The 57,138-nt window shown below is 67.9% G+C and carries 59 protein-coding genes (2 of these 59 only partly in view); 34 read left to right on the top strand and 25 right to left on the bottom strand.

From position 1 onward, the window contains the following. Both JVH1_RS04930 and JVH1_RS04925 read right to left on the bottom strand, forming a co-directional pair. On the bottom strand, positions 1 to 71 hold the beginning of the coding sequence (locus tag JVH1_RS04930; protein ID WP_009479481.1) for an acyl-CoA dehydrogenase family protein. 934 nt of this gene lie to the left of the window's left edge; only the first 71 of its 1,005 coding nucleotides appear in the window; its start codon is at positions 69 to 71; the stop codon falls past the left edge of the window. Between the two features lie 30 nt (positions 72 to 101). After that, positions 102 to 1,619: an aldehyde dehydrogenase family protein gene (locus tag JVH1_RS04925; RefSeq protein WP_009479482.1), complete on the bottom strand. Its 1,518-nt coding sequence runs from the start codon at positions 1,617 to 1,619 to the stop codon at positions 102 to 104. 211 nt (positions 1,620 to 1,830) lie between these two features. Here JVH1_RS04925 and JVH1_RS04920 point away from each other — a divergent pair, with 211 nt between their 5' ends. From JVH1_RS04920 to JVH1_RS04910, 3 genes are all read left to right on the top strand, one after another. After that, the gene (locus JVH1_RS04920; protein ID WP_011598229.1) at positions 1,831 to 2,295 is read left to right on the top strand and encodes an Lrp/AsnC family transcriptional regulator; all 465 of its coding nucleotides are present in this window, start codon (positions 1,831 to 1,833) and stop codon (positions 2,293 to 2,295) included. Between the two features lie 65 nt (positions 2,296 to 2,360). Beyond that, complete coding sequence (gene lat / locus JVH1_RS04915) at positions 2,361 to 3,704, top strand: L-lysine 6-transaminase (protein ID WP_043782128.1); 1,344 nt, start codon at positions 2,361 to 2,363, stop codon at positions 3,702 to 3,704. Then, a complete protein-coding gene (locus JVH1_RS04910; RefSeq protein ID WP_009479485.1) occupies positions 3,701 to 4,489 on the top strand; it encodes a tyrosine-protein phosphatase in 789 nt (262 codons plus the stop codon). Before lat ends, JVH1_RS04910 begins: the two co-directional genes overlap by 4 nt. Here JVH1_RS04910 and JVH1_RS04905 read toward each other — a convergent pair. The 7 genes from JVH1_RS04905 to JVH1_RS04875 form a co-directional block, all read right to left on the bottom strand. After that, positions 4,453 to 4,785: a VanZ family protein gene (locus JVH1_RS04905; RefSeq protein WP_009479486.1), complete on the bottom strand. Its 333-nt coding sequence runs from the start codon at positions 4,783 to 4,785 to the stop codon at positions 4,453 to 4,455. The two genes, JVH1_RS04910 and JVH1_RS04905, sit on opposite strands and share 37 nt — an antisense overlap. A 2-nt stretch (positions 4,786 to 4,787) precedes the next feature. Further along, a complete protein-coding gene (locus JVH1_RS04900) occupies positions 4,788 to 5,126 on the bottom strand; it encodes a hypothetical protein (RefSeq protein ID WP_009479487.1) in 339 nt (112 codons plus the stop codon). 1 nt (position 5,127) lies between these two features. Then, positions 5,128 to 5,538, bottom strand: coding sequence for a DUF1707 domain-containing protein (locus JVH1_RS04895; protein ID WP_009479488.1), 411 nt, complete (start codon positions 5,536 to 5,538; stop codon positions 5,128 to 5,130). Positions 5,539 to 5,606: 68 nt separating this feature from the next. Next, on the bottom strand, positions 5,607 to 7,397 hold the full coding sequence (locus tag JVH1_RS04890; protein WP_371112941.1) for a biotin carboxylase N-terminal domain-containing protein: 1,791 nt from the start codon (positions 7,395 to 7,397) through the stop codon (positions 5,607 to 5,609). A 132-nt stretch (positions 7,398 to 7,529) separates the two neighbouring features. Continuing rightward, entirely contained in the window at positions 7,530 to 8,906 is a 1,377-nt protein-coding gene (locus tag JVH1_RS04885) for a condensation domain-containing protein (RefSeq protein ID WP_009479491.1), read from the bottom strand. 21 nt (positions 8,907 to 8,927) lie between these two features. Further along, the gene (locus tag JVH1_RS04880; RefSeq protein WP_009479492.1) at positions 8,928 to 9,344 is read right to left on the bottom strand and encodes a SufE family protein; all 417 of its coding nucleotides are present in this window, start codon (positions 9,342 to 9,344) and stop codon (positions 8,928 to 8,930) included. After that, complete coding sequence (locus JVH1_RS04875; protein WP_009479493.1) at positions 9,341 to 10,240, bottom strand: sulfurtransferase; 900 nt, start codon at positions 10,238 to 10,240, stop codon at positions 9,341 to 9,343. Before JVH1_RS04875 ends, JVH1_RS04880 begins: the two co-directional genes overlap by 4 nt. Positions 10,241 to 10,387: 147 nt before the next feature. Between JVH1_RS04875 and JVH1_RS04870 the strand changes: the two genes are divergently transcribed. Further along, positions 10,388 to 10,804, top strand: coding sequence for a group III truncated hemoglobin (locus JVH1_RS04870; protein WP_009479494.1), 417 nt, complete (start codon positions 10,388 to 10,390; stop codon positions 10,802 to 10,804). Here JVH1_RS04870 and JVH1_RS04865 read toward each other — a convergent pair. After that, entirely contained in the window at positions 10,764 to 12,206 is a 1,443-nt protein-coding gene (locus JVH1_RS04865) for a condensation domain-containing protein (protein ID WP_043782174.1), read from the bottom strand. The two genes, JVH1_RS04870 and JVH1_RS04865, sit on opposite strands and share 41 nt — an antisense overlap. Beyond that, a complete protein-coding gene (locus JVH1_RS04860; protein ID WP_043782177.1) occupies positions 12,206 to 13,723 on the bottom strand; it encodes a condensation domain-containing protein in 1,518 nt (505 codons plus the stop codon). Before JVH1_RS04860 ends, JVH1_RS04865 begins: the two co-directional genes overlap by 1 nt. 248 nt (positions 13,724 to 13,971) lie before the next feature. Between JVH1_RS04860 and JVH1_RS04855 the strand changes: the two genes are divergently transcribed. Beyond that, entirely contained in the window at positions 13,972 to 15,690 is a 1,719-nt protein-coding gene (locus JVH1_RS04855) for an MFS transporter (protein ID WP_043782179.1), read from the top strand. Here the strand turns inward: JVH1_RS04855 and JVH1_RS04850 are convergent. Genes JVH1_RS04850 through JVH1_RS04840 form a run of 3 tightly spaced genes read right to left on the bottom strand, consistent with a single transcriptional unit; the run spans position 15,673 to position 18,327 of the window. Then, entirely contained in the window at positions 15,673 to 16,317 is a 645-nt protein-coding gene (locus JVH1_RS04850) for a nucleoside triphosphate pyrophosphatase (protein WP_009479497.1), read from the bottom strand. The genes JVH1_RS04855 and JVH1_RS04850 overlap by 18 nt on opposite strands. 10 nt (positions 16,318 to 16,327) lie before the next feature. Then, a complete protein-coding gene (locus JVH1_RS04845) occupies positions 16,328 to 16,690 on the bottom strand; it encodes an acyl-CoA carboxylase subunit epsilon (RefSeq protein WP_371112940.1) in 363 nt (120 codons plus the stop codon). Then, a complete protein-coding gene (locus JVH1_RS04840) occupies positions 16,687 to 18,327 on the bottom strand; it encodes an acyl-CoA carboxylase subunit beta (RefSeq protein WP_371112939.1) in 1,641 nt (546 codons plus the stop codon). Before JVH1_RS04840 ends, JVH1_RS04845 begins: the two co-directional genes overlap by 4 nt. Positions 18,328 to 18,443: 116 nt before the next feature. Here JVH1_RS04840 and JVH1_RS04835 point away from each other — a divergent pair, with 116 nt between their 5' ends. Genes JVH1_RS04835 through JVH1_RS04815 form a run of 5 tightly spaced genes read left to right on the top strand, consistent with a single transcriptional unit; the run spans position 18,444 to position 22,502 of the window. Beyond that, on the top strand, positions 18,444 to 19,292 hold the full coding sequence (locus JVH1_RS04835) for a biotin--[acetyl-CoA-carboxylase] ligase (RefSeq protein WP_029539458.1): 849 nt from the start codon (positions 18,444 to 18,446) through the stop codon (positions 19,290 to 19,292). Positions 19,293 to 19,308: 16 nt separating this feature from the next. After that, a complete protein-coding gene (locus JVH1_RS04830; RefSeq protein ID WP_009479500.1) occupies positions 19,309 to 19,866 on the top strand; it encodes an HdeD family acid-resistance protein in 558 nt (185 codons plus the stop codon). 15 nt (positions 19,867 to 19,881) lie between these two features. After that, positions 19,882 to 20,439: a PH domain-containing protein gene (locus JVH1_RS04825; protein ID WP_009479501.1), complete on the top strand. Its 558-nt coding sequence runs from the start codon at positions 19,882 to 19,884 to the stop codon at positions 20,437 to 20,439. 39 nt (positions 20,440 to 20,478) lie between these two features. Further along, positions 20,479 to 21,159 carry a response regulator transcription factor gene (locus JVH1_RS04820; RefSeq protein WP_025432276.1) on the top strand — a complete coding sequence of 227 codons (681 nt, stop codon included), beginning with the start codon at positions 20,479 to 20,481 and terminating at the stop codon, positions 21,157 to 21,159. Between the two features lie 8 nt (positions 21,160 to 21,167). Further along, entirely contained in the window at positions 21,168 to 22,502 is a 1,335-nt protein-coding gene (locus tag JVH1_RS04815) for a HAMP domain-containing sensor histidine kinase (protein ID WP_009479502.1), read from the top strand. A 2-nt stretch (positions 22,503 to 22,504) separates the two neighbouring features. Here JVH1_RS04815 and JVH1_RS04810 read toward each other — a convergent pair whose 3' ends face one another. Further along, positions 22,505 to 23,050, bottom strand: a complete 546-nt coding sequence (locus tag JVH1_RS04810) for a GtrA family protein (protein ID WP_043782185.1) — start codon at positions 23,048 to 23,050, stop codon at positions 22,505 to 22,507. Positions 23,051 to 23,180: 130 nt separating this feature from the next. Between JVH1_RS04810 and JVH1_RS04805 the strand changes: the two genes are divergently transcribed. After that, a complete protein-coding gene (locus JVH1_RS04805) occupies positions 23,181 to 24,440 on the top strand; it encodes a 5-(carboxyamino)imidazole ribonucleotide synthase (protein ID WP_009479505.1) in 1,260 nt (419 codons plus the stop codon). Then, complete coding sequence (purE, locus tag JVH1_RS04800; RefSeq protein WP_009479506.1) at positions 24,424 to 24,951, top strand: 5-(carboxyamino)imidazole ribonucleotide mutase; 528 nt, start codon at positions 24,424 to 24,426, stop codon at positions 24,949 to 24,951. Before JVH1_RS04805 ends, purE begins: the two co-directional genes overlap by 17 nt. Positions 24,952 to 25,030: 79 nt before the next feature. Here purE and JVH1_RS04795 read toward each other — a convergent pair whose 3' ends face one another. Continuing rightward, complete coding sequence (locus JVH1_RS04795) at positions 25,031 to 25,750, bottom strand: endonuclease domain-containing protein (protein WP_009479507.1); 720 nt, start codon at positions 25,748 to 25,750, stop codon at positions 25,031 to 25,033. Positions 25,751 to 25,932: 182 nt separating this feature from the next. Here JVH1_RS04795 and JVH1_RS04790 point away from each other — a divergent pair, with 182 nt between their 5' ends. Continuing rightward, positions 25,933 to 26,346, top strand: a complete 414-nt coding sequence (locus tag JVH1_RS04790; protein ID WP_051033800.1) for a hypothetical protein — start codon at positions 25,933 to 25,935, stop codon at positions 26,344 to 26,346. Here JVH1_RS04790 and JVH1_RS04785 read toward each other — a convergent pair. Next, the gene (locus tag JVH1_RS04785) at positions 26,331 to 27,050 is read right to left on the bottom strand and encodes a TIGR03089 family protein (RefSeq protein WP_043782187.1); all 720 of its coding nucleotides are present in this window, start codon (positions 27,048 to 27,050) and stop codon (positions 26,331 to 26,333) included. The genes JVH1_RS04790 and JVH1_RS04785 overlap by 16 nt on opposite strands. Before the next feature lie 23 nt (positions 27,051 to 27,073). Next, the gene (locus JVH1_RS04780) at positions 27,074 to 28,537 is read right to left on the bottom strand and encodes an LCP family protein (RefSeq protein ID WP_009479510.1); all 1,464 of its coding nucleotides are present in this window, start codon (positions 28,535 to 28,537) and stop codon (positions 27,074 to 27,076) included. 134 nt (positions 28,538 to 28,671) lie between these two features. On the opposite strand from JVH1_RS04780, the gene rfbD reads away from it, so the two are divergent. From rfbD to JVH1_RS04765, 3 genes are read left to right on the top strand one after another with little or no spacing between them, the layout of a single operon-like run. Further along, positions 28,672 to 29,520: a dTDP-4-dehydrorhamnose reductase gene (gene rfbD / locus JVH1_RS04775; protein WP_043782189.1), complete on the top strand. Its 849-nt coding sequence runs from the start codon at positions 28,672 to 28,674 to the stop codon at positions 29,518 to 29,520. A gap of 34 nt (positions 29,521 to 29,554) precedes the next feature. Beyond that, complete coding sequence (locus tag JVH1_RS04770; protein WP_005264672.1) at positions 29,555 to 30,454, top strand: glycosyltransferase family 2 protein; 900 nt, start codon at positions 29,555 to 29,557, stop codon at positions 30,452 to 30,454. Beyond that, complete coding sequence (locus JVH1_RS04765; RefSeq protein ID WP_009479513.1) at positions 30,444 to 31,523, top strand: sugar phosphate nucleotidyltransferase; 1,080 nt, start codon at positions 30,444 to 30,446, stop codon at positions 31,521 to 31,523. Before JVH1_RS04770 ends, JVH1_RS04765 begins: the two co-directional genes overlap by 11 nt. A gap of 90 nt (positions 31,524 to 31,613) precedes the next feature. Here JVH1_RS04765 and JVH1_RS04760 read toward each other — a convergent pair whose 3' ends face one another. From JVH1_RS04760 to cofD, 5 genes are all read right to left on the bottom strand, one after another. Further along, positions 31,614 to 31,718, bottom strand: a complete 105-nt coding sequence (locus JVH1_RS04760; RefSeq protein WP_237724110.1) for a transposase — start codon at positions 31,716 to 31,718, stop codon at positions 31,614 to 31,616. Continuing rightward, positions 31,676 to 32,458 (bottom strand): transposase, encoded by a 783-nt coding sequence (locus JVH1_RS04755; RefSeq protein ID WP_051033798.1) that lies wholly within the window; start codon positions 32,456 to 32,458, stop codon positions 31,676 to 31,678. Before JVH1_RS04755 ends, JVH1_RS04760 begins: the two co-directional genes overlap by 43 nt. Before the next feature lie 606 nt (positions 32,459 to 33,064). After that, positions 33,065 to 33,613: an NUDIX hydrolase gene (locus JVH1_RS04750; protein WP_005240029.1), complete on the bottom strand. Its 549-nt coding sequence runs from the start codon at positions 33,611 to 33,613 to the stop codon at positions 33,065 to 33,067. 10 nt (positions 33,614 to 33,623) lie between these two features. Beyond that, positions 33,624 to 34,988 (bottom strand): coenzyme F420-0:L-glutamate ligase, encoded by a 1,365-nt coding sequence (locus JVH1_RS04745; protein ID WP_009479516.1) that lies wholly within the window; start codon positions 34,986 to 34,988, stop codon positions 33,624 to 33,626. Further along, complete coding sequence (cofD, locus tag JVH1_RS04740) at positions 34,985 to 35,974, bottom strand: 2-phospho-L-lactate transferase (protein ID WP_043782194.1); 990 nt, start codon at positions 35,972 to 35,974, stop codon at positions 34,985 to 34,987. Before cofD ends, JVH1_RS04745 begins: the two co-directional genes overlap by 4 nt. Before the next feature lie 482 nt (positions 35,975 to 36,456). Between cofD and JVH1_RS04735 the strand changes: the two genes are divergently transcribed. Beyond that, positions 36,457 to 36,717, top strand: coding sequence for a WhiB family transcriptional regulator (locus JVH1_RS04735; protein ID WP_166680705.1), 261 nt, complete (start codon positions 36,457 to 36,459; stop codon positions 36,715 to 36,717). Between the two features lies 1 nt (position 36,718). Here JVH1_RS04735 and JVH1_RS04730 read toward each other — a convergent pair whose 3' ends face one another. Continuing rightward, entirely contained in the window at positions 36,719 to 37,210 is a 492-nt protein-coding gene (locus JVH1_RS04730) for a metallopeptidase family protein (protein WP_029539455.1), read from the bottom strand. Positions 37,211 to 37,290: 80 nt separating this feature from the next. On the opposite strand from JVH1_RS04730, the gene JVH1_RS04725 reads away from it, so the two are divergent. The 15 genes from JVH1_RS04725 (at position 37,291) to secA (ending at position 55,989) form a co-directional block, all read left to right on the top strand. Next, complete coding sequence (locus JVH1_RS04725; protein WP_009479520.1) at positions 37,291 to 37,686, top strand: DUF3499 domain-containing protein; 396 nt, start codon at positions 37,291 to 37,293, stop codon at positions 37,684 to 37,686. A gap of 104 nt (positions 37,687 to 37,790) precedes the next feature. Continuing rightward, positions 37,791 to 39,158 (top strand): phosphomannomutase/phosphoglucomutase, encoded by a 1,368-nt coding sequence (locus tag JVH1_RS04720; RefSeq protein ID WP_009479521.1) that lies wholly within the window; start codon positions 37,791 to 37,793, stop codon positions 39,156 to 39,158. 77 nt (positions 39,159 to 39,235) lie between these two features. After that, positions 39,236 to 40,315 (top strand): hypothetical protein, encoded by a 1,080-nt coding sequence (locus tag JVH1_RS04715; RefSeq protein WP_009479522.1) that lies wholly within the window; start codon positions 39,236 to 39,238, stop codon positions 40,313 to 40,315. After that, positions 40,315 to 41,547, top strand: a complete 1,233-nt coding sequence (gene manA / locus JVH1_RS04710; RefSeq protein WP_009479523.1) for a mannose-6-phosphate isomerase, class I — start codon at positions 40,315 to 40,317, stop codon at positions 41,545 to 41,547. The genes JVH1_RS04715 and manA overlap by 1 nt, the downstream gene beginning before the upstream one ends. A 78-nt stretch (positions 41,548 to 41,625) precedes the next feature. Next, positions 41,626 to 42,552 carry a cation diffusion facilitator family transporter gene (locus tag JVH1_RS04705; RefSeq protein WP_009479524.1) on the top strand — a complete coding sequence of 309 codons (927 nt, stop codon included), beginning with the start codon at positions 41,626 to 41,628 and terminating at the stop codon, positions 42,550 to 42,552. Positions 42,553 to 42,580: 28 nt separating this feature from the next. Next, positions 42,581 to 44,089: an amino acid permease gene (locus JVH1_RS04700; RefSeq protein ID WP_009479525.1), complete on the top strand. Its 1,509-nt coding sequence runs from the start codon at positions 42,581 to 42,583 to the stop codon at positions 44,087 to 44,089. Between the two features lie 84 nt (positions 44,090 to 44,173). Continuing rightward, positions 44,174 to 44,794, top strand: coding sequence for a TetR/AcrR family transcriptional regulator (locus tag JVH1_RS04695; protein WP_016883174.1), 621 nt, complete (start codon positions 44,174 to 44,176; stop codon positions 44,792 to 44,794). A 90-nt stretch (positions 44,795 to 44,884) separates the two neighbouring features. Further along, entirely contained in the window at positions 44,885 to 46,369 is a 1,485-nt protein-coding gene (ahcY, locus tag JVH1_RS04690) for an adenosylhomocysteinase (RefSeq protein WP_009479527.1), read from the top strand. A gap of 56 nt (positions 46,370 to 46,425) precedes the next feature. Beyond that, positions 46,426 to 47,109: a dTMP kinase gene (locus JVH1_RS04685; protein WP_009479528.1), complete on the top strand. Its 684-nt coding sequence runs from the start codon at positions 46,426 to 46,428 to the stop codon at positions 47,107 to 47,109. Between the two features lie 45 nt (positions 47,110 to 47,154). Next, entirely contained in the window at positions 47,155 to 47,832 is a 678-nt protein-coding gene (mtrA, locus tag JVH1_RS04680; RefSeq protein ID WP_005240059.1) for an MtrAB system response regulator MtrA, read from the top strand. Then, positions 47,829 to 49,601 (top strand): MtrAB system histidine kinase MtrB, encoded by a 1,773-nt coding sequence (mtrB, locus tag JVH1_RS04675; protein WP_011598263.1) that lies wholly within the window; start codon positions 47,829 to 47,831, stop codon positions 49,599 to 49,601. The genes mtrA and mtrB overlap by 4 nt, the downstream gene beginning before the upstream one ends. Further along, on the top strand, positions 49,598 to 51,391 hold the full coding sequence (gene lpqB / locus JVH1_RS04670; protein ID WP_009479530.1) for an MtrAB system accessory lipoprotein LpqB: 1,794 nt from the start codon (positions 49,598 to 49,600) through the stop codon (positions 51,389 to 51,391). Before mtrB ends, lpqB begins: the two co-directional genes overlap by 4 nt. A gap of 31 nt (positions 51,392 to 51,422) precedes the next feature. Continuing rightward, the gene (locus JVH1_RS04665) at positions 51,423 to 52,121 is read left to right on the top strand and encodes a ComF family protein (RefSeq protein WP_009479531.1); all 699 of its coding nucleotides are present in this window, start codon (positions 51,423 to 51,425) and stop codon (positions 52,119 to 52,121) included. Between the two features lie 171 nt (positions 52,122 to 52,292). Beyond that, positions 52,293 to 52,970: a ribosome hibernation-promoting factor, HPF/YfiA family gene (gene hpf, locus JVH1_RS04660; protein WP_009479532.1), complete on the top strand. Its 678-nt coding sequence runs from the start codon at positions 52,293 to 52,295 to the stop codon at positions 52,968 to 52,970. Between the two features lie 151 nt (positions 52,971 to 53,121). Then, entirely contained in the window at positions 53,122 to 55,989 is a 2,868-nt protein-coding gene (gene secA, locus JVH1_RS04655) for a preprotein translocase subunit SecA (RefSeq protein ID WP_009479533.1), read from the top strand. Positions 55,990 to 56,005: 16 nt separating this feature from the next. On the opposite strand, the gene JVH1_RS04650 is transcribed toward secA, so the two are convergent. Continuing rightward, complete coding sequence (locus JVH1_RS04650; RefSeq protein ID WP_009479534.1) at positions 56,006 to 56,530, bottom strand: Rv3235 family protein; 525 nt, start codon at positions 56,528 to 56,530, stop codon at positions 56,006 to 56,008. Positions 56,531 to 56,635: 105 nt separating this feature from the next. Between JVH1_RS04650 and JVH1_RS04645 the strand changes: the two genes are divergently transcribed. Both JVH1_RS04645 and JVH1_RS04640 read left to right on the top strand, forming a co-directional pair. Further along, positions 56,636 to 57,073 (top strand): HAD-IA family hydrolase, encoded by a 438-nt coding sequence (locus tag JVH1_RS04645; RefSeq protein ID WP_009479535.1) that lies wholly within the window; start codon positions 56,636 to 56,638, stop codon positions 57,071 to 57,073. Beyond that, positions 57,067 to 57,138 carry the 5' end (the start) of a wax ester/triacylglycerol synthase family O-acyltransferase gene (locus JVH1_RS04640; protein WP_009479536.1) on the top strand. It continues 1,353 nt past the right edge of the window, so 72 of the gene's 1,425 nt are visible here — the first part of the coding sequence; its start codon is at positions 57,067 to 57,069; its stop codon lies beyond the right edge, outside the window. The genes JVH1_RS04645 and JVH1_RS04640 overlap by 7 nt, the downstream gene beginning before the upstream one ends.

Here is a 57,138-nt window from a genome sequence, read left to right as displayed (position 1 = left end):
TCGACGCTGTCGGCCACCGGGAACAACACGTTCTCGGCAATCTCACGCGCCATCTCGGTCCAGTTGCTCACGCCCCGAGAGTAGCCGGTCGACGCCGCCGATCAGGTGAACTCCACCCCCTGTGCGAGCGGGAGTCGATCGGAGTAGTTGACGGTGTTCGTCGCGCGGCGCATGTACGCCTTCCATGCGTCGGATCCGGACTCGCGTCCGCCGCCCGTCTCCTTCTCTCCACCGAACGCGCCGCCGATCTCCGCACCCGACGTGCCGATGTTGACGTTCGCGATGCCGCAGTCGGAACCGTCTGCCGCGAGGAATCTCTCGGCCTCACGCTGATCGGTGGTGAAGATCGACGACGAGAGGCCTTGGGGCACTTCGTTGTGCAATGTGATCGCCTGATCGAAGTCGTCGTAGGTGAGGACGTAGAGGATCGGTGCGAACGTCTCCTCCTGCACCACCGACGTCTGCGCGGGCATCCGGACGAGGGCAGGCGAGACGTAGTAGGCGGAGTCGCTACCTCCGCTGCGTTCGCCGCCGCAGACGACGGTCCCGCCGTCGGCGCGGGCCTTGTCCAACGCGGTCTGCATGGCCTCGAACGCGGAGCCGTTAACCAGCGGACCGACGAGGACGCCGTCGTCGAACGGATTCCCGACCTTCAACTGGCCGTACGCGGAAGAGATGCGCTGCACCAGTTCGTCGGCGACGGACGAGTGCACGATCAGCCGCCGCAGTGACGTGCATCGCTGGCCCGCGGTGCCCGCGGCGGAGAAGACGATTCCCCGCACGGCGAGGTCGAGATCGGCGGACGGGGCCACCACCGCGGCGTTGTTGCCGCCCAGTTCGAGCAGGCACTTGCCGAACCGCGCGGCGACGCGCGGACCCACGGCGCGACCCATCCGCACCGACCCGGTGGCGCTGACCAGAGCCACGCGTGCGTCGTCGACGAGACGCTCACCGACGTCCCCCGCGCCCTGGACCACGGCGTGGATCCCCGCGGGTGCACCGACGTCACGGGCGGCGCGCGCCAGCAGCGCATCGCAGGCGATTGCGGTGAGCGGAGTCCGGTCCGACGGCTTCCACACCACCGTGTCACCGCAGACCAGCGCGACGGCGGTGTTCCACGACCACACGGCCACGGGGAAGTTGAACGCGGAGATCACCCCGACGACTCCCAGCGGGTGCCACGTCTCCATCAGCCGGTGTCCCGGACGTTCCGAGGCCATCGTCCTGCCGTACAACTGGCGTGACAGACCGACCGCGAATTCGCAGATGTCGATCATCTCCTGCACTTCACCCTGCGCCTCGGACGGAATCTTGCCCGCCTCGAGGGTGACCAGTTCCGCCAGATCCGTCTTGTGTTCCGTCAGAAGCTGACCCAGGCGACGCACCACCGCGCCGCGCTGGGGTGCGGGGACGGTACGCCACTCGAGAAAGGCCTCGTGCGCCGCGGTGATCGCCCGGTCCACGTCGTCCGCGCTGCTCGCTGTCACCGTGCGCAGTTCGGTCCCGGTGATCGGGGTGCGCGCGACGAGCGGTCCACCGGCGTCGGTGATCTCGGCGCCGCACCTGATCAGTGCTTCCTCGGCGCGGCGGCACAACTCCTCGGGGGCGGGAAGGTTCACGATGCTGTCCTCTCTCGGGTTCGATCCTGCTGCTGTCAACGGAGCGTGAACGGGTCGTGCACGGGCCGGCCGAGTGTCTCGGCGAGCCGCGGTAGGTGGGAGAAGTACGCCGGCGCCCTCGCCTCGAATTCGGCTTCCGCGCCGGGGCAAGGCGGGCGCGGAGGTCTGACGTTTCGACCATGAGGCATCTCCGCTGGGCTAGCCTGCGCTGGTGGTGGATTCTTTTCGTAGCGACGCACCCCATACTCCTCTCGACGACATCGATCGGGTACTGATGCAGGAGTTGGTGGCCGACGGCCGGGCGACTCTGGCGACACTCGCCGAGAAGGCGGGGCTGTCGATCTCCGCCGTGCAGTCCAGGGTGCGCAGGCTCGAGGCCCGCAAAGTGATCCGCGGGTACACCGCGAAGATCGATCCGGATGCGCTCGGGCACGGTCTGTCCGCATTCGTCGCGATCACCCCTCTCGATCCGTCGCAGCCCGACGATGCCCCGGCCCGGTTGCGGAACCTCCCCGCGATCGAAGCGTGTCACTCGGTCGCGGGGGAGGAGAGCTACGTGCTGCTGGTGCGCGTCGCCTCCCCACGGGAGCTGGAACACCTGCTGCAGGAGATCCGTGCCACCGCCAACGTACACACGCGCAGCACCATTATCTTGCAAACATTTTACGACAGGTGAGCGATGTTCCGGATATGTTTCCGAATCGTCGCCGGTTCACAGGAATTTTGACGTAATCTCTCGGTATGAGCACAGCGATTCGATTTACCGGAGATGGGGGCGAGCTGCCGGCGAGCCAGGTACACGACGTGCTGCGCGAGCGCATTCTGGTCGACGGTTTCGACCTGGTGCTCGACTTGGAACGCTCACGCGGTACGCATCTCGTCGACCAGCGGGACGGCACCAGTTATCTGGACATGTTCGGATTCTTCGCCTCGTCGGCGCTGGGGATGAACCATCCGGCACTGGCGGACGACGACGCCTTTCGCCGGGAACTGGCAGCGGCGGCGATCAACAAACCGAGCAACTCCGACATCTATACCGTCCCGATGGCACGGTTCGTCGAGACGTTCGCCCGGGTGCTGGGCGATCCCGCGCTGCCGCATCTCTTCTTCATCGACGGTGGCGCACTCGCCGTCGAGAACGCTCTGAAGGTGGCGTTCGACTGGAAGAGCAGGCTCAACGAGAGCCGAGGCCTCGACCCGGCGCTCGGCACCAAGGTGCTCCATCTGACCGAGGCGTTCCACGGGCGCAGTGGATACACCATGTCGCTGACCAACACCGAGCCGGGCAAGGTGGCGCGGTACCCCAAATTCGACTGGCCGCGCATCGACTCCCCATACCTCGCGGACGGGCGGGACGTCGTGGAAGCCGAGCGCCATGCGCTGGACCAGGCGCGGCGCGCGTTCGCCGAGAACCCCTCGGACGTGGCGTGTTTCATCGCCGAACCGATCCAGGGTGAGGGCGGCGACCACCACTTCCGCCCGGAGTTCTTCCAGGCGATGGAGGCGCTCTGCCGGGAGAACGACGCCCTCTTCATATTCGACGAGGTGCAGACCGGATGCGGTCTCACCGGCACCGCCTGGGCGTACCAGCAATTGGGAGTACACCCGGACGTCGTCGCGTTCGGCAAGAAGACTCAGGTCTGCGGCATCATGGCCGGCGGCCGGGTGGACGACATCCCCGACAACGTGTTCGCCGTGAGCTCCCGGATCAACTCCACCTGGGGTGGCAACCTCACCGACATGGTGCGATCCCGCCGGATCCTCGAGATCGTCGAGGAGGACAGGCTCGTCGACCGAGCCCGGATGACCGGGGCGCATCTTCTCGAACGACTGCGGGAACTCGCACGCGCGAACGCCGAGGTGACAGAGCCGCGGGGACGCGGCCTCATGTGCGCGATCACGCTTCCCACCCCGCAGCGGCGGGACCGCGTCGTCGCCGACCTCAGGGACCGGGAGCGTGTGCTGATCCTGCCGACCGGCAAGCGCGGGATCAGGTTCCGTCCCCCTCTGACGGTGACGACGGCCGAACTCGACGCCGCCGTGGATGCACTGGCCCGAGTGCTGGGCGGTACCGTCGACGCATGACGCCGATACCGCTCACGTCCGTGCCCAATCTGCGAGACGTCGGTGGCTACCGAACCCGGGACGGCGCGAAAGTGCGCACCGGCGTGTACTTCCGTTCGACCGATCTCAGCCGGGTCGCGGACACGGACATGCCGCTGCTCGACGGTCTCGGGATCCGGACGGTGTACGACCTGCGCACCGCGGACGAGCGTGACGCGGCACCCGACAAACTCCCGGACGGCGCCCGCGCGGTTGCGTTGGACGTGCTCGCCGACAAGGGGATCCGGTCGATTCCCGCGCAGATGCTCCAGGTGATCGCCGACCCGATGATCGCCGAACGGGAACTCGGCGGCGGGCGCGCGATCGAATACTTCGAGGGCAGCTACCGCGACTTCGTCGTGATGCCGAGCGCGGTCTCCTCCTACCGGGAGCTGTTCGGCGGCCTGGCCTCGAACAGCAACACTCCTGCTCTCGTGCACTGCACCACCGGCAAGGACCGGACAGGATGGGCCACGGCGGCACTACTGCTGCTCCTCGGAGTCAGCGAGGAAGACGTGTTCCACGACTACCTGCTGACCAACGAACTCCTGCTTCCGTCGTTCGCGGGCGTGTTCGAGAAGTTCGTCGACGCGGGGGGAGATCCGGCGTTGCTCGAGCCCGTGCTCGGAGTCCGTGAGCAGTATCTGGAGGTGTCCCTGGCCGTCATGCGGGAGCAGCACGGGACCGTCGAGCGGTACTTCTCCGACGGACTCGGCCTCGACGCCGGGGTTCAGACCCTGCTGCGGGAGCGCATGATCGCGGACTGAGCGGACAAGCCGAGCGCCACGCCGACCATGTCGGCGCAGAGATCCCAGACCGATCCGTGCCGGCCGATCGGCAGCACGCCCTGCAGAATCTCGGTGATCACCGCGAACGCCGCGAGCCAGAGCACGGTGATCCGTGGCGTCAGAAGCGCATACCGGGAGGCGGCCGCGAGCGCCGCGAACAGCAGGGCGTGCACCACCTTGTCGGCATGCTCGGGACCCGACGGCGTCGCGGACGCGGGGGACAGCAGCATGACCAGTGCCAGCGCGGTGAGGGCTGCCACCGGAACGGATCGCATACTCACCGCTCGACCGTCAACCCCAACGCGCCCTCCGCAAACCGTTGCACCGCATCCGATCCGCTCGCGAGCGCGTCCTCGTGGCCGGTCCGCGCCCAGCCGGTGAGGGTCGCGGAGTCCCCGGACGGAGTGAGCCCCACCTCGGCGAGCAGTTCGCCGGTGTTGGGCTGGCAGATCGCCCACGAATAGTGCTCGTCGCTCAACCACTGCGCGGTTCGGCGGGCGACATATTCGGGTTCGGCGATTCCACCGTCCGCGAGCGCCGGACGATCGTCGACCCGTTCGTCAGCCCGCAGCGCGCGCAGGTACCAGCCACCCGCATTGACCTCGACAGGTTCCACGTCAGCGGTCCCGGTCTCGGCGGCGATCCCGGCCGTGGCGGTCGTCGCGGGTGCCGAACAGGATGGCGCTGGCGGCAGGGATCATCAGGAAGAACAGCCAGCTGTTGTCGACAGGGACGACGAAGAACAGCACGAGAGCGACGAGCGGGATCACCGACATCACGATGCGGCGCCAGTTCTGGTCGTTGTCGGCGCCGGCCGACTCTGCCTTGGCGGGCGTGCCGACCGTGGTCGCGGGGAGGTCGGTGAACACTCGATCGAGCTCGCCGCGGGTGGTGGCATTCGTGACCGCGAGACTGCGCTCGTCGAACTCGGGGACCGTCAGACGGCCCGCCGCGAAATGTTCACTCAACACGTTCAGGGCCTGCTCACGTTCGGCAGTGCCGATACGGATCTCGGGAACGTCAGACATGCGTACAGACTACTGTGAGTCCTTCTCGATCCCGGGGGCCGAGAAGGACTCACGAGTGGTGCAGGCGCCTATTTCAGTTCGGCGAGGACGGTGCCCTGGGTGATGGCGGCGCCGGGTTCGACGGCGAGGCCGGTGACGACGCCGGCTTTGTGGGCGTTGACGGGGTTTTCCATTTTCATGGCCTCGAGGACGGCGATGAGGTCGCCCTCGGCGACTTGTTGGCCTTCTTCGACGGCGACCTTGACGACGGTGCCCTGCATGGGGGCGGTGACGGCGTCACCGGAGGCGGCGCCGCCGTGGGCGCCGCCGCGGGTGCGGGCCTTGGGCTTCTTGCGGACCGCCCCGGCCGGCCCGCCGCCGCCGGTGCCGAGGGTGAACTGGCCGGGCAGGGACACCTCGACGCGGCGGCCGCCGACCTCGACGACGACGTTCTGCCGGGGCAGGGTTTCGTCCTCGTCGATCGGCTGGGTGCCGGTGAAGGGTTCGATCTGGTTGTCCCATTCGGTTTCGATCCACTTGGTGTAGACGTCGAATGAGGTGCCGTCGCCGATGAAGGCGGGGTCGGAGACGACGGCCCGGTGGAACGGGATGACGGTGGCCAGTCCTTCGACCTGGAATTCGGCGAGGGCGCGGCGGGCGCGGGCCAGGGCCTCGTCGCGGGTGGCGCCGGTGACGATGAGTTTGGCGAGCATGGAGTCGAACTGGCCGCCGATCACCGAGCCGGTTTCGACGCCGGAGTCCATCCGGACGCCGGGGCCGGTGGGGGGCACGAACTTGGTGACCGGGCCGGGGGCGGGCAGGAAGCCGCGGCCGGCGTCCTCGCCGTTGATGCGGAATTCGAAGGCGTGGCCGCGGGGGGTGGGGTCCTCGGTGAGGTCGAGGTGTTCGCCGTTGGCGATCTTGAACTGTTGCAGGACCAGGTCGATGCCGGCGGTTTCCTCGGTGACGGGGTGTTCGACCTGCAGGCGGGTGTTGACCTCGAGGAAGGAGACGGTGTCGCCCTGGACGAGGTATTCGACGGTGCCGGCGCCGTAGTAGCCGGCCTCTTTGCAGATGGCCTTGGCGGAGGTGTGGATGCGGTGGCGTTGGTCGTCGGTGAGGAACGGGGCGGGGGCCTCCTCGACGAGTTTCTGGAAGCGGCGTTGCAGGGAGCAGTCGCGGGTGCCGGCGACGATGACGTTGCCGTGCTGGTCGGCGATGACCTGGGCTTCGACGTGGCGGGCCTTGTCCAGATACTGTTCGACGAAGCATTCGCCGCGGCCGAACGCGGCGACGGCCTCGCGGGTGGCGGAGTCGAACAGTTCGGGGATTTCCTCGATGGTGTGGGCGACCTTCATGCCGCGGCCGCCGCCGCCGAACGCGGCCTTGATGGCGACGGGGACCCCGTATTCCTGGGCGAAGGCGATGACCTCGTCGGCGTTCTTGACGGGGTCCTTGGTGCCGGCGGCCATCGGGGCCTTGGCTTTTTCGGCGATGTGCCGGGCGGTGACCTTGTCGCCGAGGTCGCGGATCGATTGCGGGGAGGGGCCGATCCAGATCAGGCCGGCGTCGATCACGGCCTGCGCGAAGTCGGCGTTCTCGGAGAGGAAGCCGTAGCCGGGGTGGATGGCGTCGGCGCCGGACTTGGCGGCGGCGTCCAAGATTTTGTCGAACACCAGGTAGGACTCGGCGGAGGTCTGCCCGCCGAGGGCGAACGCTTCGTCGGCCAGGCGCACGAACGGGGCGTCGGCGTCGGGTTCGGCGTAGACGGCGACGCTGGCCAGGCCGGCATCGGCGGCGGCCCGGATCACCCGCACTGCAATCTCACCGCGGTTCGCGACGAGCACCTTCGTGATGTGCGCGCTGGCATGACTGGGCACTGAGCCTCCTGTGGTTCGCATGGTCTGTCTCCGCGGTGGCTCCCGTGGGTGTCACCAGCGGTCGTTTACGGCGTCACTTCGGAGTCTAGGCACCGAACCGATCCGTGTTGTCACCGGACCGAAATTTCCCGGTCAGGGCTGTCCGACGCTTCGCAACCCTACCGATGGGTAGCTGGTTGAAACCTGTTCCAGTTGCCGGCGGAGGCTTCCGACCCACGTGTGGACGCTCGCGGCAGCGATGTCGTTGCCCGGATATCGGACCGCCAGATTGACGCCTCGGGGGGTGCGATTGATCCACGCGTACACGTCGTGGGTGTACTGCCGACTCCGCAGCGCCCGGGCGTTGCGCTCGTGCCAGCGGCCTGCTTCGGGCACGAACCTGACGTCCATGTAGGAGACGACGAAGCGCGGCCGGATGGGGATGTCGAGTTCCTTCTCGATCCGGTCGAACGGGACCACCGAGATCGGTTTCGTCCGGGCCACGCTCTCGGCGGCCTCGCGGGCGACGGCGGCGAAGTCGTCCGACGTCACCTCGAAGTCGATCGGGCTCAGACCCACGAACCATCCCAGCGCGGACGCCCACTGCGGGGAATGCCGCGTATGGACCGGAGTGACCGTCCGAAAGCGTTGATGCCCCGCCACTTCCGACCCGGCCATCCCCAGACACGCGAGCAGGCCGGGGAAGAAACCCACATCCGCTTCGCGGCACGCCGAGTTGAACGCCGCAGCCTGGTCGGCATCGAGAATCCAGGCAGACAGGTTCTGCTGGGCGTACGAGGTGCGCGGGCCGACCTCGAGCGGGAACTCGGGGAGTCCCGGTCCCTCGAGTGCCGACCGCCACACGTCGAGCGCCTCCCGTTTGACCTCGGCGTCGGTGGAGTTCTCACGTTCCTCACGCCCGAAGTCGATGTAGCTGCCGACGGGGAACAGGTTGGCCGTGCGACCGGACAGTGCCTCCTCGTACAGGGCGGTCAACTCGTGGGCGACGAGCACGATGGAGAACCCGTCGATGATCGAGTGGTCTGCCGCGAAGAACACCGTGAATCGGTCGCGTTGGACGGTTTCGAGCGTCGCGAAGACGTACGACGGCCAACTGTGCGGCGAGGCGTACTCGTCGAACAGTTGCTGCAGGTGCGCGAAGTTGTCGCCGCCGGCGGCGTCGTACCCGTGGCTGACGACCCCGACGTGCAGCCCGCCCTGCGGCACGGTGCGCCGGCGCACGCGCTCGGTCTCCGCGTCGAACGCCGTGTGGGAGCGCAGCACCTCATGACGATCGGTCCACTTCTCCAGCGCCGACCGGAAAGCGGTGACGTTCAGCGTGCCGTGGATCTCGAAGGCGGTGCCCAGCCAGGATTCGCGACCACCGGAGTCGGAGCACCGGCGCAGGTGCGCCTCGTGGATGTACGAGGCCGGGCGGGGATCGTCCACCCATTCCGAGCGGGCGCACGGCAACCACTCGGTGAGCGCGCCCACCGGAACGGGGTAGTCGGCAAGTTCGGTGAATTCCATCAGTGTGTGTTCAGACCCTGCCTAGCCGCGAAGATGCCGCTTGATTCGCGCGAGCATCGCGGACATGCCGCGCAGTCGCAGGGGACTGACGGCGTCGGCGAGCCCGAGCGCGGAATAGAAATCGTCCGGAACGCCGAGGATGGTGGCAGCACTGTGCCCGTCCAGGCCCTGGTGCAGGATCGACGCGAAACCCCGCGTCGTCGGCGCTTCCGCGGGCGCGCTGAAATGCAGCCGCACGTGTTCCGGATCGGAGTCGTCGACCGACAGGAAGAGCGGAGACTGGCACTCGGGCACCGGTTCCATCGCGTCCTGCTCGAGTTCGGCAGGCAGAGGCGCCAGTTCGCGGCTGAACTCGAGCAGCAACTGCAACTTGTCCGAGCCGTCGACGGCAGCGAAGTCGTCGACGATCTCGGCAAGCGAATCGGGTAGTTCGGTCATGACGATGCGCCGGGAACGTCTCCCGGCTCTTCACCCCTGACGATCGGAACGCGAACCATGTTGCCCCACTCCGTCCACGAACCGTCGTAGTTGCGGACGCTGGGGTAACCGAGCAGGTGGGTGAGGACGAACCAGGTGTGGCTGGAACGCTCACCGATGCGGCAGTACGCCACGATGTCGTCGTCGGCGGACACGTCGCCGTAGATCTCGTTCAGTTCACCGCGCGAGCGGAAACGGCTGTCGGGGGCTGCGGCCTTGGCCCACGGAATGCTCAGCGCGCTCGGGATGTGGCCGCCGCGCAGCGCGCCCTCCTCGGGGTAGTCGGGCATGTGGGTGCGTTCGCCGGTGTATTCCTGGGGCGAACGCACGTCGATCAGCGGACCCTTGCCGAGGTGATCGAGCACGTCGTCCTTGAACGCGCGGATCGGGGCGTCGTTGCGCTCGACCACCGGGTAGTCGGTGGGGGAGGTCTCGGGGACGTCGAACGCGGTGTCCCGGTTCTCGGCGATCCACGCGTCGCGGCCGCCGTCGAGGAGACGGACGTCCTCGTGTCCGAACAGCGTGAACACCCAGAGGGCGTATGCCGCCCACCAGTTGCTCTTGTCGCCGTAGATCACGACGGTGTCGTCGCGGCTGATGCCCTTGCGGCTCATCAGGTCGGCGAACTGCTCGCCGTCGATGTAGTCACGGGTCACCGGATCGTTGAGGTCGAGGTGCCAGTCGACCTTGACGGCGCCGGGGATGTGGCCGACGTCGTAGAGGAGCACGTCCTCGTCCGACTCCACCACCTTGAGGCCGGGTGTGCCCAGATTCGCGGACAGCCACTCCGTCGACACGAGCCGACCGGGGTTGGCGTACTCGGCGAAGGACTGGGTGGGATCTGGCGCTACGGGCACGGGTGGGCTCCTGGGGCAGATGCGACGGGGACGGCGTCAATTCTAGGCGGACGCCGGAGGTTCTTCCGACCGGCGTTCACGCTTACCTTCCGTGGACGGTGAGGGAGGCCGGCCGGGCGCGTAGATTCGCACCCGAACGGAGGCCTCATGCCCGACATCTCGACGCGCGCCGACCTGGAACTGCTGCTCCGGCACTTCTACGGCCGGGCATTCGCCGACCCGGTCCTCGAGCCGGCCTTCGAGACGCTCGCGGTGATCGGCATGGACGACCACCTGCCCGTCATGTGCGATTTCTGGGAGACGATCCTGCTGCGCACCGGCGTCTACCGCGGCAGCGCGTTCGCCGTGCACCGGGCGCTGCACGGCCGGCACGGATTCACCGACCGGCACTTCGACCGCTGGGTCGAACTGTGGTCGTCCAGCGTCGACGAGTTGTTCGCAGGCGACGTCGCGGGGCGGGCCAAGGTCGAGGCCGGCAAGATTGCCCGCGCGATGCGGCGACGACTGTTCGAGCCTCCGGCGGTCAGACGACCGGAGTGCCTTCCAGGTTCAGCTGGCTGGTGAGCTCCGCGATGGGAGTGACGCCGTTCTCGCAGATGTCGTGCATGATCTCCCGCAACCGCACCAGGAATTCCGTGACCGCGCGGCGTGCCGTCGACGTCTCCGGGAACCGCGACCGCAGCGCGAGACCCCGCTGGGTGCGGGAGATCCAGAACTGCGCGTCGTCCGCGACCGTCACGTTGCTGATGTGGTGTGCGTTCAGCTCGTCGTGATCGTCGGTGCCGGGCAGTCTGCGGTAGTCGATGTACGAGACCATGAACACATCGGTGCGGGTGCGGCGGTATCCGTCACTAAGCGCCTCCCGCACCTGGGCCATCGTCACACCCTTGAGCGTGAGGGCTGTGCGGAACGAGGCGTGGGTGTGCGCCAGGGAGGACTGGAAGTCGCAGTCGGGGGTCAGTTCGACCGTCAGCGGCGCGCTCGTCGTGAGCCACCCGATCGCATTGGCCCACTGCGGGTCCTGGCGAATGTGCAGCGGAAACTGCAACGGCATCCGGGAGATGCCGTTGATCGAGTGCACGGCCATGCCCATCGCGGTGAGCGTCCCGGTGAACAGGCTTCCCCCCGAGTCCAGGCAGATTTCCTCGAACCGCTCGGTGTCGGCGGCGTCGAGGAGGGGGCGGACGTCCGCTCCCTGTGGTGCGGGCCTGCCCGCTTCGACACCCAGATCGAGCGGGAAACTGGGCGCGGTGCCGCCGCAGCGTTCGTAGAAGCGTGCCCATTCACGCACCCGGGGGTCGCCGAGCTCGGTGACGGGCGTCTCGGCCTCGAGTTCGCAGTACCGCAGGAAGCTCCCGGGATCGCCGAGTTCTTTCGTCAGGTCCGCTTCCGTGAGTTCGGCCGAGCCGCCGAGCCCGGTGAGTCGCTGGTAGATCTGCCGGAGTTCGCCCAGCGCGATGACGAGCGAGTATCCGTCGACGAGAGTGTGATCGAACGCACTGACCACGGTGTAGTGCGAGTCGCGCTCGATGGTGGCGAACAGGTACGCGGGGAACGTCAGCGGGTCGCACGCCTCGGTGAACCGGTACCGCAGATGGTCGCGGAGCTCGTGCGGCGACGTCGTCACCGAGGACTCGGACGCGACGACGGTGATGTCCTCGGGGTCGAGATCCACGCGCGCCATCGCGTCCGGGCTCACGTCGAAGCCGGTTTGCAGCGTGTCGTGACGGCGGATGAAGTGCACCAGTGCCTGCGCGAGAGCATCCCGGTCGAGTCGCCCGGGAAGGTCGAAGGCTGCTGCCATCCATACGCTTCGGCCGACGCCGTGGGTGCGGGCGGTGTCGAGATGGAATTGCTGGTTGTACGAGGGCGGCACCGCGGACGGGGAGACCTTGCCCGGCGCGACGGACCATTCCGTCACCAGGCCGGGTTCGAGCATGTACCGGTCGATCGACGTGACGTGCACTACTCCACCCCTGCGGCAGTCGCGGAGTCCGCCGCCGGCGCGAACGATGTCACCGTGTAATCGCCCTCGCGGGCAACGGTTTTCATGATGGCCGACAACCGTTCCGCATATGCGGTCACGGACCTGTGCGCCTCTTCGGTATCGGGGTGCGAGACGGCCATCCACGTGCCCTCGAGCATGCGGTTCACCCAGATCGACGCGATCTGCGTGGCCTTGCCGCCGACGATGCCGGTCGCCCGGGTCGACGTGAAACTCTCGGTCTGCGGCAACCGCCTGCCGTCGATGTACGACACGATCGGCGGCGGTGCGAGTGTGGTGGCGTGTTGCGACATCGCCTCGGGGCCGGCGTGAGCGACCACGGTGTCGATCACCTGCTGCACGGACACCTCGCCGAGTGCCTTGCCGGACCGGTAGGCGTCCTGCGCGCGCTGGGCAAGGCCCGTGAACGTCGTGGCGTCCTCGAGGGCGAACGCGACCGGAATGAGATTGATGAACCACCCCTGGGACCAATAGAACTGCGGGTCGTTGCGAGTGGTGAGGGGCGAGAGCGCCATGTAGCGGTCGCGCCCGACCAGTTCGTGTTCGGTGATGGCGAGGGCCGCGAACACGCCGCCGATGAAGTTGGAACCGTGGGCCTTGCACACGGCACCGAACCGCTCGCACTCGTCGGCGTCGGCGAGGTCGAACCGGCTGCCGATGGCTGGTTGGGGTTCGTCGGAAGCGCCGAGGTCGAGGGGAAAGCTCGGGAAGGTCCCGCCGTTTCGGGTGAGGTGACCGATCCAGCCGTGGACCTCGGGGGAGGCGAGGGTCAGCGTCGCCGCCTTCTCCCGTTCCCGCCGGCTGTATTCCACGTAGCTGCCCGGGTCCGGCAGTTCGGGCTCCTCGCCGTCGAGTTCGGCCTGATAGATGGTCCGGGTCTCGGCGAACGTGAGGATCATCGACTGCATGTCGGTGTGCGCATGATCGACGGCATGGAACAGGGTGAAGCTGTCCTCGCTCCCGGGCGCCCCGGTGTCGTAGTGCTCGACCACCCCGAACACGAATGCGGGCCAGGCCAGCGCGCTCGTATCGTTCGCGAAGCGCGCGGCGACGTGGTCGCGGACCTGCTCAGGGGTGGTGAGGGTCTCGCCCTCGTGCGCTGTGAGCGCGATGGAGCCGGCGGGCACGACGTGCCGTCGGACGGCATTGGTGGTGTCCGTGGGGTCGGCGTCCGCGTTCTCGAACGAGAACCAGCTGTGCAACGTGTCGTGCCGCAGGACGTAGCGCTCCAGGGTTCGCGTCATCGCGGCGATGTCGAGGTGACCGGGGAAGTCGAAGGCGATGCCGATCCACGGGGACTGCGTCTCGCCGTTGTTCGCCGCCAGCCGGGCCCGGCGCAGGTGCCTCTCCTGCATGGTGGTCGGCAGTGCCGGATCCACCGGCGCCTCGGCGGCCGCTCGTGCACTCGCGTCCGTGACTTTCCACTCGACGACCCTCCCAGGCTCTGGCTTCCAGTGGGTGATCAAGTTCAAGTCCATCGAGCGGCTCCTGGTCGGATTCGAGTTGCGAGTTCGGTCGGGGGTGGCACGGACTTTCTCGCAACAGGATGCGGCACCGAGTGCCTTACCGCGAGAGGTAAAGAAGTATGAGACTGATTACAGGTCGGTCCCGGTCCAGTCAAGTGTCGGGCAAAAGGGTTCCACGCTGCAAGTTCTTCGCGTAACATCCAGCAACCTTTGAACTACCTCACAGCATTCCGTGAGGTTCGAGCCGCTAGCCTGTCCGGATGCTTGTGACTCAGCGTGACGCACTCTACCGAGGCGAACTCGGTCGCTGGGTCCCGTGGCTGGGTCTGGCCACCAGTCTCGCCGCCGTGTTCATGCAACTCCTGGACGCGACCATCGTCAACGTCGCGCTTCCGAGCATCGCGGTCGATCTCGGCGCCTCGGTGTCGGCGCAGCTGCTGATGGTGAGCGTCTACACGCTGTCGTTCGCATGTTCGCTGATCACAGCGGCGCGGCTGGGGGATCTGCTCGGCCGACGACGGGTTTTCCTCACCGCACTGGCGGTCTTCATCGTTGCCTCTCTGCTCTGCGGACTGGCCCAGTCGCCGACCGCGCTCGTCGTGTCGCGGGCGTTGCAGGGCCTCGCGGCGGGGTCGATGTCGGCTCAGACGTTCGCCATCATCTCGGGACTCTTTCCGAAACGCTCGCACCCGCGCGTATTCGGAATCTACGGCGCGACCATCGGGCTCGCCACAATCTGCGGTCCGCTCGTCGGCGGACTTCTCATCCAATGGGATCTCTTCGACTGGGGCTGGCGGCTGATCTTCTTCGTCAATCTCCCGATCGGGCTCGCGGCCCTGGTCCTCGGTTACTTCTATCTCGTCGACGCGAAGCCCGACGGCATCCGCCGGCTCGACGTGGGCGGCGCCGTGCTGTCGGCGCTCGGACTGTTCCTCCTGATCTTTCCGCTCGCGGAGGGCCGGGAACGCGGCTGGCCGACGTCGCTCGTGGTGATGCTGCTGTGTTCGGTACCGGTCCTGATCGCGTTCGTCGTCTACGAGTGGCGGCTCGGGCGCCGCGGCGGCGACCCGGTTCTGCGCCTCGAGCTGTTCACCGACCGCGCGTTCTCGCTCGGCGCGGCCATCGCGTTCGTGTTCTTCGGGACTCTCGCGTCGTTGATCTTCACCATCTCCCTCACCCTGCAGTTCGGGTTCGGGTTCTCCCCGCTCAGGGCCGGGGTGATGACGCTGCCGTGGGCGCTGGGAACCGGGCTCGCCGCGCTGGCCTCCGCTGCCGTGTACCGGCGCATCGGCAACCTCGTCCTGCCTCTCGGGATGCTGCTCTTCGCCGGCTCCCTCGTCGTGCTGGCGGCGCAACTGCAGCACGAGGGCACCGATCCGCGGTGGTCGGCGCTGGCCGGGCCGCTGTTCATCGGGGGAGCCGGGCTAGGGCTGTTCGTGGCGCCACTGCAGACGGCGATCCTCGCGACCGTGCAACCGCGGAACGCCGGGTCGGTGTCGGGGCTGCTCCCGACCGTCCAGCAGGTGGGTAGTTCGATCGGCCTCGCGGTGATCGGCGTCGTGTTCTTCAACCTCGTCGCGACGCAGTCGGCGGACGCGGTGCAAGCCGAGCGGCCTGCGTTGACCGCGCAACTCGCCGGGGCCGGGGTGCCGCCGGCGCTGATCCCGCGCGCCGAGGACACGTTCGTGCGCTGCGCGACGGAGCAACTCGGGTCCACGTCCCCGATGAAGGTGCCCGACGAATGCCGTTCGCCGGCATCCGGGGGTGCGGCGCTCGGCGCCGCTCAGCAGCAAACCGCCGACTCCGCTGTGGTAGCCGCACGGGAATCGACCCGATCAGCGGCAGGCGAGGCGTTTCTCCAGGCAGAGCGCCGCATCCTCTGGATCATCGCGGCCGTCGCGGCGGCTATCGGTGTGGCGTCGTTGACGCTTCCGCGCCGGAACCTGTCAGTCGACGAACAGTCAGTCGACGCGGCCTGACGACGCCCACAGCTCGGCGACGCCGACACCGACCTCCGCGAGCAACCTCCGGACGAGCGGCAGGCCGATACCGATCACGCTGGACGGATCGCCCTCGATGCGGTCCACGAACCAACCCCCGAGGCTGTCCAGAGTGAACGCGCCCGCGACCTGCAGTGGCTCCCCGGTGGCGAGGTAGGCCTCCAGATCGGCGTCCGGCGGGCTCGCGAAATGGACGACGGTGGCGCTGTGATCGTGTGCGTCACCCACCACCGCGCCCTCCGCGATCCGCAGGACGCTGTGCCCGGTGAGCAGGGTCGCGCTACGGCCGGCCATCGCCGACCACCGCGCGCGGGCGACGTCGACGGTTCCGGGCTTGCCCTGCAGGGACCCGTCGATCAGCAACATGGAGTCGCATCCGACGACGACGGCGTCCGAGATCCCGTCCCGCGCGAGAACAGGGAGGACGTCGCTGGCCTTGGCGCGGGCCAGTTCGGTGACGACGTGCTCGGGGGCTGCGTCGGCACCGAGTGCCGCGATGACGGCATCCTCGTCGACTCCGGAGACTCGCACGATCGGCTCCACCCCGGCGCTGCGCAGAACAGCCAGCCGCGCCGGGGAAGCCGAGGCGAGAACGAAGGACGTCACCGGATCCTGATCAACGCCGGTACGCCGACACGTTCGGGAACGCGTACGGCGAGAACGGCGCGACGCTCCGGTGCATCCGCGTGGGGGCGCCCCAGGACTCGGGCGGGACGTGCGAATCCGGTTCACCGCTGCCGGCGGCGGCGACCGCGGACAGCACCGCGACGAGCGCCGCGATCTCCTCGTCGGACGGTGAGCCCTTGACCACCTTCAGGAAAGGCTCACGGGCCGCGTCGGCGGCTGTCCCGTCCGTGTCAGTCGGCAAGTCGGTGGCCGCACCGTCCGCGAGCGTGGTGCCCGCTGCGGAACCGTTGACTGACGACGTCGCGTCCGAACCTGTCGCGGTGCGCACGTCGTCCTCGGTGATAGCGGTCATAGGGGGATGTTCCCATGCTTCTTGGGCGGGAGGGTGACCATTTTGCGTTCGAGGAGGCGCAGGGCGGCCACGATCTGTCCGCGGGTGTGGGACGGGGGGATGACGGCGTCGACGTAGCCGCGTTCGGCGGCGACGTACGGGTTGACGAGGGTGTCCTCGTATTCCTGTTGCAGTTGCAGGCGCAGGGCGTCGACGTCGTCGCCGTTCTTGGCGGCCTCGAGGAGGCGTTTGCGGTAGACGAAGCCGACGGCGCCGGAGGCGCCCATGACGGCGATCTGGGCGGTGGGCCAGGCGAGGTTGACGTCGGCGCCCATGTGCTTGGAGCCCATCACGTCGTAGGCGCCGCCGTAGGCCTTGCGGGTGATGACGGTGATCTTCCCGACGGTGGCCTCGCCGTAGGCGTAGAGCAGTTTCGCGCCGCGGCGGATGATGCCGTTGTATTCCTGGTCGGTGCCGGGCAGGAAGCCGGGGACGTCGACGAGGGTGATGATGGGGACGTTGAACGCGTCGCAGGTGCGCACGAAGCGGGCGGCTTTTTCGGAGGCGTCGATGTCGAGGCAGCCGGCGAAGACGGTGGGCTGGTTGGCGACGATCCCGACGCTACGGCCGTCGACGCGGCCGAAGCCGACGACGATGTTGCCGGCGCGTTCGGCCTGGACCTCGAGGAATTCGTCGTCGTCGAGGATGCGGCGGATGACCTCGTGCATGTCGTAGGGCTGGTTCGCCGAGTCCGGGATGAGGGTGTCGAGTTCGAGGTCCTCGGCGGTCAGGGAGTCGTCGATGGAGCCGGTGATCGGGTCGGTGGGCAGCATCCGGGGGGCCGCGGCCTGATTGTTGGACGGCAGGTAGGACAGCAGGTCCTTGACGTAGTCGAGGGCGTCTTGTTCGCCGGAGGCGACGTAGTGGGCGACGCCGGACTTGACCATGTGGGTGTGCGCGCCGCCCAGATCTTCCATGGTGACGTCTTCGCCGGTGACGGTTTTGATGACGTCGGGGCCGGTGACGAACATCTGGGAGGTCTGGTCGACCATGACGACGAAGTCGGTCAGGGCGGGGGAGTAGACGTGGCCGCCGGCGGCGGGGCCCATGATCAGGGAGATCTGCGGGATGACCCCGGAGGCCTGGACGTTGCGGTGGAAGATTTCGCCGTAGAGGCCGAGGGAGACGACGCCTTCCTGGATGCGGGCGCCGGCGCCTTCGTTGATGCCGATCAGGGGGCGCCCGGTCTTGAGGGCGAGGTCCATGACCTTGACGATTTTTTCGCCGTAGATTTCGCCGAGGGAGCCGCCGAAGACGGTGGCGTCCTGGGAGAACACGCACACGTCGCGGCCGTCGACGGTGCCGTAGCCGGTGACGACGCCATCGCCGACGGGGCGGTTGTCGGCGAGGCCGAAGTTCACCGAGCGGTGCCGGGCGAGGGCGTCGAGTTCGACGAAGCTGCCCTCGTCGAGCAGGGCGGTGATGCGTTCGCGGGCGGTGAGCTTGCCCTTGGCGTGGACCTTTTCGACCGCGGCTTCACCGCTCGGGTGCTGCGCCTCGGCCTGACGATTACGCAGGTCGGCGAGCTTTCCCGCCGTCGTGTGAATATCGGGCGTACTCGCCGACTCCGCCGCGCTCGGCTCCTGAACAGTGGTCATGACAGGTCAGCTTAACGAGAGCCGGCGAGCTTCTGCCAAGGGAGGTGGTCAGGCGGCGGGTTGCCCGGACCCGGCTACTGACCAGTACCTTTTACAGCTCGTCCTAGGCTGTGGTGATGTGGACCGACCTGAACCGACCCCCTCTCAACGCCGACAATCTGCGCGCGGCGCTCGTCCGAGGTGACGACGACAGCGACACCCGCAGGTTCTGGGCGCGGCTCGACGTGGTGCAGGAGACCGGGTCCACCAACGCCGATCTTCTCGCGCGGGCCGCGACGTCGAACTGCGACCGGCACGTGCTGCTCGCCGAATTCCAGGGCAGCGGCCGGGGCCGCCACTCACGCGCCTGGGTGAGTCCGCCGCAGGCGCAGATCGCGGTCTCCGTGTTGCTGACGATGCCGGGGATGAGCGTCCAGGACATGGGGTGGCTGCCACTGCTGACCGGTGTCGCCGTCGTCGACGCGCTCCGCGCTGCCGCCAAGGTTCCTGCGGAACTCAAATGGCCCAACGACGTGCTCATCGACGGCCGCAAGGTCGCCGGCATCCTCGCCGAGGTGTCCGCCACCGCACCGGATCCCGCGGTGGTCGTCGGAATCGGTCTCAACGTGAGTCTCACGAGGGACGAACTGCCCGTCGAGCACGCCACGTCGCTCGTCCTCGAAGGTGCCGAGGTCAGTGACCGCGACACCCTCGTGCGGGCGGTGCTGCGCGCCATCGCCGATCGCTGGCAGCAATGGCACGACGCCAACTGGGACGTCACGGAACTCGCCGAGGCCTACCGCGCCCGCTGCGGCACGCTCGGCCAGCGAGTGCGCGCAGAACTGCCCGGCGGGCGTGAACTGATCGGCATCGCAACGGACGTCGACGCGGAGGGCCGGGTCGTGATCGCCCCCGACGGTCAGCCCGGCACGATCGCCGTCGCCGCAGGTGACATCACACATTTACGCCCGGTGCGCACCGAGTAGTGCGACACTGTGGTACATGAGTACCTCAATTCCGGAGTCCTCCGTCACCGCAGCCCGGCGCACGTTGACCGGTCTCACGGTGGTGCTCGGTCTGCTCACACTGGGTCTCGGCATCGCGGTGCTCGTGTGGCCGCACGTGACGCTCACAGTGCTGGCGGTCCTGATCGCCATCCAGTTCTTCGGCTTCGGGATCGTCCAGATCATCCGGGCGTTCGCCGACGTCGAGGCCGGGGCAGCCGCGCGGACCCTGGTGGGCGTATCCGGCGCCCTGGCAATACTTCTGGCGTTCCTCGTGCTGAGGAGCCCCCTCCAGACCGTCGTGATCATCGCGCTCGTCGTCGGTGCGTGGTGGGTGTTCCGGGGTGTGCTCGAGATCGTGGAAGGCGCCTCGGGTTCCGTCGCGGATCGTGGGCTGACCATCGTGCTCGGCGTGATCAGCGTCGTCGCCGGCGGCTTCGTTCTCCTGCAGCCCGAACTGTCGCTCGAGGTGTTCGTGATCGTGGTCGGAGTGTGGATGGTGCTGTACGGCATCATCATCGTCATCACCCCGATAGTGCTCAGCCGCATGCGATAGAGGCACACTCTTCGCATGGGATATCCGGAGGACGCCCTCGCCGAGGACGAGGAACTGCTGCTTCACCGTCATCCACACTGGAAGATGCTGCTGCTCCCCGCCGTCACGTTTCTGCTGGCGACGGCCGTGGCGGGTTTCGCGGCGGGATTCGCCGAGAACAAGCTGGACGGCTCCGCGCTGAACGTCGTGCTCGTCGTCGTCCTCGTGGCATGGCTGGGCCTCGTCGTTTGGCGCTGTGTCGCGCCGTTTCTCAGCTGGAAGTTCACCCACTTCATCGTCACCGACCGGCGTGTCCTCATCCGCCAGGGTGTGATGACGCACACCGGGATCGACATTCCGATGGGGCGCATCAGCAACGTCCAGTTCCGGCACGGCCTCCTCGACCGGATGCTGCGCACCGGAACGCTGGTCATCGTGTCGTCCTCGGACGATCCACTGGAATTCGACGACATCCCCGACGTGCAGCGCGTCCACTCGCTGCTCTATCACCAGGTGTTCGACGCGATGGATCTCCACCGCGAACGGGAGCGTGACGACCCGCGCGGCGACGCCGACACCGGCAAAGGCTGGTAACCGGTCACAGCCGTCTTCGCACCTCCGTACGCTGTGGAGGTGACTGCTGTATTGCTTGCCGAAGACGACGAAGCCATTGCCGCCCCGCTGTCGCGGGCACTGGGCCGGGAGGGATACGACGTCACCATCGAGCAGACCGGCCCGGCAGCGCTGGAGCAGGCGCTCGACGGAGCGTACGACCTGTTGATCCTGGACCTCGGACTCCCGGGGATGGACGGTCTCGAGGTGTGCAGGCAGGTACGCGCCCACAGTTCGGAACTGGCGGTGCTCATGCTCACCGCACGCACCGACGAAGTCGACTTCGTCGTCGGACTCGACGCGGGCGCCGACGACTACGTGGGCAAGCCGTTCCGGTTGGCGGAGTTGATGGCACGGGTGCGCGCCCTGCTGCGCCGTCGCGGCGGCGGCGAGGATTCCGTCGTCGAGGTCGGCGGCATCCGGCTCGAGCCGGCGGCCCGGAGGGTGCTCGTGAACGGCACCGAGATCGCCCTCGCCAACAAGGAGTACGAGCTTCTCCGGGTGCTGCTCGAGCACGCGGGGCAGGTGGTGTCCCGCGACACCATCCTCGCGGAGGTCTGGGGCGACGTGGAACTGCGCGGCTCGAAGACACTCGACATGCACATGTCGTGGCTTCGCCGGAAGATCGGTGACGAAGGCCCCGCCGCCGAGCGTCGCATCGCGACGGTCCGCGGCGTCGGCTTCCGCATCAACACCGACTAGGCGGGGTAGTGCGCCGCAGAATTCTCCAGTCGATCCTCGCAGTCGTGATCCTGACGGCGCTGCTGCTCGGTGTGCCGCTCATCTACACGGCGTGGTTGTGGGTCGAGGATTTCAACCGGAGCGATCTCCAGGTCCGGCTCGATCGGATGGCGACGGAGATCATCACCCAGGAGGGCGTCAACGGCGTCGTCGAGGGAGATCTCGACACGAACTCCCTGCGTCTGCTGACGCCCGCCGGGGGCCGCCTGGTGGTGGTCTACCCGACCACCGACGACGGCGCAGCGCGAGTGGACATCGGCGAATCGTCCGTGCAGTCGCCTCTCGTGGAATCACTCGCGATGGGCACATCCGGTTCGCTACGCCTCGAGGTGCCGTCCGACGAGATGCGCACCCAGCAACGCCAGGCGGTCGGTGCCGTCGCGCTGCTGGTGCTCGTGTCCATCGCCGCAGGCACCGTGGTCGCCTACGTCACCGCGAAGCGGCTCGCCGATCCACTGCGGGACGTCGCCAACCGGGCGGCCCGACTCGCGGAGGGCGATTTCCGGCCGGACACCCGGCGTCACGGCATCCCCGAACTCGACCGCGTCTCCGACGTCCTGGACTCCGCGACCGTCGAGATCGCGGGACGGCTGCAGCGCGAACATGCGCTCGTCGCGGACGTCTCTCATCAGCTCCGCAGCCGCCTCACAGCCGTCAGACTCCGGCTCGACGAGCTGTCCGTGCACTCGGACCCCGCGGTCGTGGTCGAGGCCGACGAGGCGATGGCGCAGGTGGACCGTCTCACCGTCGCGATCGACGAACTGGTCCGCTCGTCACGCAGCAGCGGCACCGAGACCCAGGTGTCGGTGATCCGGGAGCTCGGCGTGGTCATCGCCGACTGGAAGCGTCCGTTCGAAGACGCCGACCGCGAGTTGGTGCTGCGCGGGGACACGAACGTGATGGCGTCGACCACCGGTTCCCGGCTCCGCGAGGCCGTCGCGGTGCTCGTCGACAACGCACTCATGCACGGGGCGGGAACGTGCACCGTGGCGGTGCGCCTGATCCAGGGTCAGAATCTCAGGACGCCCGGCGAGGAGACGTCGCCCCGCGAGACCATGGTGTGCGTCGAGGTGTCGGACGAAGGAGTCGGGGTCAGCAACGACCTCGCGCCGCACATCTTCGACCGCGGATTCTCGGGGGCCGGTTCGACCGGTGTGGGCCTGGCGCTGGCCCGTGCGCTCATCGAGGCCGACGGCGGCCGGCTGGAACTGCAGCGTCGCCGCCCGGCCCTGTTCGCGATCTTCGTTCCCATCGCCCGCGAGCACGTGCCGACGCGGGTCACCGGGATCCGGGAACCGCGCTGAGATCAGGAGTGGCCGAACTCTTCCTCGACGGCCTCGTCGACGAGGTCCGGATCGATGATGTGCACGTTCTCGTCGGGGAAGGCGAACCGGCGGAGTGCCCAGAAGCGGAACACCATCTGCAGCAGGTTTCCGATGATGTAGTTGAGCACGAAGTCGACGACCACCAGCGTGGTCAGGTTCTCCTGGCTGGCGCGGATGTCGAACACGTTGTTGGCGATCCACAGCGGCGCCGCCGCGAGGAGCACACCGATCCCGCTGATCGTGAAGAACAGCAGGGCCTCGTGGTGACGTTCACGCCCGCCACGGTTCTTGAACGACCATTCGCGATTGAGAATATAACTCAGGACCGTCGCGAGAATTCCGGACAGAATTTTTGCGACAACGGGCTTCTCTTCGAGGATCGTCAGGCTCAGCGAATAGAAGATCGCGAGGTCGAAGATCATGGTGGTGCCGCCCACAATCGCGAACTTGATCAGTTCGTGATGCCGCAACGCGAGAGCCCGAAAAGGCTGGGGAACGCGTGCTAGGACGCCGTCGACAAATGACACAACGGATGAGTTTACGAAAGTCGGACCGGATACCACCAATTGGCGGCGAGATCATCAGGAGAATCACAGAAACTGCCCACCGGCACCTCGGCGGCGGAACCCAGCGCCGGACGTGACAAACTAGTGACCCGTGACCGGCAACTCTGACTCCACACCGCGTCCCACGACACCCCGCGATCTGACCGCCGGGCAACCCGTCGTGACGATGATCGGTGGCGGCCAACTCGCGCGGATGACCCACCAGGCCGCGATTGCGCTCGGCCAGACCCTGCGGGTGCTCTCCGGCACCGCCGACGAACCCGCAGCCCAGGTGAGCCCCGACGTCGTCCTCGGCAGCCACACCGACCTCGACGCGCTCCGCAGGGCCGCGGTCGGGTCGCACGCGCTGACCTTCGACCACGAGCACGTGCCCACCGAGCACCTCGACGTCCTGGTCGCCGAGGGCGTCAACGTGCAGCCGCCGCCGACGGCGCTCATCTACGCACAGGACAAGCTGGCGATGCGCCGCAAGCTCGCCGAACTCGGCGCACCGGTCCCGGCCTACGCCGAGGTGACCTGGGCCGAGGACGTCGTCAAGTTCGGCGCCGAACACGGATGGCCCGTCGTGATCAAGGCCGTCCGCGGCGGATACGACGGTCGCGGCGTGTGGATCACCGACGATTCCGACGAAGCCGAGCGCATCGTCACCCAGCAACTCGACCAGGGTGTCTCCCTCATCGTCGAGGAGAAGGTCGAGATGCGGCGTGAGCTGTCCGCGATGGTGGCGCGGTCACCGTTCGGTCAGGGCGCCACGTGGCCCGTCGTGGAGACGGTGCAACGCCACGGACAGTGCGCCGTGGTCCTCGCCCCCGCCCCAGCGCTGCCCGACTCGGTCGCCGAGGCCGCCGAGGAACTGGCGCTCCGCATCGCGTCCGAACTCGGAGTGGTCGGCGCGATGGCCGTCGAACTGTTCGAAACCACCGACGGCACGCTCGTCGTCAACGAACTAGCGATGCGCCCGCACAATTCGGGCCACTGGACCATGGACGGCGCCCGCACCTCACAGTTCGAGCAGCACCTGCGCGCGGTCCTCGACTATCCGCTCGGCGACACCGCACCGCTCGCACCGATCACGGTGATGGCGAACGTGCTCGGTGCACCGACGGCCCCCGAGATGAGCATGGACGAACGCGTCCACCACCTCTTCGCCCGAATGCCCGACGCAAAGATCCACCTGTACGGCAAGGGGGAACGTGAGGACCGGAAGATCGGCCACGTGAACATCGTCGGCGGACCCGGCTCGATCGACGACCCCGAGTACGTGGCGCGGGTGCGCGAGCGCGCCGAGCGCGCCGCGCATTGGCTCTCGCACGCTGAATGGACCGACGGATGGGATGTACACGGTGAGTGACACGGCAGCACGGCAGGGCGCACAGGTCGGGCTCATCATGGGCAGCGACTCCGACTGGCCCACCATGGAGGCTGCCGCCGAGGCGCTCGCCGAGTTCGGGGTGCGTTTCGAGGTCGGTGTCGTGTCCGCGCACCGCACACCGCAGCGCATGCTCGACTACGCGAAGGAGGCGGCCGGCCGCGGCATCCAGGTGATCATCGCCGGCGCCGGTGGTGCCGCACACCTGCCGGGCATGGTGGCATCGGCCACCCCACTGCCCGTCATCGGTGTGCCCGTCCCGCTGAAATACCTCGACGGGATGGACTCGCTGCTCTCGATCGTGCAGATGCCCGCAGGTGTCCCCGTCGCGACCGTGTCCATCGGCGGCGCCCGCAACGCGGGCCTGCTCGCCGTCCGCATCCTCGGCGCCTCCGACCCCGCCCTGCAGCAGCAGATGGTCGGGTTCCAGGACGGGCTCGAGAAGATGGTCCTGGACAAGGACAAGGCACTCCGCGACAAGCTGCTGGGCTGACCGCGTCGAACTGAGCCGCCACTCTTCGCTGCTCCGGGGGCCGAATCAGCCCTGGGGGAGCAAGGAGTGGCGGCTCAGTTCACTTCGGGCGCCGACTGCGACGCCGTCGACGCACCGAATCGAAGATCTCGCCGGCGACCACATCGGGATGCGCCAGCACGTCGTAGGCCGCGAAGCGGAGCACCATCCACCCCTCACTGACGAGCCAGTTCTGACGCCGTCGGTCGGTCCGGAACACGTCGGGCTCGCTGTGGAACTCGCGGCCGTCGACCTCGACCACGATCCGCGCCTGCTCGTCGGCGAAATCACCCACGTACGGACCGATCGGGTGGTTGGCCTCGAGCGGGAAACCGCGAAGGCTGAGCTCGCGACCGAAGGCAGCGTGGCCTAACAGCCGTCGTGCCGCGGGCGCGCCGTGCCGGCCGTGGTGAGCGGCGCAGAGGTCACGGTGCGGACCGACGCTCCGGTCGAGTTCGCTGTCGACGAGGGACGCCACGTCTCCTTCGGGCATGACGCCTGCGCAATCGAAGAGCGCCTGGGCGGGCGACACCGCCGGAAGAAGGGACACCATCGACACCGTGTGCGGTGCGAGGTCGCGGCGGTAACAGCCGAAGCCAGTCCGACGGCGTGACGCGCAGCCCCGGGGAATCGTCGCCTCGACGACCGCCGGCTCGGGCAACGAGCCGTAGAGCCAGGCCGCGGTGCGGTGGCTCAGGACCGCGGCCGGCCGCCACGCCGACACGGCGGCACACCGGATGTACGTGTCGGGTTCGACGAGGGAGTACACCGTGGGCAGCACGCGGTGGTAGCTGCCACTTCGGCACAGGGCGGCGATGGTGCTGCGGGGGATCCGGCGTCGGTGAGTTCTTTCAGGGTACGAATGCGTGCGGTCATGATCGGCAGCATCGTGGCGGGCGCGTCATCCCTGCCGCGCGCGAACTGAGACTTCAGGTTGGTCTGTGGATGGGCGAGAAGTTGTGGATGAACGTCGCCTCGAGCACTTATCCTGCGCCTGTGAAACGCAGCCGCGGTGTGCCGATGATCCGAGCATCGCGGGGGAGCTCGCAGTCCGCGGCGATCACGCGGCTGGCGTTGGCGTATGCCCGGCTGTGGGGTGCGCGCATCGCGTTCGACGCCGAGTTCGGCATCTTCGTGTGCAGCGGGATGCGGGGTGGGTACGCGCGCGGCGGGACGACGATCGGCGGCGCATTTCTCACCGGCCGGGAACCGGCGAGATCGCTCGTGCGACACGAAGCGGTCCACGCCGACCAATGGGCTACGTACGGGTGGACCTTCGCTCCGCGGTATCTGTTCGAGGAGTTGCGGCACCGCGGTGCCCGGAACAGGTTCGAGGTCGCCGCGGGCCTCGCGGACGGCGGCTACCGGGTGAGCTGACGGGTGATCTTCTCGGTGTCGACGCGCCTCGACCGGGCTGCGGCGTCGGCGTTGGTGACCTGCACGAGTGACGCGCCGGCCGCGAAGACGGCCACCAGACCGTCGATCAGGGCGTCGGGGGAGTCCCACGCCTCTTCGGACAGCACCCGGTCGGTCCCGGTGATTCCCTGCGATTCGGCGGAGGCGAGTGCTGCGGCGAGGACGTCGTCGACGCTCTTGCCCGCCAGTGCGGGTCCGGCGACCGTCGGCCGGAACTGGTCGCCGTGGACGCGCACGGACGTGGCGTAGTCGGTGATGCCGACGGGGAGGTCGGGGACGGGCCTGCCGAACGCGTCCAGCGACAGCGCCGCGACCTCGGGTACGTCCTCGACGTCGCCCAGGTGCTGGGCCGAGACGAGTGCGATCTCGGCGTCCGCATCGGCTTCGAGGACGACCTCGGCGCCGGCCCACCATGCGCCGAGCAGAACTGCGGAGGTTTGCCAGTGCGCGGGAAGGAGCACCGCGACGCGGGCGCCGGGCTCGACGCCGAACTCGTCACGCAGCAGGTTGGCGGTCTTGGCCGCCCAGTTGGCGAGGGTGAGGGCCGAGAGTTCGACCCGTTCGCCGGTCGCGTCGTCGTAGAACGTGACGCGCGGGCCGGCCGGGTCGTTCTTCAGGATGGGGTCGAGCAGGGCGTCGGTCAGCGTGCGGGACGCATGGTTCATGGACACGATCCGTCTCTCGTTTTCTAGTTCACACAACGCGGGCCCGACGAGCCGGCATCGATGGGCGGGCCGGGCGGTGCCGGGGTGGGGGTCGTTCCTGCTGCGGACGCGGGCTCGAGGCCTGTCTCCGAGGACTCGGACGACGTGGTGGTGCCGGTGGTCTCGGCGGACGTCGGGCCCTGGTAGTCACTCGACAGCACCACCCGCACCGAGCCTTCGGGCAGTGTCGCGTCGGTGTCGGTGGGGAGTCCGCCGAGTGCTGCGGCGACCGCCTTGGCGCTGTCGTCGTCCGCGGAGTGCGCGAAGACGGTGGTCTCGCTCACCGACTGACCTGTGTAGTTGCCGACCTCGCCCTGGCCGTAGCCGAGCGACGTGAGGGCGTCGGCGACGCCGTTCGCGAGGCCCCCGACGTCGCTGGCATTTGCGACGTCGACGGTGACGGTCGAGGCGTCGATCTTGGGCGTCTCGGACGTTGTGGTGTCTTCCGAGTCGGTGGGCTCCTCGCCGACGAGACCGGCCACGTACTTCTTCACGTCCTTCGGCTTGACCTCGACGATGGACTCGCCGTAATCGGTCATGCCGTTGAGATCCGCGACCGGAATCGTCTCGAACTGCACCTTGCCGCCGGCGAGGTCCTGCAGTTGGGTGGCGAATTCGATGATGTCCCAGTCGTCGTCGAGCACCACCGAGCGTTGCACGGCGCCGCTGAGTTCGTTCAGCTTGCCGGGGTCGCTGAGTGTCTTCGCGGACAGCACCTTGCCGACGAGCGAGGCCATGAACACTTGCTGACGCACGATGCGGTCGAGGTCGCCGCGGGGAAGGTCGTGGCGCTGGCGGACGAAGCTCAGTGCGTCGGCACCCTTCAACGTCTGCTCACCGGCGGGGAAGTGCGCGCCGGACATGTCCTCGTCCACCGGTTCGTTGAGGCAGACGTCGACGCCGCCGACGGCGTTGGTGAGGAGGACGAACCCGAGCAGCCCGACCTCGGCGTAGTGGTCGACGGTGATCCCGGTGAGGTCGGCCACCGATTGGATGAGCGCCTCGCGGCCGGCCTTCGTCGACTCCTCCTCGGCTTCCTCGTCGGTGGCGCCGTCCTCGACGAGTTTGAGCCGCTCGGTCTCCTTGGTGGCCCCGTACGCGGCGTTGATCTTCGACATGCCGATGCCCGGCACGTCGACGTAGGAGTCGCGGGGGATCGAGATGGCGGTGGCGGAACTCCCGTCGTTGGGCACGCGGATGAGGACGATGGTGTCGGTGTTGGACGCCACTTCCTCGCCGGCCCGAAGCGAGTCGAGTTCGTCCTGGGACAGGGGGTTACCGTGGGCGTCGGTGCGGCTGTCGGTGCCGACCATGAGGATGTCGACGGCGCCGTCGGCGCTTCCGCCGAGTCCCAGACCGCCCGCGGTTGCCAGATTGTTGCGCAGCGAGTCGATACTCCGCCAGGCGAATCCCGTCACGACGAGGGCGAGCACCGACAGCACCGCCACAGCGATGTGAATCGGCCGCCGAGCCGTGCTCGGGGGTGCGTCTGGTGCGGGTTGCTCGTGTGACACGGAAACCAGGCTACTGGTCGACGCGCCGGGAGCAGGGAGGCGTCGATCGGCGTGCCAGACTGACCCCCGTGACGAAGATCCTTGTGACCGGCGCCCGGGGACAGCTGGGTGGGCACCTCCTCCGACGAGCCGAGGCGACGGGAATTCCCGCCCGGGGGGTGGGGTCCGCTGAGCTCGACATCACCGACCCCGGCGCGGTGAACGAGCAGGTCGAACCCGGATCGGTGGTGATCAACTGCGCGGCGTACACGGCGGTCGACGCTGCGGAGTCGGACGAGGACACCGCCCGGGCGGTGAACGAGACAGGGCCGGGGAACCTGGCGGCGGCGTGCGCCCGGGTGGGTGCCCGGCTGATTCACGTCTCCACCGACTACGTCTTTGCCGGGCAGGGCGACACGCCGTACGAGGTGGACGCCCCGACGGGTCCGGCGACCGCCTACGGACGCACCAAACTCGCCGGCGAACGCGCCGTCCACGCAGCGCTTCCGTCCGCCCACGTCGTGCGCACAGCATGGGTCTACACGGGGGTCGGCTCCGACTTCGTCTCCACCATGCTCCGGCTCGAGCGCGAACGTGACACGGTCGACGTCGTGGACGATCAGGTGGGCTCGCCCACATTCGCCGGCGACCTGGCCGATGCACTGCTCGAACTCGCGGGGCGCAGCGACGTCGACGCGCCGGTGCTGCACGCCACCAATTCGGGCCGGGCGACTTGGTTCGACCTCGCGCGCGCCGTGTTCGAGGAAGCAGGCGCGGACCCGGAGCGAGTCCGGCCGTGCACGAGTGCCCAGTTCGTGCGGCCCGCCCCGCGACCGGCGTTCTCGGTGCTGTCCGGCCGCGCGTGGGCCGACGCCGGGCTGACCCCGTTGCGGCCGTGGCGAGACGCGTTGCATGCGGCTGTGCGTGAAGCGGTGTGAGGCGGACCTGCTCCCAACGGCTACGCTTGCCCGCGTGAGTTCGAAGCTGGCCGTGGTGACGGTGACCTTTTCGCCAGGTGAGCATCTGGAGCAGTTCCTGGGCACTCTCGCCGAGGCGACGAAAGAAGATCCGCAGGTCGTGATGGCCGACAACGGATCGACGGACGGCGCCCCCGAGGCCGCGGACGCGGCGCACGAGCACGTGCGCCTGCTGCGCACCGGCGGGAACATCGGCTACGGCGGTGCCATCAACAGGGCTGTGGCGGAGATCGACGACGAGATCGAATTCGTCGTCATCGCCAATCCGGATGTTCGCTGGGCGCCCGGATCGATCGACGTACTACTCGCGGCCGCCGAGCGCTGGCCGCGAGCGGGGGCGCTCGGACCTCTCGTTCTGGAACCCGACGGGAGCATCTACCCGTCGGCGCGCCAGGTGCCCGACCTCGTGTCGGGTGCCGGGCACGCGATTCTGGGCACGGTGTGGCCGTCCAACCCGTGGACTGCCGGCTACCGCCAGGAGAACGAGACGGTCAGCGAGCGGTCGGTCGGCTGGTTGTCCGGTTCGTGCCTGCTGATGCGGCGCGCGGCCTTCGACTCGATCAACGGCTTCGATTCCCGCTACTTCATGTACATGGAGGACGTCGACCTCGGCGACCGCCTGGGCAAGGCCGGGTGGCTGAACGTGTACGTGCCCTCCGCCGAGGTCACCCACGCGAAGGGGCACGCCGCGGGCAAGCATCCGGAACTGATGCTGCCAGCTCACCATCAGAGCGCGTACCGGTTCCAGGCCGATCGTCATCCCCACTGGTGGCAGGCGCCGCTTCGGTGGGCACTTCGGGGAGGATTGGCAGTGCGGTCGAAGATCGCCGTGGCTGCCGCAGTCCGGGAACGACGCACGAACCAGAACGAGGGGGGAACGACTCATGGCAATTGAGAAGACGACCGACGCAGTGGTGCTGGTCGGCGGTCAGGGAACGAGGCTCCGCCCGCTGACGTTGTCGGCGCCCAAACCCATGCTGCCGACGGCGGGTCTGCCGTTCCTCCAGCATCTGCTCGCGCGGATCGGGGCGGCCGGGATCAGGCACGTGGTCCTCGGGACGTCCTTCAAGGCGGAGGTCTTCGAGGAGTACTTCGGCGACGGTTCCAAGCTCGGGCTCGAGATCGACTACGTCACCGAGACCGAACCACTCGGCACCGGTGGCGGCATCCGCAACGTTCTGCCGAAGCTGCGCGGTGACCACGCCATGGTCTTCAACGGCGACGTTCTCGGCGGTACCGACCTGGGCGCGATCCTCGACACCCACCGGAACCGGGACGCCGACGTCACCCTGCACCTCGTGCGAGTGGGGGATCCGCGGGCGTTCGGCTGCGTGCCCACCGACGCCGACGGCCGGGTCACCGCGTTCCTCGAGAAGACGCAGGACCCGCCGACCGACCAGATCAACGCCGGCTGTTACGTCTTCAAGCGCGAGATCATCGAACGGATCCCCGAGGGCCGTCCGGTGTCGGTGGAGCGCGAGGTGTTCCCGTCGCTGCTGGCCGAGGACGCCCGCATCTACGGACACGTCGACTCCTCGTACTGGCGCGACATGGGCACCCCCGAGGACTTCGTGCGCGGTTCCGCGGACCTGGTGCGCGGCATCGCTCCGTCGCCTGCGCTCGACGGACCGCGCGGCGAATCGCTCGTCCACCCGGGCGCGGGTGTCGCCCCGGGCGCGCTGCTGATCGGCGGGACCGTAGTCGGCCGCGGCGCCGAGGTGGGTGCGGGCGCGCGACTCGACGGCGCGGTGCTGTTCGACGGCGCCGTGGTCGAGGCCGGAGCGACCGTCGAACGGTCCATCATCGGTTTCGGCGCGCGCATCGGGCCGCGGGCTCTGGTGCGTGACGCGGTGATCGGTGACGGAGCGGACATCGGCGCCCGGTGCGAACTCCTGCGCGGGGCCCGGGTGTGGCCGGGCGTGACGTTGCCCGACGGCGGGGTCCGGTTCAGCACGGACGTGTGAGAGATCAACGTACCCCTGCCCTGAAGGGCCGGGTTTGCCAGTCGCGTCCCCGACTGGCTGTCAGGTGCGCGCCGACCGTAGGCCGGTTGATTAGGCGGCCCAATAGCCGTGCGTCGTGGTCATGTACTTCGCGTATCCCAGGTAGGCGATGTTCAACGCGGCATTGTGATCTGCCTGATCGACATGTCCACACACCCGGCACACAAACCGATCCTGTGTGATCCGGTTCGCCTTGTCCGCGTGTACTTGCCGCGGCGTGCGGTGACCGCCCCACCGGACCAGTCCGCCGACGCAGCGGTGTCATCGGAGGTGACCGCGAGGTTCACGATCCCCAGGTCCACGCCGAGGAACTCCTCGACCACTACCGGTTCGGGTGCCGGGACGTCGACCGTCGCGTGGAGGAACCACATGTTGTCGCGGAACACGAGATCTGTCTCACCACAACAGTGTTCCAGGAGTGCACGCTGCCACGGCGCGCACACGTACCGCACCGCTTTGAGTCGATCTTCGCTTGTCCAGATACTGATCGTCGAGCCCTGCTGTTTCCAGGACAGGCACCGATCGTCGAACGGTTGCGCCGCCAACGCCCGGAACCCGATCGCCGCGGCGGCGATATCCGTGGCGCGTTTGCCGCCACGCGGACCATAATCACCGGCCTCGAGGTTCGCGCCCCGCGTCGCGTAGGCGTCCGCGACCTTCTTGATCGTGCGGACCGCCGGTTGCGCCGACAGTCCCAACGCCTTCAACTGGTGGTAGACGGCCTTCTGCAGGGCGAACGCGCGGCAATCCTCGCTCGCTTGCGCGACCCGTGACACCACGCCTGCGGCGGTGTTACACAACATCAGCGTGTCGTGTAGCGGATGCGCCTGCGCGTCGGTGGGGGCAAGTTTGATCTTCACCACCCGTCCGATGCTCACCCGCTGTGAGGAGTTCATGGCAGAGGTGTGTGACGCGTTCGGTGTGGCGCTGACCGAGTTCAACGCGAAGCACCATCACGTGCATCTGCCGATCCACGACCCACGACCCACCGACAGTTGAACCGTCAATTCTGGCACCAGCCTCGGGGGTGTCTCGGCACGGCATCCGCGACAGCAATTTCCCCCGACCACACCCGGGCAAACCTCTGCAGTCACTCTTCGCCACCATCGTATTTCGTTGCCTCCGCCGGAGAGACCCCGCAATCAAACGTCGCCCCATACATCACCAACCAGAAACAGCCCTGATCCCGGGGGAGTCGTGCAGTCCCGGCTCTACCACGCAACTCTGATCGGCTACCTCCGGCCATGAAGGGCCCGGCTTCCGCCAAAGCGCTGGTGAAGTGACGCACGGCTTCACACGCTAAGTGGCGCTCGACGATTCGTTTACGGAGGGATCGGCGATCCGGACCCGAGGCGTCCCAACGGATTACGCGGATGATCGGATCGGGTTGCCGAGCAACGTGCGGCCCGTTCGGGGGATCTCGGCTACGCCGATCCGGCGATCTGGGGAACATCCTCCGGCGACCGTATCTCGGCGAAACGCCCGACGTCGGAACAGCGCCGCTAGCGCAGTCCGGCCAGGTGCACGAGCTGGTCGATCGTGGACTTCTCCGCGTTCGGCGGCAGTGCGTCCACCGGCCACCAGCGGAGGTCCGTCGATTCGGAGCTGCGCACGATGTGGGCGTCGGGCCGCGCGCGGACGAGGAACCGGAGATCCAGGTGCCGGGTGGGTTGTCCGAGTGAGCACGTGATCGGGTGGGTGTGCGCCGACAGCAGGTCGGGATCGATCCGGAGGTCGGGAATTCCCGATTCCTCGCACGCCTCCCGCAGCGCGGCGTCGACGACGGTCTCGTCGGAAGGCTCGCAGTGCCCGCCCAATTGGATCCACCGGCCGACCCTGGGGTGCAGGGTCAGGAGCACGTGACATCCTCCCTCGTCCAGGACGAGGGAGGACGCCGTGATGTGTCCGGGTGCGTGCTCCCGCAGGCACCCGAGCGGCGCCGACGCGAGGAACGCGAGCATGGTGTGCCGCAATGATTCGTCGTTCTCGTCGAGCGTCTTCCAGCCCTCGAGTGCGGCGGTCGCGGTGCGGTGCAGTGATTCGGCGCTCATTGCGCGTGGGTCATCTCTCGATCAGGGCGTCGCCGGGGTCGGCGGCGTGTCGGGGGGTCAGTGGTTCGAGGGGGTGGCCGACGGCGATCGCGCCGAGGGGTTGCCAGTCGGCGGGCAGGTCGAGGGTGCCGCGGACGGTGTCCGGGGCGAAGATCGTCGACCCGATCCAGCAGCTGCCGATTCCCTTGGTCGCCAACGACACCAGCAGCCCCTGCACCGCGGCACCGACCGCGACGGTGAACATCGTCGACTCCGCCGCCCGCCGGCGCTGATCGGGGTAGTGGTGGGCGCCGTCGGGGACGCAGAACGGGATGATCACCTCGGGTGCGTCGAGCAGGATGTTGCCGCGGGCCACCCGTGTGTCGATCGCGTCGGCGCTCATCCCGTCGGCGGCCAGGTCGGTGCGCCACTGCTCCCGCATCCGGGTCAGCAGTGCGTCGCGGACCGTGCGGGTGCGGATCCACACGAACCGGACCGGTCGGGTGTGGTGCGGGGCGGGCGCGGTCAGCGCGTCCGCGATCGACGCCCGCACCGCGTCCGGGTCGACCGGGTCGGTCGCGAAGTGGCGAACCGAGCGGCGCAGCAGCACCGCCTCCGCCCGTCCCAGCTCGACGGATTCGGCGGTGCCGAGCCAGAACAGGTCCTCGGCGCCGCGGCGGATCAGATCTTGTGCCCGCGAACCGTCGTCGACCAGATCCAGGCCCCGCACCACCGCGACCGGTACCCCACCGAGCTTGCCCTTGACCAGATCGCCCGCGGCGGCGATCTCGTCGGCGACCGCCACCTCCGTCACCACCAGTTCATTGCCCTGACTGTCGCGGGACCCGGCGTACCCGTGCAGCACCGGCAACCCGACCGCACCGATCGCGGCGTCGATCTGACCGTTGCGCCACGCCCGGCCCATGGTGTCGGTGACCACCACCGCCACCCGCACCCCCAACGCCACCTCGATCGCCTCGCGCAGGGCGGCGGCGCTGGCATCGGGATCCTCCGGCAGCAACGCCAGTTCGGAACCCGCCACGTTCGAGCCGTCGATCCCCGACGCGGCCTGCACGATCCCGAGCCGGTTCTCGGTGATCAGGGTCCGGCCCTTGCGGGCCACGATCCGGACCGCTTCCTGCTCGACGAGGCGTCGGCGGGCCGCGTCGCGTTCCTCCGGGTCGGTCGGGGAGGACACGATCCGGCCCTCGACCTTCGAGAACACCTTGCTGGTGACCACCAGCACGTCGCCTTCGGCCAGCCACGGCGCGGCCGCGACGATCGCGGCCGCCAGGTCGTCGCCGGGCCGGAACTCGGGCAGGCCCGCGATGGGCCGGATTTCGATCGCACCGCCCGGGGCGTGATCGAGCCCGGACGCACCCGCGGGTTCGGTCACAACGTCACCCCCGCCACGTCCAGCGCCGCCCGCACCATCGCCGCGGTGGCGTCCGGGTCGGTCATGATCAGCGGCACACTCCGCACCTGCACCCCGGGGACCTCCGCGGTGTCGGTGTCGTGCACCAGCCAGCCGTCGAGGATCCCGGTCCCGGACCGGGCCCCGTACCAGCGGCCGATCGCCTCCGCCGAGGTGTCCACCCCGATCACGTCGAGGCATTCGTCGGCCATGCCCCGCAACGGTTTTCCGCCGACGATCGGCGAAATCCCGACCACCTTCGCGGCGGTGGTGCGCAGGCCGCCCCGGATCCCCGGCACCGCCAGGATCGCCCCCACACTGACCACCGGATTCGACGGCGCCAGCAACACGATGTCGGCGGTCTCGATCGCCTCGAGCACCCCCGGCGCCGGCGCGGCCTGCTCGGCGCCGATGTGCGCGAAGCTGTGCGTCGGCACCTGGGCGCGGTACCGCACCCACCACTCCTGGAAATGGATCGCCCGCTGCTCCCCGTCCTCGGGGTCGGTGATCACGACGTGAGTTTCACTACGATCATCGGTCACCGGCAGCAAGCTCACACCCGGTTGCCACCGGTTGCACAACGCCTCGGTCACCGCCGACAACGGATACCCCGTCCGCAGCATCTGGGTGCGGATCAGATGGGTGGCGATGTCCCGGTCCCCGAGCCCGAACCAATCCGGTTTCGCACCATAGGCGGCGAGTTCCTCCCGGGCGTTCCAGGTTTCCCCGGCATGCCCCCACCCACGCTCGGTGTCGATACCACCGCCGAGGGTGTACATGCAGGTGTCCAGGTCCGGGCAGATCCGCAACCCGTGCATCCACACATCGTCACCGACATTGACCACCGCAGTGATCCGGTGCGCGGAATCGGCGCCCCCACCACCGGGCGCATCGGCCCCCAGAAGTCTCCGCACGCCTTGCAGGAACCGGGCCCCACCCACCCCGCCAACCAATACAGTCACGTTCACGGTGCAAGCCTAGGCGGTGGCCGCCCGCCTCCCGTGTGCTGCTTCCCCGGAGCGAATCGAGAGCGCGAAATAGTAATCGACTTTCAACGGTTAGCTTGACCGCGACACGCTGGGCGTGTCTAATCACAAATATGTCATTCCGATGTTGTGGGCGTGGGATCGCTTGCAGCGGGGATCAATTCGAACGGTTGTTCGAACGGGTGGCAGGGGTGTTCGGTTCGGGGTACATGATCGATCGAAATTTTCTGCGCTATCACAGGTGAGGAGGCGGAACGATGCCCAATGAGCAGATCGAGTCGGAGACTCGCTGGAGCACAGTAAGCGACGAACCGCAGACCAATTCCGAAGCAGGCGCAGCGGACGGCGTCTGTGTTCAAGAAGTCTGTGTTCAAGAAGCCAGTGTGCAAGAAGACAGTGTGAAAGTAATTTCTGTGCCGGAACTCGTTGCACAGGAAGTCGAGACGACGGGCCCCCGCCCGGCGTTGAGTCTGGTGACCGGTTTCGACGAATTGTTCGAGACCATCGAGGATCAGTGGCAGGAGCGCGCGCTCTGTGCGCAGACCGACCCTGAGGCCTTCTTCCCCGAAAAGGGAGGCTCCACCAGGGAAGCGAAGCGCATCTGCCTGGGCTGTGAGGTGCGGGACGAATGCCTCGACTACGCACTGGCCAACGATGAGCGGTTCGGTATCTGGGGTGGCTTGTCGGAGCGTGAGCGCCGGCGCCTGAAGCGGGGGATCGTCTAGTTCAGTCTTCGTCGCCCGGCAGATCCGGGTCGATGACCTCGGGTTCGACTCCGAGGTACGTACTCACCTGCTGTACGAGCACGTCGTGCACCAGGTCGGTGAGATCGTCCGGGTCCTTGGCGCGCTGTTCGAGCGGTCGCCGGAACAGGACGACTCGCGCCCGCGTCGTGGATCCGTGCCGGTCGATGCCGGCCGGGATCAGTCGGGACAGTGGCACGGGCCCGTCCGCCACGACCTCGGCGGGCCAGTTGACCGAATCCGGGTCGAGAGCATGAATCTTCGGGACCTCGTCGACGGCGATGTCCAGCTTCGTCAGGCGTTCGCGCCAGCGCGCGTCGATCGGCGCGAATGCCTCGAGCACCACCAGATCGAACTTCTCTGCGCGGCTCCGTCGTGCCGGCGCGTCCGGAGGGAACACGGACCCGCGGATTCCCCGTCCCCGTCGGTCGACGGATCGGGTGGTCACGGGACGCCTGCGTCGTGCTCTGGACATGGTGTGGACATTACGACAGCCGCACACTCTCGGTGTGTCCGAGTAGGTGTCGGGCCTTCGTGGGGCTAGGCTCCCTAGCTGTGAGATCTCTGCGTCGATGCTGCCGCCCCGGGTGTAAGAATCCCGCTGTCGCGACGCTCACGTACGTCTACTCCGACTCCACCGCCGTCGTCGGCCCGCTCGCCACGGTCGACGAGCCGCACTCGTGGGATCTGTGCGAAACGCACGCGTCGAGGATCACCGCACCTAAGGGCTGGGAACTGGTTCGGTACGAGGGTGGGTTCTCGTCGAGTACCCCGGACGAGGACGACCTGACCGCGCTGGCGGAGGCCGTGCGGGAGGCGGGCCTCGGCGATCGCTGGCGGTCCGAACGGACCGTGTCCACCGAGGATCGCGCGGAGACCGGCACCCAGCCCGGCCCGGCGCGCACCGGTCGCCGCGGCCACCTGCGGGTACTTCCCGACCCTTCCAACTGACGTCCCCGCCTGCTTCCGGGCCTGCGGCCCGCGGCGTGCCGTGCCCGCGACGGGCAGGCATTAGGCTTGCGCCAGCACTGGTGCTCGTAAAGGAGAAACAAGAAGTGGCGCGATCAGCCGAGTCCGTACATGCCGTGATCAAGGCTTACGACGTGCGGGGTGTCGTCGGTGAACACATCGACGCCGCGTTCGTGCAGGATGTGGGTGGCGCATTCGCACGACTCGTTCGCGAGGACAGCGCCACGAAGGTCGTGATCGGCTACGACATGCGCGCGTCGTCCCCTGAACTGGCCCGCGCATTCGCCGACGGCGTCACCGCCCAGGGCCTGGACGTCGTCCTCATCGGTCTCGCGTCCACCGATCAGCTGTATTTCGCGTCGGGGCTGTTCGACTGCCCGGGTGCGATGTTCACGGCGAGCCACAACCCGGCGAGGTACAACGGCATCAAGCTGTGCCGCGCAGGCGCGAAGCCGGTGGGGCAGGAGACGGGCCTCGCCACGATCGCGGCCGAGGTCATCGACGGGGTTCCGGTGTTCGACGGCGCTCCCGGCGCGGTGTCCGAGGAGGACGTGCTCGAGCGGTACGCGAGCTTCGTCCGCGGACTGGTGAGCCTGTCCGACCTCCGCCCGCTGACGGTGGCCGTCGACGCGGGCAACGGCATGGGCGGGCACACCGTTCCCGCGGTGTTCGAGCCGATGCCGGTGAAGCTGGAGCCGCTGTACTTCGAGCTCGACGGCACGTTCCCGAACCACGAGGCGAATCCGCTCGACCCGGCGAACCTCGTGGATCTGCAGCGATACGTCCGTGAGACCGGTGCCGACATCGGCCTGGCCTTCGACGGCGACGCCGACCGCTGCTTCGTGGTCGACGAACTCGGCAACCCGGTGTCGCCGTCCGCCGTCACCGCCCTGGTCGCGGAGCGGGAGCTGGCCAAGGAGCCCGGCGCGACCGTCATCCACAACCTCATCACGTCCCGCGCGGTGCCGGAACTGGTGACGGAGCTGGGCGGACACCCGGTCCGCACCCGGGTGGGGCATTCGTTCATCAAGCAGCAGATGGCCGAGACGGGCGCGATCTTCGGCGGCGAGCACTCCGCGCACTACTACTTCCGCGACTTCTGGGGCGCCGACTCCGGGATGCTCGCCGGACTGCATGTTCTCGCGGCGCTGGGGGAGCAGGATCGTCCGCTGTCCGAGCTGATGGCGAAGTACGAGCGGTACGCGGCGTCGGGAGAGATCAACTCGACCGTCGCGGACGCCGCCGAAAGGACCGACGCGGTGTTGTCGGCGTTCGCGGACCGCACCACGGTCGTGGACCGGCTCGACGGTGTCACGGTCGAACTCGTGGACGGTGCGTGGTTCAACTTGCGGGCCTCCAACACCGAGCCGCTCCTGCGACTCAACGTGGAGGCGGCGACGGCGGCCGAGGTAGATGCACTCGTTACCGAGATACTGGGCATCGTCCGAGCCTGACTGCCATAGTTGGAACTACAGGTTCTGCACGTGTTGCGAATGTGGCTTGCACTGACGAAGAAAGGGGGTGCGGTGTCATGACAGCGCCGACGCCCCTGTTCGATCTGGACGACGGGGACGCACTGGTCGCGGCGGACACCGAGGGCGTGTTGCGGTCCGCCGCCATGGGGGGTGCCCAGATCCGGGCCACCCGGTCCGCGGTCGAGGAGGGGGCTCTCGAACGACTGCAGGGGCTGCGTCCGCGCAGCGTGGTGGTGGTGACCGGCGCGGGGCGTGCCAGCCGCGGGGCGGCGATCCTGACGGCGGTCCTCGCCGAACGGATCGGTTTCCCGCTGGTGCGCGCCACCCGGACCCCCGTGTGGGTGGGCCCGCTCGACGTGGTGGTGGTGGCCGGCGACGACGCAGGCGACCCCCGGCTCGTGCAGGCCATCGACGCGGCGGTGCGCCGCGGCGCCGAAGTGGTGGTGGCGGCGCCGGACGAAGGGCCGTTGCAGGCCGCGGCGGCCGGACGGGTCGTCATGTTCGCGCCGCGGGTCCGGGCACTCACCCGGCACGGTCTGCTGCGGTACTTCGCCGTACTGCTGGCCGTCCTTCGGGTGGTCGGTTCGGAACGCTGGGGCGACGAGGTTCCCGACCTCGAGCAGATCGCCGACGCCGTCGACGGTGAGGCGCTGCGTGACAGGCCGAACAGCGAGGTGTTCCACAATCCCGCGAAATCGTTGGCCTCCCGCATGCAGGGACGCCGCATCGTGCTCACGGGTGACACGGAGAGCACGGTGGAACTGGCCCGGCACGGCGCCGAGGCGCTGCTGCACGCGGGTCGTGTGGCGACCGCGTCGGAACTTCCGGACGTTCTGAGCGCGGCGGGCACGTTCCGTGTCGACCAGGCGCTCTCCGCGCACGACTCGATATTCCACGATCCCGAGTTGGACGGTCCGCCCTCGGCCAGCCCGGTGCGCACGTTCGTGTTGTCGGCCGACGCCGATCGGATGCTCGTCGAACGCAGGATCGCCGCCCTGGGCGACGTCGACCTCGTCGTCGCATCCTCGGACGAGGGCCAGGTTCCATCGCAGCGTCCCGAGCTGGAACAGGCGGCGGTTCTCGTCGGCAGGCTCGACATGACTGCCGCGTATCTCCAGTTGATCGGCGGTATCTAGTGCACCGACTCGAAGGTGCGCTCCGGTCCTACGCGTGGGGATCGCGCACAGCCATCGCACAGCTGCGTGGACTTCCGGTTCCCACCGCGCATCCGGAGGCGGAACTGTGGTTGGGCGCGCACCCGGGTGATCCCGCCCGCGTCCTCACCGAGGAGGGGCCCCGGTCCCTTCTGGACCTGGTGCACTCGGAACCCGAACGCCAGCTCGGCAAGCGGAGCGTGGAGACGTTCGGCGATCGCCTCCCGTTCCTGCTGAAGTTGCTCGCGTCGGAGGAACCCCTGTCGTTGCAGGCCCACCCGAGCACCGAGCAGGCGTGGGAGGGGTTCGCCCGGGAGAACGAGGCGGGAATCCCGCTCGAATCCTCGGTGCGCAACTACAAGGACGCCAGCCACAAACCCGAACTCGTCGTGGCCCTCAGCCGGTTCCACGCGCTCGCCGGTTTCCGGGACCCTCAGCGGACGGTCAAGCTGCTCGAGGCGATCGCGGTTCCGGAGCTGCAGCCCTACGTCGGCCTGATTGCCGGACAACCCGACTCGGACGGTCTCCGCGCGCTGTTCACCACGTGGATCACGTTGCCGCAGCCGGTGCTCGGCGCGCTGATGCCGAGGGTGCTCGACGGATGCGTCGCCTATCTGTCGAATACGAAGGACGGCGAGTTCGCAGCGGAGATCCGCACGGCCCTCGAATTGAGTGAGGTGTACCCGGGAGACGCGGGCGTGCTGGCCGCGCTCCTCCTGAACCGGGTCACCCTCGAACCGGGGCAGGGCCTGTACCTCGACGCGGGCAACCTCCACGCCTACCTGCACGGAATGGCCGTGGAGATCATGGCCAACTCCGACAACGTGCTGCGCGGGGGACTCACACCCAAGCACGTGGACGTTCCGGAGTTGCTGCGCGTCCTCGACTTCGACACCGTCGACATTCCGATACTGGAGGCGCAAGAGCGCCCTGGCAGTGGTGAATTCGTGTACTCCACGCCGGCGCCGGAATTCGTTCTCGCGCGGATCGATCTGTCACCGGACGGCCCTACGGAGCACCGGCTCGACTCGGAGGGGCCGCATATTCTGCTGTGCACCTCGGGTTCTGTGGAGTTGCGGTGCGGAACCGATGCCCTCGAACTGTCCCAGGGCAACGCCGTCTGGATCGCGGCCGAGGACCCCGAAGTGGTGGTGACCGCGGGCACCGAGTGTGCCCAGTTGTTCAGTGCGAGGGTCGGCCCGCCGATCGCGTAGCCTGTGACCCGCCCTGCGATCCGAGAAGGGCTCCGCGGCCCGTCGTGAGGGTCGTGCGCGACCGAGAGGAGAAGTCAGTTGTCGGCTCATGGGGGAAAGAAGGCGATTCTCGCCGCGCTCGGCGCCAATGCCGGTATCGCGGTAGCCAAGTTCGCCGGCTTCCTGATCACCGGCTCGTCGTCCATGCTGGCGGAATCCGTGCACTCGGTGGCCGATACCTCCAACCAGGGCCTGCTCCTGCTCGGCCAGAAGAAGGCCGAACGCGCCGCAGACGATCTGCACCAGTTCGGGTACGGGCGTAGCCGCTACTTCTACTCGTTCGTCGTCGCGCTCGTGTTGTTCAGCCTCGGTTCGCTGTTCGCGATCTACGAGGGCATCCACAAGATCCAGCACCCCGAGGAACTCACGTCGCCCCTCGTGGCGGTGGTCATCCTGGTGATCGCCATCGGGCTCGAGACGTTCAGCTTCCTCACCGCCGTGCGGGAGTCGCGTCCCCTCAAGGGGACAGCGAGCTGGTGGGGATTCATTCGCACGTCGCGCAGCCCGGAGCTTCCCGTCGTGCTGCTCGAGGACACCGGTGCACTGGTCGGTCTGGTTCTCGCGCTCGGTGGTGTCGGACTGACGATGCTCACCGGGAATCCGGTGTGGGACGGTGTCGGCACCCTCTGCATCGGCGCCCTGCTCGGAATCATCGCGATCATCCTCATCGTCGAGATGCAGAGCCTGCTGATCGGTGAAGGAGCCACCGCCGACGAGGAGTCGCGCATTCTCGCAGCCCTCGTCGACGGCGAGAAGATCGAGCGCGTCATCCATTGCAAGACTCAGTACCTCGGACCCGAGGAAATCCTCGTGGCCGCGAAAGTGGCCGTGGCCGCCGGATCGGACATCAGCGCGGTCGCCGAAGCCATCAACGAGGCCGAGGCGCGAGTGCGCGGCGCAGTCCCCGCGGCTCGCCGCATCTACATCGAACCCGACCTGTTCCGGGCAACCGAAGGCATAGGCTGAACGGCAACTTTCGATTGAGGAGGCTGATGTGGCCATCCAGGACAAAGGCAGCGGAGAACCGCACCTCGGCGGCAGGCCGACCGGATTGTTCCGCACCAAGTCGATCGAGCAGTCGATCCGAGACACGGACGAACCGGAGACCAAACTCCGCAAGGATCTGACGGCGTGGGACCTGACCGTCTTCGGTGTCGCCGTGGTCATCGGTGCCGGCATCTTCACGCTCACCGCGCGCACGGCAGGCAACGTCGCCGGTCCCTCGGTGTCGGCGGCGTTCGTGATCGCCGCCATCGCGTGCGGGCTCGCCGCGCTCTGCTACGCCGAATTCGCCTCCACCGTTCCGGTCGCGGGCAGTGCGTACACGTTCTCCTACGCGACGTTCGGTGAACTGATCGCGTGGATCATCGGATGGGACCTCATCCTCGAATTCGCGCTCGCCGCGTCGGTCGTGGCGAAGGGCTGGTCGCTCTATCTCGGTGAGGTGATCGGCAACCACACGCCGGTGGCGCAGATCGGCTCGGTCACGTTCGACTGGGGTGCGGTACTCATCGTCGCGATCATCACCGTCGTGCTGGCGACGGGCACCAAGCTGTCGTCGCGGGTCTCCCTCGTGATCACCTCGATCAAGGTGGCCGTGGTGCTCGTGGTGGTGGTCGTCGGCGCGTTCTACATCGACACCGACAACTACTCCCCGTACATTCCCCCGTCCGAGGCGGGCAGCACGGGCGAGGGCATCCACCAGTCCCTGTTCTCCTACGTCACGGGCGCCGGCGGCAGCACGTTCGGCTGGTACGGCCTGCTGGCGGCGGCGAGCCTGGTGTTCTTCGCGTTCATCGGTTTCGACATCGTCGCCACCACCGCCGAGGAGACGAAGGATCCGCAGAAGGCGCTGCCCCGCGGAATTCTGGGATCGCTGCTGATCGTGACGATCCTGTACGTGGCGGTGACGCTGGTGCTCACCGGCATGGTCGACTACCACGAATTGGCCGGGGACAGTTCCAATCTGGCCACCGCGTTCGGCATCCACGGGATCACGTGGGCGAAGAACCTGATCTCGTTCGGTGCGCTCGCGGGCCTCACCACCGTGGTGATGGTGCTGATGCTCGGGCAGACCCGGGTGCTGTTCGCCATGTCCCGCGACGGACTGATGCCGAGGCGGCTCGCGCCGACCGGCAAGCACGGCACACCCGTTCGGATCACCGTGCTCGTCGGTGTCGTGGTGGCGGTGCTCGCGGGGATCTTCCCGATCGGCACCCTCGAGGAGATGGTCAACATCGGAACGCTGTTCGCGTTCGTCCTCGTGTCGGTCGGCGTGATCGTGCTGCGCCGGACGCGACCGGACCTGCCCCGCGGATTTCGTGTCCCACTGGTCCCGTGGGTGCCCGTCCTCGCCGTCCTCGCCTGCCTGTGGTTGATGGTGAATCTGTCCGTCGAGACGTGGATCCGGTTCATCGTGTGGATGGCGCTCGGCGTGATCATCTACTTCGCCTACAGCCGCCGCCACTCGATGATGGAGAGACGAAGCCGCGGCGAGGTCTGACACGCAACGGGATTCGACGTCCGGGTGCCGGAGCGGCAGTACCGGGCGAGTACCCCGGAGGCAGCGGGCACTAGTGTCTTGGCCATGACTTCGTCGCGTGTCCGGGTGCCCTATCAGGAGGCTGCGCGCCTGCTGCTGCGTCAGTCGGTACTCGATGCGATGCGAGATCTCCTGTTCGAGAAGGACTGGTCGGACATCACGATGTCGGATGTCGCGGCCGGCGCCGGGGTGAGCAGGCAGACGCTCTACAACGAGTTCAAGTCCCGGCAGGGGCTGGCGGAGGCGTACGCCCTCCGGCTGGCCGACGAACTGGTCGACGCCGTCGACGAGGCGCTCGTGGCGAACGTCGGGGAAGGTCGTGCCGCGCTGCTCTCCGGGTTCACCGCGTTCTTCGCGGCCAGCCTGTCCGACCCGCTCGTGCAATCACTTCTGCGCGGCGAGACCAAGCCCGATCTGCTGCGTCTGATCACGACCGAGAGCGCGCCGATCATCGAGCGGGCGTCCAGGCGGCTCGCCGACGTCTTCCAGCGGTGCTGGGTGCGGGCGAACCCGTCGGACGCGGGGATTCTCAGCCGCGCCATCGTGCGCCTCGCTATGAGTTACATCTCGATGCCACCCGAATCCGAGGCCAACGTCGCCGAGGATCTGGGAGCTCTTCTGGGGCCTTTCGTGGACGAGGCGGTCGACGGGGCCGATCGGGAGTGACCGCCCCGCGGCGCAGCCTCACGTGAGTGTGACCCTCGGGCCGCAGTACCGATAGCCTTGACCGAAACAGCAGTCAAACAGGAGAGGCAGATGACGACCTCAGTTTCAACCACGCCCGTGGCCGAGAGCCGAAACGGGATCGATTTCAAGGTGGCGGACCTTTCGCTTGCCGAGTTCGGCCGCAAGGAGATCCGGCTCGCCGAGCACGAGATGCCGGGACTGATGGCGCTTCGCCGCGAGTACGCAGAGGTGCTGCCGCTCAAGGGCGCTCGCATTTCCGGTTCGCTGCACATGACCATCCAGACGGCCGTCCTCATCGAGACGCTCACCGCTCTGGGCGCCGAGGTCCGCTGGGCCTCGTGCAACATCTTCTCCACGCAGGATCACGCCGCCGCCGCGATCGTCGTCGGCCCGCACGGCACGCCCGAGGAGCCGCAGGGCACCCCGGTCTTCGCGTGGAAGGGCGAGACGCTCGAGGAGTACTGGTGGGCCGCCGAGAAGATGCTCACCTGGCCGGACGCCGACAAGCCCGCGAACATGATCCTCGACGACGGCGGCGACGCCACGATGCTCGTCCTCAAGGGCGCGCAGTTCGAGAAAGCCGGCGTCGTGCCGCCCACCGACGACGAGCAGGATTCCGACGAGTACAAGGTGTTCCTCGCCCTGTTGCGTCAGTCCCTCGAAGCGGACAAGACCAAGTGGACCAAGGTTGCGCAGTCGGTCCAGGGCGTCACCGAGGAGACCACCACCGGTGTCCTGCGTCTCTACCAGGTCGCGGCCGCCGGTGAGCTCACGTTCCCGGCCATCAACGTCAACGACTCGGTCACCAAGAGCAAGTTCGACAACAAGTACGGCACCCGGCACTCGCTGCTCGACGGCATCAACCGCGGCACCGACGTGCTGATCGGCGGCAAGGCTGCGCTCGTCTGCGGTTACGGCGACGTCGGCAAGGGTTGCGCGGAGGCTCTGCGCGGACAGGGAGCCCGCGTCGCGGTCACCGAGGTCGACCCCATCAACGCCCTCCAGGCGCTGATGGACGGCTTCGAGGTGAAGACGGTCGAGCAGGCCATCGGCTGGGCCGACATCGTCATCACGTCCACGGGCAACAAGGACATCATCACGTTCGAGCACATGAAGCAGATGAAGCACCAGGCCATCCTGGGCAACATCGGCCACTTCGACAACGAGATCGACATGGCCGGCCTCGAGCGTTCCGGCGAGGTCACCCGCATCAACATCAAGCCGCAGGTGGACGAGTTCCGATTCAAGGACGGCCACTCGATCATCGTGCTGTCCGAGGGCCGCCTGCTGAACCTCGGCAACGCCACCGGACACCCCTCGTTCGTGATGAGCAACAGCTTCTCCAACCAGGTGATCGCGCAGATCGAACTGTGGACGAAGCCGGAGGAGTACGACAACGAGGTGTACCGCCTCCCGAAGCACCTCGACGAGAAGGTCGCGAAGATCCACGTCGAAGCGCTCGGTGGCACGCTCACCAAGCTCACGAAGGAGCAGGCGGAGTACATCGGCGTCGACGTCGAGGGCCCGTTCAAGCCCGAGCACTACCGCTACTAGAGGCCGCGGCGTCCCCCGGCCCGTCGCGTGCGGGCCGGGGGATAGCCTTCTTCCTCGTGGGAAAACTGATTGCGCTGGAAGGCCTGGACGGCGCCGGCAAGCGAACACTCGTCGGCGCAGTGGTGGGACGCCTCACCGAACAGGGCCTGACGGTCGGCACCCTCGACTTTCCGCGGTACGGCAGGTCCGTGCACGCGGATCTGGCGTCCGAGGCCCTCAAGGGCGCGCACGGTGACCTCAGCGACTCCGTGCACGCGATGGCCGTGATGTTCGCGCTGGACCGGTCCGGTGCCGTCGGGGAGCTCGCGGAGCTGCTCGCCGAACACGACCTGGTGATCCTCGACCGCTACGTGGCGTCCAACGCCGCGTACGGTGCGGCCCGGTTGCATCAGGGGGCCGACGGGGAGTTCGTCGGCTGGGTGCAGAACCTCGAATTCGAGCGGCTGGGGCTGCCCCGGCCCGACCTGCAGCTGTACCTCGACGTCCCCGTGGCGCTCGCCGCGCAACGCGCCCGCGGCCGCGAATCGGCGGATGCGAGCCGGTCGCTGGACGCCTACGAACGCGACCGTGGACTGCAGGAACGTACCGGCGAGGTGTACCGCGAGCTGGCCGTGAAGGACTGGATTTCGCCGTGGTGGGTGCTCACCCCGGACACCGATCCGATCACGCTCGCCGAAAACCTGGCACTCTTGAGTGACGACACGGCACGCCGTGACGAGAAAGAACACGGCACGCCGTAACGGCGAACGGGCTGTTACGGCCTCCGAAGATGCAACGATAGGGACATGAAGCCAAGGATTCTGGTTGTCGACGACGACACTGCGCTCGCGGAGATGCTCACGATCGTCCTCCGCGGCGAAGGATTCGATCCGTATGTGGTGGGGGACGGGACCCAGGCGCTCACCGCGGTCCGGGAGACACGCCCGGACCTGGTGCTGCTCGACCTGATGCTGCCCGGCATGAACGGCATCGACGTGTGCCGCGTCCTGCGGGCCGATTCCGGTGTCCCCATCGTGATGCTGACCGCCAAGACGGACACCGTCGACGTGGTCCTCGGATTGGAATCCGGCGCGGACGACTACATCATGAAGCCGTTCAAGCCGAAGGAACTGGTGGCGCGGGTCCGGGCACGGCTTCGCCGGACCGAGGACGAGCCGGCCGAGCTGCTCAGCATCGCCGACATCGTCATCGACGTCCCCGCCCACAAGGTGAGCCGGGGCGAAGAACTGATCTCCCTCACCCCCCTCGAGTTCGATCTCCTGGTGGCTCTGGCGCGCAAACCGCGACAGGTGTTCACCCGTGAGGTCCTGCTCGAGCAGGTGTGGGGTTACCGACATGCAGCCGACACCCGACTGGTCAACGTGCACGTTCAGCGTCTGCGGGCCAAGGTCGAGACTGATCCCGAAAATCCCGAAGTGGTTTTGACGGTCAGGGGGGTCGGCTACAAGGCCGGACCGCCGTGACAGGTGTTTCCCGATGGCGGCGTCGTGTCAACCGACGCGTTTCGCCGATCCTTCGGTGGGGTCACTCACTGAGCAATACCCTCGCGCACACGTGGCGTCGTTCGCTGCAGCTGAGGGTTGTCGTCTCGACGTTGACATTGTCGCTCATCGTCATCGTCGTGCTCGGCGTCGTGCTCACGAGCCAGATCACCGACCGTCTGCTCGAAACGAAGATCAACGCGGCGACCGAGGAGATGGACCGTGCCCGCAGCACGGTCGAGGGGCAGCTGGCCGGCGCGGACGACAGTAGCTCGCCCACCACCCAGCTCGACGGTGCCCGGGCCGCGCTGACGAACCGGGAGCCCGACGCCGGTCAGGCGTCGGGGTCGGCGGGAACGTTCGATCCCGTGCTGATCGTGCCTGGTGACGGCCCCCGCGCCCCGACGTCCAGCGGTCCGGCGGACCAGATCCCGGAATCGTTGCGGGCGTTCGTCCAGGCCGGTCAGGTGGCCTATCAGTTCGCCACCGTGAACGATCCCGAAGGCTATTCGGGGCCGGCGTTGATCGTCGGGAGCCCGACCGCGTCGGCGATCTCCACGCTCGAGCTGTATCTCGTGTTCCCACTGGCCAGTGAGGACCGCAGCCTGTCGCTGGTCCGCGGCACGCTGCTGGTGGGTGGTGCGGTGCTCGCCGTGCTGCTTGCGGCCATCGCGCTCCTCGTCGCCCGGCAGGTGGTTCTGCCCATCCGGTCGGCGTCCCGGATCGCCGTGCGCTTCGCCGACGGCCGGCTGAAGGAACGCATGCCTGTGCGCGGCGAGGACGACATGGCCCGGCTGGCGATGTCGTTCAACGAGATGGCCGAGAGCCTGTCCAAACAGATCACCCAGCTCGAGGAGTTCGGAAATCTCCAGAAGAGATTCACCTCCGACGTGAGCCACGAGCTGCGGACTCCGCTCACGACCGTGCGCATGGCGGCCGACCTCATCCACGACGGCAGCGACGACCTCGACCCCGTGCTCCGGCGGTCGTCGGAATTGCTGGTCGCCGAACTCGACCGGTTCGAGGGGTTGCTGGCCGACCTCCTCGAGATCAGCAGGCACGACGCCGGTGTGGCGGAACTGGCCGCCGAGCAACTCGACGTCCGGATGTGTGCGCGTGCGGCGGTCTCGACGGTCCGTCACCTCGCGCGCGAGAGCGGGACCGAACTGATCGTGGACCTGCCCGATCAGGCAGTCATGGCCGAGGTGGACCCGCGTCGCGTGGAACGCATTCTGCGGAACCTCCTCGCGAACGCGATCGATCACGGAGAAGGCAAACCGGTGCTGCTGCGCCTGCGCGCCGACGACAGCGCTGCGGCGTTCATCGTGCGCGACCAGGGCGTGGGACTGCGGCCGGGCGAGGAGAAGCTGGTGTTCAACAGGTTCTGGCGGTCCGACCCGTCGCGCGTGCGACGGTCGGGCGGTACCGGCCTCGGGCTCGCGATCAGTGTGGAGGACGCGAATCTCCACGACGGCAGGCTCGAGGCGTGGGGCGAACCCGGCCAAGGTGCCTGCTTCCGGTTGACGCTGCCGCGGGTGCGGGGCCGCAAGGTCGTGTCGAGCCCGTTGCCGCTGAAGCCGGGAACCGCGAAATACGTTCAAGGGCAGCCTGTCCCGGGCGACACCACGTTGCCGGTGCGTAACGGGAGCCCGGAGACGGCGGCCGACGAGTCCCGCACGATTCCCCAGAAGCGTGAGCGAGCACACGTCGGTGACCGAGACGGTTCGCATCGACCGGAGCAGGACCTGTGACGCCCGGCCGGCGATCTGCCCTGCTGTCGCGGTCGGTGTGCGGGGCGATCGTCCTCGCGGTGCTCGTGACGGTCAGTGGGTGCGCGAGCCTCCCGGACTCCTCCACCCCGCAGGCGATCGGCACGATCAACCGTGACTCACCGGGCTCGAGTGTCGCGGCCCCCGCGCCGGGGCGTGAACCCGACCTGCTGCTGCGCGACTTCTTCAAGGCCAGTACCGACCCGTCCAACCGGCATCTCGCGGCCCGCCAGTTCCTCACCCCCGGTGTGTCCGGCAGGTGGGACGACGCGGCCAGCGCAACCATCGTCGACAAGGTCGACGTCCTCCCGGAGACACGGTCGGCCGACCAGGCAACGTACACGATCCGCGCCAACAAGGTGGGGCAGCTCGAGCCCGGTGGGTTGTACGTGGCGGAGGAGGGCAGCTTCGAGACGAAGATCAGTCTCGAGCTGCAGGGCGGTGAGTGGCGGATCTCCGAGCTCCCCGCGGGCGTGATCCTCGACCGAGCGCAGTTCCTCAACACGTACCAGCGCAAATCGCTGTACTTCCTCGACCCGGCCGGGACGACGGTGGTGCCCGATCCGCGCTGGGTGTCGGGCGCTCAGGATCAGATGGCGTCCCAGCTGATCGGCCTGCTGATCGACGGGCCGAAGGCCGCCCTGGCCCCGGCCGTGCGCAACGAGCTCGGTGACGGCGTGTCCGTGCGGGGCCCGATCACGAAGGCCGACGGCCGCACCGCGCAGGTGGGGGTGGGGCTCGGCGGCATCCGGATCGACTTCGCCGGCGTGCCGCCGATGGACGCGCAGGCGAAACAGCTGTTCGCGGCGCAGGTGATCTGGACGCTGGCCAACGCGGAGATCTCGGGCCCCTATGTGCTGCTCGCCGACGGCGAGCCGTTCGACGAGCGGTTCCCGAACGGGTGGACCACCGCCGACGTCGCGTCGATGAATCCGTTCGCGACGTCGAGTGCCACCGTGGGGTTGCACGCGCTGCGCGAGGGGTCGATGGTGAGCGTCACCGAGACCGGTGTCACTCCGGTGCCCGGGTACTTCGGTTCGGCCCGCAACATGCGTTCGCTCGCACTGTCGCAGGACGGAAAGCTGGTCGCCGCCGTCGCGGACACCGGGCGTCCGGCGCCGGAACCCGCGAGTTCGCTCATGGTCGGCGCGTACGAGGACGGTGCCGCGTCGGTGCTCGAGGGCGGCGCGATCACCCGCCCGACATGGGCACCCGACAATTCGGCGATCTGGGCAGCGGTCAACGGTAACACCGTCATTCGGGTGTTGCGCGAGCCCGGCACCGGCCGCACGTCAGTGGTCAACGTCGACGCCGGCGCCGTCACCGCGCTGGGTGCAACGATCACCGAGTTGCGGCTGTCCCGTGACGGGGTGCGCGCGGCGCTGATCGTCGACGGCAAGGTCTATCTCGCCATCGTCACCCAGATGCCGGGCGGTGAGTACGCGTTGACGAATCCCCGTGCGGTCGCGATCGGTCTGGGCAGCCCGGCGCTGTCGCTGGACTGGAGCACGAGCGACACGATCGTCGTCGCGCGCGCGGCCTCGGACATCCCGGTGGTCCAGGTGGCCGTCGACGGCTCGCGGATGGACGCGCTGCCGAGCCGCAATCTGACCGCGCCGGTGGTGGCCGTGGACGCGTCGACGACCACGGAGTTCGTCGCCGACTCGCGGGCGGTGTTCCAGTTGAACAACAACGATCCGGCGGGCGACCGGTACTGGCGGGAGGTTCCCGGGTTGACGGGTGTGAAGGCGATCCCGGTCCTGCCGGGCTGAGGCTGTCGGTGCGGTCGCCGATACTGCCCGCATGCGCGCCCTGCCCGGCCTCCGGAGTCTGCTCGACCTGATCCTGCCCGCCGAATGCGGCGGGTGCGGGGTCCCGGGCACGCAGTGGTGTGCCCGCTGCGCCACGGAGTTGGCCGACGATCCCGTGTTGCTCCGGCCCCGCGTGGATCCCGGGGTCGGGGTGTGGGCCCTCGGTCCGTACTCAGGTGCCCGCCGTCGGGCCGTGATCGCCGCGAAGGAACGCGGGCGGCGTGATCTCGCGGCGCCCCTCGGGTCCGCCGTCGCGGGCGCCCTGGGCCGTCTGCAGCAGTGGGGTGAACTCGACCCGCCGGACGTCGCCCCGGTGGTTCTGGTGCCGGCTCCGACGCGTCCCCGGGCCGCCAGGGGACGCGGCGGCGACCCCGTCACCCGGATCGCCGTCGCCGCGGTGGGGGGCAGGCGCGTGTGCCCCGCGCTCGTGATGCGGCGCGCCGTGCGCGATTCGGTCGGACTGAGCGCAGATCAACGTCGAGTAAACCTCGAGGGTGGTGTCCGGTTGACGCGGAGCGGCGAAGGATTCGCGCGACATCTTGCGTCGGAACCGGCTGCACTGCAACGGATATCGGTGGTATTGCTGGACGACGTGTCGACCACCGGGGCGACCGCCACCGAGTCGGTCCGGGTGCTGTCGCGAGTGGGTATCCGAGTGAGCGCGGTGGTCGTCGTGGCGGGTGTCGGATGAAATTCTGCCGAACAGTGGCACTCGCGCGCGTTACGTACTAGCGTCGCGGACACACCCGAAAACACAGGTAGGAGGTGGAACTTCGAACCTGGTGCCGGGCGGACCCCCTTCCGGCATTGCTCAAACTCGCCGCCGCCCATCAAGGGGCGGGGCCGTAATCGGGAGGTACGAGTGACGACCCCTTCGCAAGCCTCGGTTTTCGTCGACGACCGCACAACGGATGCACAAGAGAAGACGGATACCCCCAACGCCGAGATCGTCGTCAAGGGACGCAACGTCGAGGTACCCGACCACTTCCGCGTGTACGTCTCCGAGAAGCTGTCGCGCCTCGAGCGCTTCGATCCCTCCATATTTCTGTTCGATGTCGAACTTCACCACGAACCTAATCGACGCCAGAGAAAGAACTGCCAGCGCGTCGAGATCACTGCCCGAGGCAAGGGGCCGGTAGCCCGAGCCGAGGCATGCGCCGACAGCTTCTATGCAGCATTCGAGTCGGTGACCGCCAAGCTCGAGAGCAGGCTCCGCCGCACCAAGGACCGCAAAAAGGTCCACTACGGGGAAAAGACCCCGGTGTCGGTGGCGGAGGCCACCGCCGCACTCGCCGAGGACGACAGTCTCGGCATCAGTCCCGACATCTCCCTGGACGGTCAGATGCCGGACGAGCACACACCGGGTCATGTCGTGCGTACCAAGGAACACAAGGCCACGCCGATGACCGTCGACGATGCTTTGTACGAGATGGAGCTGGTAGGACACGATTTCTTCCTGTTCCACGACAAGGAGTCGGACAGGGCGACCGTCGTCTACCGGCGGCACGCGTTCGACTACGGATTGATACGTCTGGCGTGATGTACTCCCGTTCCGCCTGACGATCCGAGCGGTCGGTCTACTCGTCCGATCGCGGAAGCGCCTACCATGGAATCCGGCCGGGGTTCTCGGACCTCCGGCCGGATTTTGTGTGTCACCCATCCACTGCCGAAGATTGAGGACGAACAAGACTGTGCCGTCGCTGTCGCTATCGAAGCTGCTCCGTGTTGGTGAAGGTCGCATGGTCAAGCGGCTCAAGCACATCGCCGACCACGTTTCCTCGCTGTCGCCCGAGGTCGAAGACCTGACCGACGAGCAACTCCGCGCGAAGACCGAGGAGTTCCGCGCCCGCTACCGCGACGGCGAGACGCTCGACGAACTGCTGCCCGAGGCGTTCGCGGTCGCCCGCGAGGCGTCCTGGCGCGTGATCGACCAGCGGCACTTCCACGTGCAGATCATGGGCGGTGCCGCCCTCCACTTCGGCAACATCGCCGAGATGAAGACGGGTGAGGGCAAGACCCTGACCTGCGTGTTGCCCGCATACCTCAATGCCATCGCCGGAGACGGCGTGCACGTCGTCACGGTCAACGACTACCTCGCCAAGCGCGACTCCGAGTGGATGGGCCGTGTCCACCGCTTCCTCGGACTCGACACCAGCGTGATCCTGTCCGGCATGTCGCCCGCCGAGCGTCGCGCAGCCTATGCGGCCGACATCACATACGGCACCAACAACGAGTTCGGGTTCGACTACCTGCGCGACAACATGACGCACTCCCTGGACGATCTCGTCCAGCGCGGTCACAGCTTCGCCGTCGTCGACGAGGTCGACTCCATCCTCATCGACGAGGCCCGGACCCCCCTCATCATCTCCGGTCCCGCCGACGCCTCGAGCAAGTGGTACGCGGAGTTCGCCCGCATCGCGCCGCTGCTCAAGCGGGACGTGCATTACGAGGTCGACATCCGCAAGCGCACCATCGGCGTCCACGAGGCCGGCGTCGAGCTCGTCGAGGACCAGCTCGGCATCGACAACCTGTACGAGGCCGCTAACTCGCCGCTCGTGAGCTACCTGAACAACGCCATCAAGGCCAAGGAGCTCTACACCAAGGACAAGGACTACATCGTCCGCGACGGCGAAGTGATCATCGTCGACGAGTTCACCGGCCGCGTCCTCGTCGGCCGCCGGTACAACGAGGGCATGCACCAGGCGATCGAGGCCAAGGAGAAGGTCGAGATCAAGGCCGAGAACCAGACCCTCGCCACGATCACGCTCCAGAACTACTTCCGTCTCTACGACAAGCTGTCGGGCATGACGGGTACGGCCGAGACCGAGGCCGCCGAGCTGCACCAGATCTACAACCTCGGCGTCATCCCGATCCCCACCAACCGGCCGATGGTCCGCGTCGACAACGGCGACCTGATCTACAAGACCGAGGAAGCCAAGTTCGACGCCGTCGTCGACGACGTGGTGGAGCGGCACGAGAAGGGCCAGCCGGTCCTGATCGGCACCACCAGCGTCGAGCGGTCCGAGTACCTGTCGAAGCAGTTCACCAAGCGCGGCGTGGCGCACAACGTGCTGAACGCGAAGTTCCACGAGCAGGAAGCTCAGATCATCGCCGAGGCCGGCAGGTCGGGCGCCGTCACCGTGGCGACCAACATGGCCGGTCGTGGTACCGACGTCGTGCTCGGCGGCAATCCCGACATCATCGCGGACATCGCGCTCCGCAAGCAGGGACTCGACCCCGTCCACACGCCCGACGACTACGAGGCGGCGTGGGACGACGTCCTCGACCAGGTCAAGGCCGAGGTCAAGGCTGACGCGGACAAGGTTCGTGAGGCGGGCGGACTGTACGTCCTCGGTACCGAGCGGCACGAGTCCCGGCGTATCGACAACCAGTTGCGCGGCCGGTCCGGCCGTCAGGGCGATCCGGGTGAGTCGCGGTTCTATCTGTCGCTCGGCGACGAGTTGATGCGACGGTTCAACGGCGCGGCGCTCGAGTCGATCATGACCCGGCTCAACCTGCCCGACGACGTTCCCATCGAGGCGAAGATGGTCTCGAAGGCCATCAAGAGCGCTCAGACGCAGGTCGAGCAGCAGAACTTCGAGATCCGCAAGAACGTCCTCAAGTACGACGAGGTGATGAACCAGCAGCGCACGGTCATCTACAACGAGCGCCGCCAGATCCTCGAGGGCAAGGACATGGAGGGCCAGGTCGAGAAGATGATCACCGACGTGGTCACCGCCTACGTCGACGGCGCCACCGCCGAGGGATACGTCGAAGACTGGGATCTCGAACAACTGTGGACGGCCCTCAAGACGCTGTACCCGGTCGGCGTCGACTACAAGGAACTGGTCGGCGACGGCGACGGTGAGACCAACGACATCACCGCCGACGAGCTGCGCGAGACCCTGCTGACGGACGCACACGACGCCTACGCCCGGCGTGAGGCTGAGATCGACGGTGTCGCCGGCGCGGGATCGATGCGCGAACTGGAGCGCCGCGTCCTGCTGAGCGTGCTCGACCGCAAGTGGCGCGAGCACCTCTACGAGATGGACTACCTCAAGGAAGGCATCGGCCTGCGGGCGATGGCCCAGCGTGATCCGCTCGTCGAGTACCAGCGCGAAGGCTTCGACATGTTCGGCGGCATGCTCGAGGGCCTGAAGGAGGAGTCGGTCGGATTCTTGTTCAACCTTCAGGTCGAGGCAGCCGCCCCGCAGGCGGCGCAGGCCCCGGGCGTCAGCGTCACCGCGGCGTCCGCAGCGGCGACGGCGGCGGCCTCGCCCGCTCCGGCCGCGCCAAGGCCACTGCCGACCCAGGAGGCGGCGCAGCAGGCGCAGGGCACGGCGGCACCGTCCGCCCTCCGCGCGAAGGGGCTGGACGACGGCGAGCCCCGCGGGCTCACGTACTCCGGACCTGCCGAGGACGGCAACGCCCAGCTCAGCCGCCGCGGAGCAGCCGAGTCGGACGATGCCGCCGACGCCGGAACCCGTCGTCAGCGGCGTGAGGCCGCGCGGTCGCAGTCGAAGGGAAAGAAGGCCCCGCGGACCAAGCGCAAGCGCTGACCGCGGGAGAAGTCGATCAGCCGATCACCAGCGAGGTGACGGTCCAGCCCGTGTCGGACTGTTGTTCGACACGGGCTGCGATCACGAAGATCCGCGGTCCCCGGCCGTAGGTGCCGAAGGCCTCGAACGCGCACGGCTCCACGGCGCGCAGGTGCACGCGGACGAGCGTCGCGACACCGAGTCGCCGGGCGGGCGACTCCGACAGCGCGAGCGTGCGCACGACGTCGATGAGCGACGGCGTCACCAGCGGCCGCAGTTGCCGCACGTTGCGGCGCCGATCCAGCACTTCGAGGACCAGCCGGAACGCCTGCTCCGTGAATCGCTGGACGTCCGGCGACGGAAGGGGCAGCGTTCCCGGCTGCGTCGTGGCGGTGCGTGGCGACGCCCCCGAGTGGGGCGACGACCGGTGCCTGCTGCGCCCGGCCGCGTGCCGCCCGCTCGACGGCACCGCCGAATGCCCCGGCAGAGGCGGTGCGGGAACGTCACCGGCGGCCGGCTCGAAGCGCGGCACCCGTGACAGGAACGTGTAGGACTCACTCATTTCTTACCCCCCGGTTTCGGCATGAGACGGCCGTCGTAGCGGTCATACTCGCACGGATCCCGTCGTCGTGTCGCCGAACCGGGGAGCGGACCCTAGGGTGGGAACGTGCGGGGATTGATATTGGACTTCGGAGGAGTTCTCGCGGGTCCCGGTTCGGACATGGACGGCCTGTCGTCCGTCCTTGCCGGTGCCCGGACTCGTGGGGTGCGGACCGCGATCCTGAGCAACGATCCCGGTGGTCCCGGCGCGCAGTGGCTGCGAGAACTCGGTGACGGCCGGCTGGTCGATCAGGTCGTGTTGTCCGGGGATGTCGGTGTGGCCAAACCTGATCCGCGGATCTACCGGCTGACGGCCGACGCGCTCGGTCTGGCCCCGGCGGACTGTATCTTCGTCGACGACCTGTCGGTCAATGTCCGGGGTGCGGTGGCCGTCGGGATGGTGGGTGTCCACCACGTCGACGGCGGCGCCACCGCGGACGAGATAGCGATACTTCTCGAGGTCGATCGAGACGGGATGCAAGGGGGACAGGCGCCGACATGGTGACGAGACTGACTACGCAGGACGCGTCGTTCTACTTTCTCGAGGCGAGCAGCACGCCGATGCACGTG

It is taken from the genome of Rhodococcus sp. JVH1 (assembly GCF_000280725.2).
GTDB lineage: Bacteria > Actinomycetota > Actinomycetes > Mycobacteriales > Mycobacteriaceae > Rhodococcus_F > Rhodococcus_F jostii_A.
The sequence above is the reverse complement of the archived record's forward strand: the minus strand, read 5'-3'. Positions and strand labels throughout refer to the sequence as shown.

Bases quoted from the DNA above. Each gene is read 5' to 3' on its own strand.
- JVH1_RS04855 (WP_043782179.1), top strand. From the start codon at position 13,972: ATGCTTGTGACTCAGCGTGACGCACTCTACCGAGGCGAACTCGGTCGC.
- mtrA (WP_005240059.1), top strand. From the start codon at position 47,155: ATGAAGCCAAGGATTCTGGTTGTCGACGACGACACTGCGCTCGCGGAG.
- JVH1_RS04765 (WP_009479513.1), top strand. From the start codon at position 30,444: ATGGCAATTGAGAAGACGACCGACGCAGTGGTGCTGGTCGGCGGTCAG.
- ahcY (WP_009479527.1), top strand. From the start codon at position 44,885: ATGACGACCTCAGTTTCAACCACGCCCGTGGCCGAGAGCCGAAACGGG.
- JVH1_RS04650 (WP_009479534.1), bottom strand. From the start codon at position 56,530: ATGAGTGAGTCCTACACGTTCCTGTCACGGGTGCCGCGCTTCGAGCCG.
- JVH1_RS04755 (WP_051033798.1), bottom strand. From the start codon at position 32,458: ATGAACTCCTCACAGCGGGTGAGCATCGGACGGGTGGTGAAGATCAAA.
- JVH1_RS04790 (WP_051033800.1), top strand. From the start codon at position 25,933: ATGAACGTCGCCTCGAGCACTTATCCTGCGCCTGTGAAACGCAGCCGC.
- JVH1_RS04905 (WP_009479486.1), bottom strand. From the start codon at position 4,785: ATGCGATCCGTTCCGGTGGCAGCCCTCACCGCGCTGGCACTGGTCATG.
- JVH1_RS04895 (WP_009479488.1), bottom strand. From the start codon at position 5,538: ATGTCTGACGTTCCCGAGATCCGTATCGGCACTGCCGAACGTGAGCAG.
- JVH1_RS04715 (WP_009479522.1), top strand. From the start codon at position 39,236: ATGACAGCGCCGACGCCCCTGTTCGATCTGGACGACGGGGACGCACTG.
- JVH1_RS04860 (WP_043782177.1), bottom strand. From the start codon at position 13,723: ATGGACTTGAACTTGATCACCCACTGGAAGCCAGAGCCTGGGAGGGTC.
- lat (WP_043782128.1), top strand. From the start codon at position 2,361: ATGAGCACAGCGATTCGATTTACCGGAGATGGGGGCGAGCTGCCGGCG.
- JVH1_RS04845 (WP_371112940.1), bottom strand. From the start codon at position 16,690: ATGACCGCTATCACCGAGGACGACGTGCGCACCGCGACAGGTTCGGAC.
- JVH1_RS04750 (WP_005240029.1), bottom strand. From the start codon at position 33,613: ATGAGCGCCGAATCACTGCACCGCACCGCGACCGCCGCACTCGAGGGC.
- JVH1_RS04825 (WP_009479501.1), top strand. From the start codon at position 19,882: ATGGGATATCCGGAGGACGCCCTCGCCGAGGACGAGGAACTGCTGCTT.
- JVH1_RS04870 (WP_009479494.1), top strand. From the start codon at position 10,388: ATGCCCGACATCTCGACGCGCGCCGACCTGGAACTGCTGCTCCGGCAC.
- JVH1_RS04835 (WP_029539458.1), top strand. From the start codon at position 18,444: ATGTGGACCGACCTGAACCGACCCCCTCTCAACGCCGACAATCTGCGC.
- JVH1_RS04695 (WP_016883174.1), top strand. From the start codon at position 44,174: ATGACTTCGTCGCGTGTCCGGGTGCCCTATCAGGAGGCTGCGCGCCTG.
- JVH1_RS04880 (WP_009479492.1), bottom strand. From the start codon at position 9,344: ATGACCGAACTACCCGATTCGCTTGCCGAGATCGTCGACGACTTCGCT.
- JVH1_RS04730 (WP_029539455.1), bottom strand. From the start codon at position 37,210: ATGTCCAGAGCACGACGCAGGCGTCCCGTGACCACCCGATCCGTCGAC.
- JVH1_RS04830 (WP_009479500.1), top strand. From the start codon at position 19,309: ATGAGTACCTCAATTCCGGAGTCCTCCGTCACCGCAGCCCGGCGCACG.
- JVH1_RS04785 (WP_043782187.1), bottom strand. From the start codon at position 27,050: ATGAACCATGCGTCCCGCACGCTGACCGACGCCCTGCTCGACCCCATC.
- purE (WP_009479506.1), top strand. From the start codon at position 24,424: ATGTACACGGTGAGTGACACGGCAGCACGGCAGGGCGCACAGGTCGGG.
- JVH1_RS04840 (WP_371112939.1), bottom strand. From the start codon at position 18,327: ATGACCACTGTTCAGGAGCCGAGCGCGGCGGAGTCGGCGAGTACGCCC.
- JVH1_RS04885 (WP_009479491.1), bottom strand. From the start codon at position 8,906: ATGGAATTCACCGAACTTGCCGACTACCCCGTTCCGGTGGGCGCGCTC.
- JVH1_RS04910 (WP_009479485.1), top strand. From the start codon at position 3,701: ATGACGCCGATACCGCTCACGTCCGTGCCCAATCTGCGAGACGTCGGT.
- JVH1_RS04665 (WP_009479531.1), top strand. From the start codon at position 51,423: ATGCGCGCCCTGCCCGGCCTCCGGAGTCTGCTCGACCTGATCCTGCCC.